44 protein-coding genes, 4 tRNA genes, 5 rRNA genes and 1 riboswitch (2 of these 54 only partly in view) are annotated in these 57,671 nt (G+C 47.2%); of the genes, 22 read left to right on the forward strand and 31 right to left on the reverse strand.

Going from position 1 to position 57,671, the window contains the following annotated elements; genetic code table 11:
* From EWA64_RS07795 to EWA64_RS07835, 9 genes are all read right to left on the reverse strand, one after another.
* Positions 1–1,096: ribosomal RNA gene (locus EWA64_RS07795) — 23S ribosomal RNA — on the reverse strand; it reaches 1,791 nt to the left of the window's first position.
* 344 nt (positions 1,097–1,440) lie between these two features.
* Positions 1,441–1,516 (reverse strand) — tRNA-Val (locus EWA64_RS07800).
* A gap of 14 nt (positions 1,517–1,530) precedes the next feature.
* A tRNA-Ala gene (locus EWA64_RS07805) sits at positions 1,531–1,606 on the reverse strand.
* Between the two features lie 14 nt (positions 1,607–1,620).
* Positions 1,621–1,696: transfer RNA gene (locus EWA64_RS07810), tRNA-Lys, on the reverse strand.
* 1 nt (position 1,697) lies between these two features.
* Positions 1,698–1,773, reverse strand: a tRNA-Glu gene (locus EWA64_RS07815).
* 67 nt (positions 1,774–1,840) lie between these two features.
* A 16S ribosomal RNA gene (locus tag EWA64_RS07820) occupies positions 1,841–3,385 on the reverse strand.
* A gap of 330 nt (positions 3,386–3,715) precedes the next feature.
* A 5S ribosomal RNA gene (gene rrf, locus EWA64_RS07825) occupies positions 3,716–3,831 on the reverse strand.
* A gap of 111 nt (positions 3,832–3,942) precedes the next feature.
* Positions 3,943–6,829 (reverse strand): 23S ribosomal RNA (locus EWA64_RS07830).
* A gap of 306 nt (positions 6,830–7,135) precedes the next feature.
* A 16S ribosomal RNA gene (locus tag EWA64_RS07835) occupies positions 7,136–8,678 on the reverse strand.
* Together the 16S, 23S and 5S rRNA genes with 4 tRNA genes alongside form the textbook arrangement of a ribosomal RNA operon.
* A gap of 568 nt (positions 8,679–9,246) precedes the next feature.
* Here EWA64_RS07835 and EWA64_RS07840 point away from each other — a divergent pair.
* Positions 9,247–9,699: an RNA recognition motif domain-containing protein gene (locus tag EWA64_RS07840; RefSeq protein ID WP_061893788.1), complete on the forward strand. Its 453-nt coding sequence runs from the start codon at positions 9,247–9,249 to the stop codon at positions 9,697–9,699.
* On the opposite strand, the gene murI is transcribed toward EWA64_RS07840, so the two are convergent.
* The 3 genes from murI to EWA64_RS07855 are packed head-to-tail and all read right to left on the reverse strand — an operon-like array spanning position 9,653 to position 13,075.
* Entirely contained in the window at positions 9,653–10,462 is an 810-nt protein-coding gene (gene murI, locus EWA64_RS07845) for a glutamate racemase (RefSeq protein ID WP_061893787.1), read from the reverse strand. The two genes, EWA64_RS07840 and murI, sit on opposite strands and share 47 nt — an antisense overlap.
* Before the next feature lie 58 nt (positions 10,463–10,520).
* Entirely contained in the window at positions 10,521–11,183 is a 663-nt protein-coding gene (locus tag EWA64_RS07850; RefSeq protein WP_061893786.1) for a Dph6-related ATP pyrophosphatase, read from the reverse strand.
* A gap of 41 nt (positions 11,184–11,224) precedes the next feature.
* On the reverse strand, positions 11,225–13,075 hold the full coding sequence (locus EWA64_RS07855; protein ID WP_061893785.1) for a TonB-dependent receptor domain-containing protein: 1,851 nt from the start codon (positions 13,073–13,075) through the stop codon (positions 11,225–11,227).
* Between the two features lie 41 nt (positions 13,076–13,116).
* A riboswitch (cobalamin riboswitch) is annotated at positions 13,117–13,313 on the reverse strand.
* Between the two features lie 151 nt (positions 13,314–13,464).
* On the opposite strand from EWA64_RS07855, the gene trmA reads away from it, so the two are divergent.
* A complete protein-coding gene (gene trmA, locus EWA64_RS07860; RefSeq protein ID WP_061893784.1) occupies positions 13,465–14,574 on the forward strand; it encodes a tRNA (uridine(54)-C5)-methyltransferase TrmA in 1,110 nt (369 codons plus the stop codon).
* Positions 14,575–14,766: 192 nt separating this feature from the next.
* Here the strand turns inward: trmA and EWA64_RS07865 are convergent, their stop codons facing one another.
* The 3 genes from EWA64_RS07865 to EWA64_RS07875 all read right to left on the reverse strand — a co-directional run bounded on the left by EWA64_RS07865 (position 14,767) and on the right by EWA64_RS07875 (position 17,377).
* On the reverse strand, positions 14,767–15,990 hold the full coding sequence (locus EWA64_RS07865) for a RelA/SpoT domain-containing protein (protein ID WP_005378672.1): 1,224 nt from the start codon (positions 15,988–15,990) through the stop codon (positions 14,767–14,769).
* Positions 15,987–16,454: a Panacea domain-containing protein gene (locus EWA64_RS07870; protein WP_005378671.1), complete on the reverse strand. Its 468-nt coding sequence runs from the start codon at positions 16,452–16,454 to the stop codon at positions 15,987–15,989. Before EWA64_RS07870 ends, EWA64_RS07865 begins: the two co-directional genes overlap by 4 nt.
* Before the next feature lie 251 nt (positions 16,455–16,705).
* Positions 16,706–17,377 carry a hypothetical protein gene (locus EWA64_RS07875; RefSeq protein ID WP_039450979.1) on the reverse strand — a complete coding sequence of 224 codons (672 nt, stop codon included), beginning with the start codon at positions 17,375–17,377 and terminating at the stop codon, positions 16,706–16,708.
* Between the two features lie 144 nt (positions 17,378–17,521).
* On the opposite strand from EWA64_RS07875, the gene EWA64_RS07880 reads away from it, so the two are divergent.
* Complete coding sequence (locus EWA64_RS07880; protein WP_005378669.1) at positions 17,522–18,556, forward strand: hypothetical protein; 1,035 nt, start codon at positions 17,522–17,524, stop codon at positions 18,554–18,556.
* 192 nt (positions 18,557–18,748) lie between these two features.
* On the forward strand, positions 18,749–19,393 hold the full coding sequence (locus EWA64_RS07885; RefSeq protein WP_061893783.1) for an inovirus Gp2 family protein: 645 nt from the start codon (positions 18,749–18,751) through the stop codon (positions 19,391–19,393).
* Positions 19,394–19,433: 40 nt separating this feature from the next.
* On the opposite strand, the gene EWA64_RS07890 is transcribed toward EWA64_RS07885, so the two are convergent.
* Together EWA64_RS07890 and EWA64_RS07895 are read right to left on the reverse strand one after the other, a co-directional pair.
* Complete coding sequence (locus EWA64_RS07890; protein ID WP_061893782.1) at positions 19,434–19,880, reverse strand: hypothetical protein; 447 nt, start codon at positions 19,878–19,880, stop codon at positions 19,434–19,436.
* 110 nt (positions 19,881–19,990) lie between these two features.
* Positions 19,991–20,980, reverse strand: coding sequence for a GTPase family protein (locus tag EWA64_RS07895; RefSeq protein WP_061893781.1), 990 nt, complete (start codon positions 20,978–20,980; stop codon positions 19,991–19,993).
* Positions 20,981–21,057: 77 nt separating this feature from the next.
* On the opposite strand from EWA64_RS07895, the gene EWA64_RS07900 reads away from it, so the two are divergent.
* A complete protein-coding gene (locus tag EWA64_RS07900; protein WP_005378664.1) occupies positions 21,058–21,279 on the forward strand; it encodes a helix-turn-helix transcriptional regulator in 222 nt (73 codons plus the stop codon).
* Here the strand turns inward: EWA64_RS07900 and EWA64_RS07905 are convergent.
* Together EWA64_RS07905 and EWA64_RS07910 are read right to left on the reverse strand one after the other, a co-directional pair.
* Complete coding sequence (locus EWA64_RS07905) at positions 21,276–22,244, reverse strand: helix-turn-helix transcriptional regulator (protein WP_061893780.1); 969 nt, start codon at positions 22,242–22,244, stop codon at positions 21,276–21,278. The two genes, EWA64_RS07900 and EWA64_RS07905, sit on opposite strands and share 4 nt — an antisense overlap.
* Positions 22,245–22,423: 179 nt before the next feature.
* A complete protein-coding gene (locus tag EWA64_RS07910; RefSeq protein ID WP_004724214.1) occupies positions 22,424–22,675 on the reverse strand; it encodes a hypothetical protein in 252 nt (83 codons plus the stop codon).
* Between the two features lie 139 nt (positions 22,676–22,814).
* Between EWA64_RS07910 and EWA64_RS07915 the strand changes: the two genes are divergently transcribed.
* Positions 22,815–23,153, forward strand: coding sequence for a YkvA family protein (locus tag EWA64_RS07915; RefSeq protein ID WP_061893779.1), 339 nt, complete (start codon positions 22,815–22,817; stop codon positions 23,151–23,153).
* Positions 23,154–23,160: 7 nt separating this feature from the next.
* On the opposite strand, the gene EWA64_RS07920 is transcribed toward EWA64_RS07915, so the two are convergent.
* From EWA64_RS07920 to radC, 3 genes are read right to left on the reverse strand one after another with little or no spacing between them, the layout of a single operon-like run.
* Positions 23,161–23,592, reverse strand: coding sequence for a DUF2787 family protein (locus EWA64_RS07920; RefSeq protein ID WP_061893778.1), 432 nt, complete (start codon positions 23,590–23,592; stop codon positions 23,161–23,163).
* Between the two features lie 38 nt (positions 23,593–23,630).
* Positions 23,631–24,080 (reverse strand): DUF2787 family protein, encoded by a 450-nt coding sequence (locus EWA64_RS07925; protein WP_061893777.1) that lies wholly within the window; start codon positions 24,078–24,080, stop codon positions 23,631–23,633.
* Complete coding sequence (radC, locus tag EWA64_RS07930; RefSeq protein ID WP_061893776.1) at positions 24,077–24,544, reverse strand: RadC family protein; 468 nt, start codon at positions 24,542–24,544, stop codon at positions 24,077–24,079. The genes EWA64_RS07925 and radC overlap by 4 nt, the downstream gene beginning before the upstream one ends.
* Positions 24,545–24,861: 317 nt before the next feature.
* Here radC and EWA64_RS07935 point away from each other — a divergent pair, with 317 nt between their 5' ends.
* The 7 genes from EWA64_RS07935 (at position 24,862) to EWA64_RS07965 (ending at position 35,787) form a co-directional block, all read left to right on the forward strand.
* Positions 24,862–25,965, forward strand: a complete 1,104-nt coding sequence (locus EWA64_RS07935; protein WP_000034199.1) for an AAA family ATPase — start codon at positions 24,862–24,864, stop codon at positions 25,963–25,965.
* Positions 25,962–26,633 carry a DUF4276 family protein gene (locus tag EWA64_RS07940; RefSeq protein ID WP_061893775.1) on the forward strand — a complete coding sequence of 224 codons (672 nt, stop codon included), beginning with the start codon at positions 25,962–25,964 and terminating at the stop codon, positions 26,631–26,633. The genes EWA64_RS07935 and EWA64_RS07940 overlap by 4 nt, the downstream gene beginning before the upstream one ends.
* A 183-nt stretch (positions 26,634–26,816) precedes the next feature.
* Complete coding sequence (locus EWA64_RS07945) at positions 26,817–29,615, forward strand: type I restriction endonuclease subunit R (RefSeq protein ID WP_061893774.1); 2,799 nt, start codon at positions 26,817–26,819, stop codon at positions 29,613–29,615.
* Between the two features lie 13 nt (positions 29,616–29,628).
* A complete protein-coding gene (locus EWA64_RS07950; RefSeq protein WP_061893773.1) occupies positions 29,629–31,329 on the forward strand; it encodes a type I restriction-modification system subunit M in 1,701 nt (566 codons plus the stop codon).
* Positions 31,326–32,942 carry a restriction endonuclease subunit S gene (locus EWA64_RS07955; protein ID WP_082796629.1) on the forward strand — a complete coding sequence of 539 codons (1,617 nt, stop codon included), beginning with the start codon at positions 31,326–31,328 and terminating at the stop codon, positions 32,940–32,942. The genes EWA64_RS07950 and EWA64_RS07955 overlap by 4 nt, the downstream gene beginning before the upstream one ends.
* Positions 32,939–34,717: a restriction system-associated AAA family ATPase gene (locus EWA64_RS07960; RefSeq protein WP_061893772.1), complete on the forward strand. Its 1,779-nt coding sequence runs from the start codon at positions 32,939–32,941 to the stop codon at positions 34,715–34,717. The genes EWA64_RS07955 and EWA64_RS07960 overlap by 4 nt, the downstream gene beginning before the upstream one ends.
* Positions 34,717–35,787, forward strand: coding sequence for a hypothetical protein (locus tag EWA64_RS07965; protein ID WP_061893771.1), 1,071 nt, complete (start codon positions 34,717–34,719; stop codon positions 35,785–35,787). The genes EWA64_RS07960 and EWA64_RS07965 overlap by 1 nt, the downstream gene beginning before the upstream one ends.
* 139 nt (positions 35,788–35,926) lie before the next feature.
* On the opposite strand, the gene EWA64_RS07970 is transcribed toward EWA64_RS07965, so the two are convergent.
* The 3 genes from EWA64_RS07970 to fabR form a co-directional block, all read right to left on the reverse strand.
* Entirely contained in the window at positions 35,927–37,195 is a 1,269-nt protein-coding gene (locus tag EWA64_RS07970; protein WP_061893770.1) for a tyrosine-type recombinase/integrase, read from the reverse strand.
* 294 nt (positions 37,196–37,489) lie between these two features.
* Positions 37,490–37,861: a YijD family membrane protein gene (locus EWA64_RS07975; protein ID WP_061893769.1), complete on the reverse strand. Its 372-nt coding sequence runs from the start codon at positions 37,859–37,861 to the stop codon at positions 37,490–37,492.
* Positions 37,861–38,502: an HTH-type transcriptional repressor FabR gene (gene fabR / locus EWA64_RS07980; protein ID WP_039422081.1), complete on the reverse strand. Its 642-nt coding sequence runs from the start codon at positions 38,500–38,502 to the stop codon at positions 37,861–37,863. Before fabR ends, EWA64_RS07975 begins: the two co-directional genes overlap by 1 nt.
* A 254-nt stretch (positions 38,503–38,756) precedes the next feature.
* On the opposite strand from fabR, the gene sthA reads away from it, so the two are divergent.
* The gene (gene sthA / locus EWA64_RS07985; RefSeq protein ID WP_082796147.1) at positions 38,757–40,187 is read left to right on the forward strand and encodes a Si-specific NAD(P)(+) transhydrogenase; all 1,431 of its coding nucleotides are present in this window, start codon (positions 38,757–38,759) and stop codon (positions 40,185–40,187) included.
* 67 nt (positions 40,188–40,254) lie between these two features.
* On the opposite strand, the gene EWA64_RS07990 is transcribed toward sthA, so the two are convergent.
* Both EWA64_RS07990 and lexA read right to left on the reverse strand, forming a co-directional pair.
* Entirely contained in the window at positions 40,255–41,067 is an 813-nt protein-coding gene (locus EWA64_RS07990; protein WP_061893767.1) for a class I SAM-dependent methyltransferase, read from the reverse strand.
* Positions 41,068–41,243: 176 nt separating this feature from the next.
* Positions 41,244–41,867, reverse strand: a complete 624-nt coding sequence (gene lexA / locus EWA64_RS07995; RefSeq protein WP_039422089.1) for a transcriptional repressor LexA — start codon at positions 41,865–41,867, stop codon at positions 41,244–41,246.
* Between the two features lie 337 nt (positions 41,868–42,204).
* Between lexA and plsB the strand changes: the two genes are divergently transcribed.
* Together plsB and EWA64_RS08005 are read left to right on the forward strand one after the other, a co-directional pair.
* Positions 42,205–44,634, forward strand: a complete 2,430-nt coding sequence (gene plsB / locus EWA64_RS08000; protein ID WP_061893766.1) for a glycerol-3-phosphate 1-O-acyltransferase PlsB — start codon at positions 42,205–42,207, stop codon at positions 44,632–44,634.
* Between the two features lie 348 nt (positions 44,635–44,982).
* On the forward strand, positions 44,983–46,920 hold the full coding sequence (locus EWA64_RS08005) for an AsmA family protein (RefSeq protein ID WP_061893765.1): 1,938 nt from the start codon (positions 44,983–44,985) through the stop codon (positions 46,918–46,920).
* Here the strand turns inward: EWA64_RS08005 and EWA64_RS08010 are convergent.
* Genes EWA64_RS08010 through EWA64_RS08020 form a run of 3 tightly spaced genes read right to left on the reverse strand, consistent with a single transcriptional unit; the run spans position 46,900 to position 49,208 of the window.
* A complete protein-coding gene (locus EWA64_RS08010; RefSeq protein ID WP_061893764.1) occupies positions 46,900–47,823 on the reverse strand; it encodes a bifunctional GNAT family N-acetyltransferase/hotdog fold thioesterase in 924 nt (307 codons plus the stop codon). The two genes, EWA64_RS08005 and EWA64_RS08010, sit on opposite strands and share 21 nt — an antisense overlap.
* A 34-nt stretch (positions 47,824–47,857) precedes the next feature.
* Entirely contained in the window at positions 47,858–48,292 is a 435-nt protein-coding gene (gene dtd / locus EWA64_RS08015) for a D-aminoacyl-tRNA deacylase (protein ID WP_061893763.1), read from the reverse strand.
* Entirely contained in the window at positions 48,264–49,208 is a 945-nt protein-coding gene (locus EWA64_RS08020; RefSeq protein ID WP_061893762.1) for a virulence factor BrkB family protein, read from the reverse strand. The genes dtd and EWA64_RS08020 overlap by 29 nt, the downstream gene beginning before the upstream one ends.
* Positions 49,209–49,250: 42 nt before the next feature.
* Between EWA64_RS08020 and EWA64_RS08025 the strand changes: the two genes are divergently transcribed.
* Positions 49,251–49,892: a DUF2959 domain-containing protein gene (locus EWA64_RS08025; protein WP_061893761.1), complete on the forward strand. Its 642-nt coding sequence runs from the start codon at positions 49,251–49,253 to the stop codon at positions 49,890–49,892.
* 78 nt (positions 49,893–49,970) lie between these two features.
* On the opposite strand, the gene typA is transcribed toward EWA64_RS08025, so the two are convergent.
* Positions 49,971–51,800, reverse strand: coding sequence for a translational GTPase TypA (gene typA / locus EWA64_RS08030; protein WP_039422626.1), 1,830 nt, complete (start codon positions 51,798–51,800; stop codon positions 49,971–49,973).
* A gap of 519 nt (positions 51,801–52,319) precedes the next feature.
* Here typA and glnA point away from each other — a divergent pair.
* The 5 genes from glnA to gepA form a co-directional block, all read left to right on the forward strand.
* Entirely contained in the window at positions 52,320–53,729 is a 1,410-nt protein-coding gene (gene glnA, locus EWA64_RS08035) for a glutamate--ammonia ligase (RefSeq protein WP_061893758.1), read from the forward strand.
* A 196-nt stretch (positions 53,730–53,925) separates the two neighbouring features.
* A complete protein-coding gene (locus EWA64_RS08040) occupies positions 53,926–54,495 on the forward strand; it encodes a DUF4124 domain-containing protein (protein WP_139045643.1) in 570 nt (189 codons plus the stop codon).
* A gap of 129 nt (positions 54,496–54,624) precedes the next feature.
* A complete protein-coding gene (gene glnL / locus EWA64_RS08045) occupies positions 54,625–55,677 on the forward strand; it encodes a nitrogen regulation protein NR(II) (protein ID WP_425315130.1) in 1,053 nt (350 codons plus the stop codon).
* 18 nt (positions 55,678–55,695) lie between these two features.
* Positions 55,696–57,105 carry a nitrogen regulation protein NR(I) gene (gene glnG / locus EWA64_RS08050; RefSeq protein WP_061893756.1) on the forward strand — a complete coding sequence of 470 codons (1,410 nt, stop codon included), beginning with the start codon at positions 55,696–55,698 and terminating at the stop codon, positions 57,103–57,105.
* 82 nt (positions 57,106–57,187) lie between these two features.
* Positions 57,188–57,671 carry the 5' end (the start) of a phosphodiesterase GepA gene (gepA, locus tag EWA64_RS08055; RefSeq protein WP_061893791.1) on the forward strand. It continues 2,057 nt past the right edge of the window, so the window shows 484 of its 2,541 coding nt (coding positions 1–484); the start codon lies at positions 57,188–57,190; its stop codon lies beyond the right edge, outside the window.

A 57,671-nucleotide genomic window follows, 5' to 3' on the forward strand; every position in this document is an offset into this window, starting at 1 on the left:
CGACTAGTGAGCTATTACGCTTTCTTTAAATGATGGCTGCTTCTAAGCCAACATCCTAGCTGTCTAAGCCTTCCCACATCGTTTCCCACTTAGCTGTAATTTGGGACCTTAGCTGGCGGTCTGGGTTGTTTCCCTCTCCACGACGGACGTTAGCACCCGCCGTGTGTCTCCCGGATAGTACTTACTGGTATTCGGAGTTTGCAAAGGGTTGGTAAGTCGGGATGACCCCCTAGCCTTAACAGTGCTCTACCCCCAGTAGTATTCGTCCGAGGCGCTACCTAAATAGCTTTCGGGGAGAACCAGCTATCTCCGAGTTTGATTGGCCTTTCACCCCTAGCCACAAGTCATCCGCTAATTTTTCAACATTAGTCGGTTCGGTCCTCCAGTTGATGTTACTCAACCTTCAACCTGCCCATGGCTAGATCACTCGGTTTCGGGTCTAATGCTAGCAACTATACGCCCAGTTAAGACTCGGTTTCCCTACGGCTCCCCTAGATGGTTAACCTTGCTACTAACATTAAGTCGCTGACCCATTATACAAAAGGTACGCAGTCACACCACGAAGGTGCTCCTACTGCTTGTACGTACACGGTTTCAGGTTCTATTTCACTCCCCTCACAGGGGTTCTTTTCGCCTTTCCCTCACGGTACTGGTTCACTATCGGTCAGTCAGGAGTATTTAGCCTTGGAGGATGGTCCCCCCATATTCAGACAGGATAACACGTGTCCCGCCCTACTCGATTTCACTGAACATGCGCCTATAACTACGGGACTATCACCCGGTATCGTTGGCCTTTCCAGACCATTCGTCTAACGCATGTAAAGCTTAAGGGCTAATCCAATTTCGCTCGCCGCTACTTTCGGAATCTCGGTTGATTTCTTTTCCTCGGGGTACTTAGATGTTTCAGTTCTCCCGGTTCGCTTCGCTGCACTATGTATTCATGCAGCGATACTGGCTTATGCCAGTGGGTTTCCCCATTCGGAAATCGGTGACTCAAGTGGCTCTTACTGCCTCATCACCGCTTATCGCAAGTTAGTACGTCCTTCATCGCCTCTGACTGCCAAGGCATCCACCGTGTACGCTTAGTCACTTAACCATACAACCCGAAAGGGTCTTTGTTAAACAACCAAGGTTGCTATCTCATTATTTGAATGAGCGAGATAGCTTTGATTTGCCGGACTCAATTTTGAATCGTCACTAAACGTGACATTCCCAAGAACACTTGAATGTGTTTTGTTGGTGTTTGTCTTAAAGACAAACATTGAGAACTTTACAAGCAATCTATCAATGAAGATAAATTACTTTGTCAGCTTTCCAAATTGTTAAAGAGCAATGTCATTTCTCGATGAGAAACCACTTTTTAAAGACTTTCAGCGTCGAAAAATCGACCATCCACATGAAGGGGAGGCTGAATTAAGCAACACAAAAATATTTAAAGAGTGGTGGGCGATACCGGGTTCGAACCAGTGACCCCCTGCTTGTAAGGCAGGTGCTCTCCCAACTGAGCTAATCGCCCATTGCATTCAAGAATGGTGGAGCTATGCGGGATCGAACCGCAGACCTCCTGCGTGCAAGGCAGGCGCTCTCCCAGCTGAGCTATAACCCCAAATCTTGAAGTAATGGTGGGTCGTGCAGGATTCGAACCTGCGACCAATTGATTAAAAGTCAACTGCTCTACCAACTGAGCTAACGACCCGTGGTATCCCGTAGGGGAGTCGAACCCCTGTTACCGCCGTGAAAGGGCGGTGTCCTAGGCCTCTAGACGAACGGGACACTAAGATACTCTAAACTTTCTAAACCATATCAATCTGTGTGAACACTCATCGCAATAATCATCATATAAGGAGGTGATCCAGCGCCAGGTTCCCCTAGCGCTACCTTGTTACGACTTCACCCCAGTCATGAACCACAAAGTGGTGAGCGTCCTCCCCGAAAGGTTAAACTACCCACTTCTTTTGCAGCCCACTCCCATGGTGTGACGGGCGGTGTGTACAAGGCCCGGGAACGTATTCACCGTGGCATTCTGATCCACGATTACTAGCGATTCCGACTTCATGGAGTCGAGTTGCAGACTCCAATCCGGACTACGACGCACTTTTTGGGATTCGCTCACTTTCGCAAGTTGGCCGCCCTCTGTATGCGCCATTGTAGCACGTGTGTAGCCCTACTCGTAAGGGCCATGATGACTTGACGTCGTCCCCACCTTCCTCCGGTTTATCACCGGCAGTCTCCCTGGAGTTCCCACCATTACGTGCTGGCAAACAAGGATAAGGGTTGCGCTCGTTGCGGGACTTAACCCAACATTTCACAACACGAGCTGACGACAGCCATGCAGCACCTGTCTCAGAGCTCCCGAAGGCACTCCAGCGTCTCCGCCAGATTCTCTGGATGTCAAGAGTAGGTAAGGTTCTTCGCGTTGCATCGAATTAAACCACATGCTCCACCGCTTGTGCGGGCCCCCGTCAATTCATTTGAGTTTTAATCTTGCGACCGTACTCCCCAGGCGGTCTACTTAACGCGTTAGCTCCGAAAGCCACGGCTCAAGGCCACAACCTCCAAGTAGACATCGTTTACGGCGTGGACTACCAGGGTATCTAATCCTGTTTGCTCCCCACGCTTTCGCATCTGAGTGTCAGTATCTGTCCAGGGGGCCGCCTTCGCCACCGGTATTCCTTCAGATCTCTACGCATTTCACCGCTACACCTGAAATTCTACCCCCCTCTACAGTACTCTAGTCTGCCAGTTTCAAATGCAATTCCCAGGTTGAGCCCGGGGCTTTCACATCTGACTTAACAAACCACCTGCATGCGCTTTACGCCCAGTAATTCCGATTAACGCTCGCACCCTCCGTATTACCGCGGCTGCTGGCACGGAGTTAGCCGGTGCTTCTTCTGTAGGTAACGTCAAATGATAGCGCTATTAACACTACCACCTTCCTCCCTACTGAAAGTGCTTTACAACCCGAAGGCCTTCTTCACACACGCGGCATGGCTGCATCAGGCTTGCGCCCATTGTGCAATATTCCCCACTGCTGCCTCCCGTAGGAGTCTGGACCGTGTCTCAGTTCCAGTGTGGCTGATCATCCTCTCAGACCAGCTAGGGATCGTCGCCTTGGTGAGCCCTTACCTCACCAACTAGCTAATCCCACCTGGGCATATCCTGACGCGAGAGGCCCGAAGGTCCCCCTCTTTGGCCCGTAGGCATCATGCGGTATTAGCCATCGTTTCCAATGGTTATCCCCCACATCAGGGCAATTTCCCAGGCATTACTCACCCGTCCGCCGCTCGCCACCCGAGAAACAAGTTTCTCTGTGCTGCCGCTCGACTTGCATGTGTTAGGCCTGCCGCCAGCGTTCAATCTGAGCCATGATCAAACTCTTCAATTAAAAGTTTTTTGAAGCTTACGCTTCGGCTCAATGAATACTGATAAGTTTCTAGTCCCTAGAAGCTAGTTCCTAGAAAACTTGAATTGACTGTGCTCGATACCGAAGTATCAAATTGGTCACTCAGTTCATTGATAAATCTTTTGCGATTATCATCAACGAGTGCCCACACAGATTGATAGGTTTATATTGTTAAAGAGCTTTGCTTTCAGTGCGTTAGCACGTAGGCAGGACGCGTATATTACGCCTCACACCGTGAAAGTCAACATAAAACTCTAAGTTTTTTAGAGCCCTATGGTGACTTGCTTAAAAGTTAAGCAAGTGCAAATTAAAGCCTGGCGATGTTCTACTCTCACATGGGGAAGCCCCACACTACCATCGACGCTGTTTCGTTTCACTTCTGAGTTCGGGATGGAGTCAGGTGGGTCCAAAACGCTATGGTCGCCAAGCAAATTCTTTCTCTCTATTTCTAGAGAATAATTCGGAAAGCTGTTTCAGTTCTTTTTAACACATTCAAATTTGTTCTTGCTTTGAGTCCACCAAAACCCTTTGGGTGTTGTATGGTTAAGCCTCACGGGCAATTAGTACAGGTTAGCTCAACGCCTCACAGCGCTTACACACCCTGCCTATCAACGTTCTAGTCTCGAACAACCCTTTAGGACAGTTAAACTGTCAGGGAAGACTCATCTCAGGGCTCGCTTCCCGCTTAGATGCTTTCAGCGGTTATCGATTCCGAACTTAGCTACCGGGCAATGCGTCTGGCGACACAACCCGAACACCAGAGGTTCGTCCACTCCGGTCCTCTCGTACTAGGAGCAGCCCCCTTCAATCTTCCAACGCCCACGGCAGATAGGGACCGAACTGTCTCACGACGTTCTAAACCCAGCTCGCGTACCACTTTAAATGGCGAACAGCCATACCCTTGGGACCGACTTCAGCCCCAGGATGTGATGAGCCGACATCGAGGTGCCAAACACCGCCGTCGATATGAACTCTTGGGCGGTATCAGCCTGTTATCCCCGGAGTACCTTTTATCCGTTGAGCGATGGCCCTTCCATTCAGAACCACCGGATCACTATGACCTGCTTTCGCACCTGCTCGAACCGTCATTCTCGCAGTTAAGCGGGCTTATGCCATTGCACTAACCTCACGATGTCCAACCGTGATTAGCCCACCTTCGTGCTCCTCCGTTACTCTTTGGGAGGAGACCGCCCCAGTCAAACTACCCACCAGGCACTGTCCGCGACCCCGATGAGGGGCCAACGTTAGAACATCAAACATACAAGGGTGGTATTTCAAGGACGGCTCCAACGCAACTGGCGTCACGTCTTCAAAGCCTCCCACCTATCCTACACATGTAGGTTCAATGTTCAGTGCCAAGCTGTAGTAAAGGTTCACGGGGTCTTTCCGTCTAGCCGCGGGTACACTGCATCTTCACAGCGATTTCAATTTCACTGAGTCTCGGGTGGAGACAGCGTGGCCATCATTACGCCATTCGTGCAGGTCGGAACTTACCCGACAAGGAATTTCGCTACCTTAGGACCGTTATAGTTACGGCCGCCGTTTACCGGGGCTTCGATCAAGAGCTTCGCTTACGCTAACCCCATCAATTAACCTTCCGGCACCGGGCAGGCGTCACACCGTATACGTCATCTTACGATTTTGCACAGTGCTGTGTTTTTAATAAACAGTTGCAGCCACCTGGTATCTGCGACTCTCGTCAGCTCCATCCGCGAGGGACTTCACCATCAAGAGCGTACCTTCTCCCGAAGTTACGGTACCATTTTGCCTAGTTCCTTCACCCGAGTTCTCTCAAGCGCCTTGGTATTCTCTACCCGACCACCTGTGTCGGTTTGGGGTACGATTCCATCAAATCTGAAGCTTAGAGGCTTTTCCTGGAAGCATGGCATCAATGACTTCACTACCGTAGTAGCTCGACGTCGTGTCTCAGCCTATCGAGTGTCCGGATTTACCTAAACACTCAGCCTACGCACTTGAACCAGGACAACCGTCGCCTGGCCCACCTAGCCTTCTCCGTCCCCCCATCGCAATTTGATCGAGTACGGGAATATTAACCCGTTTCCCATCGACTACGCCTTTCGGCCTCGCCTTAGGGGTCGACTCACCCTGCCCCGATTAACGTTGGACAGGAACCCTTGGTCTTCCGGCGGGGAGGTTTTTCACCCCCCTTGTCGTTACTCATGTCAGCATTCGCACTTCTGATACCTCCAGCATGCTTTACAACACACCTTCAACGGCTTACAGAACGCTCCCCTACCCAATGTTCATAGAACATTGCCGCAGCTTCGGTTTACAACTTAGCCCCGTTACATCTTCCGCGCAGGCCGACTCGACTAGTGAGCTATTACGCTTTCTTTAAATGATGGCTGCTTCTAAGCCAACATCCTAGCTGTCTAAGCCTTCCCACATCGTTTCCCACTTAGCTGTAATTTGGGACCTTAGCTGGCGGTCTGGGTTGTTTCCCTCTCCACGACGGACGTTAGCACCCGCCGTGTGTCTCCCGGATAGTACTTACTGGTATTCGGAGTTTGCAAAGGGTTGGTAAGTCGGGATGACCCCCTAGCCTTAACAGTGCTCTACCCCCAGTAGTATTCGTCCGAGGCGCTACCTAAATAGCTTTCGGGGAGAACCAGCTATCTCCGAGTTTGATTGGCCTTTCACCCCTAGCCACAAGTCATCCGCTAATTTTTCAACATTAGTCGGTTCGGTCCTCCAGTTGATGTTACTCAACCTTCAACCTGCCCATGGCTAGATCACTCGGTTTCGGGTCTAATGCTAGCAACTATACGCCCAGTTAAGACTCGGTTTCCCTACGGCTCCCCTAGATGGTTAACCTTGCTACTAACATTAAGTCGCTGACCCATTATACAAAAGGTACGCAGTCACACCACGAAGGTGCTCCTACTGCTTGTACGTACACGGTTTCAGGTTCTATTTCACTCCCCTCACAGGGGTTCTTTTCGCCTTTCCCTCACGGTACTGGTTCACTATCGGTCAGTCAGGAGTATTTAGCCTTGGAGGATGGTCCCCCCATATTCAGACAGGATAACACGTGTCCCGCCCTACTCGATTTCACTGAACATGCGCCTATAACTACGGGACTATCACCCGGTATCGTTGGCCTTTCCAGACCATTCGTCTAACGCATGTAAAGCTTAAGGGCTAATCCAATTTCGCTCGCCGCTACTTTCGGAATCTCGGTTGATTTCTTTTCCTCGGGGTACTTAGATGTTTCAGTTCTCCCGGTTCGCTTCGCTGCACTATGTATTCATGCAGCGATACTGGCTTATGCCAGTGGGTTTCCCCATTCGGAAATCGGTGACTCAAGTGGCTCTTACTGCCTCATCACCGCTTATCGCAAGTTAGTACGTCCTTCATCGCCTCTGACTGCCAAGGCATCCACCGTGTACGCTTAGTCACTTAACCATACAACCCGAAAGGGTCTTTACGTTAAACAACCAAGGTTGCTATCTCATTATTTGAATGAGCGAGATAGCTTTGATTTGCCGGACTCAATTTTGAATCGTCACTGTAAGTGACATTCCCAAGAACACTTGAATGTGTTTTGTTGGTGTTTGTCTTAAAGACAAACATTGAGAACTTTACAAGTAATCTATCAATGAAGATAAATTACTTTGTCAGCTTTCCAAATTGTTAAAGAGCAATAATAGCTCGAAGCGTTCGCTTCAAAACCATCAATCTGTGTGAACACTCATCGCAATAATCATCGTATAAGGAGGTGATCCAGCGCCAGGTTCCCCTAGCGCTACCTTGTTACGACTTCACCCCAGTCATGAACCACAAAGTGGTGAGCGTCCTCCCGAAGGTTAAACTACCCACTTCTTTTGCAGCCCACTCCCATGGTGTGACGGGCGGTGTGTACAAGGCCCGGGAACGTATTCACCGTGGCATTCTGATCCACGATTACTAGCGATTCCGACTTCATGGAGTCGAGTTGCAGACTCCAATCCGGACTACGACGCACTTTTTGGGATTCGCTCACTTTCGCAAGTTGGCCGCCCTCTGTATGCGCCATTGTAGCACGTGTGTAGCCCTACTCGTAAGGGCCATGATGACTTGACGTCGTCCCCACCTTCCTCCGGTTTATCACCGGCAGTCTCCCTGGAGTTCCCGACATTACTCGCTGGCAAACAAGGATAAGGGTTGCGCTCGTTGCGGGACTTAACCCAACATTTCACAACACGAGCTGACGACAGCCATGCAGCACCTGTCTCAGAGCTCCCGAAGGCACTCCAGCGTCTCCGCTAGATTCTCTGGATGTCAAGAGTAGGTAAGGTTCTTCGCGTTGCATCGAATTAAACCACATGCTCCACCGCTTGTGCGGGCCCCCGTCAATTCATTTGAGTTTTAATCTTGCGACCGTACTCCCCAGGCGGTCTACTTAACGCGTTAGCTCCGAAAGCCACGGCTCAAGGCCACAACCTCCAAGTAGACATCGTTTACGGCGTGGACTACCAGGGTATCTAATCCTGTTTGCTCCCCACGCTTTCGCATCTGAGTGTCAGTATCTGTCCAGGGGGCCGCCTTCGCCACCGGTATTCCTTCAGATCTCTACGCATTTCACCGCTACACCTGAAATTCTACCCCCCTCTACAGTACTCTAGTTTGCCAGTTTCAAATGCAATTCCCAGGTTGAGCCCGGGGCTTTCACATCTGACTTAACAAACCACCTGCATGCGCTTTACGCCCAGTAATTCCGATTAACGCTCGCACCCTCCGTATTACCGCGGCTGCTGGCACGGAGTTAGCCGGTGCTTCTTCTGTAGGTAACGTCAAATGATAGCGCTATTAACACTACCACCTTCCTCCCTACTGAAAGTGCTTTACAACCCGAAGGCCTTCTTCACACACGCGGCATGGCTGCATCAGGCTTGCGCCCATTGTGCAATATTCCCCACTGCTGCCTCCCGTAGGAGTCTGGACCGTGTCTCAGTTCCAGTGTGGCTGATCATCCTCTCAGACCAGCTAGGGATCGTCGCCTTGGTGAGCCCTTACCTCACCAACTAGCTAATCCCACCTGGGCATATCCTGACGCGAGAGGCCCGAAGGTCCCCCTCTTTGGCCCGTAGGCATCATGCGGTATTAGCCATCGTTTCCAATGGTTATCCCCCACATCAGGGCAATTTCCCAGGCATTACTCACCCGTCCGCCGCTCGCCACCCGAGAAACAAGTTTCTCTGTGCTGCCGCTCGACTTGCATGTGTTAGGCCTGCCGCCAGCGTTCAATCTGAGCCATGATCAAACTCTTCAATTAAAAGTTTTTTGAAGCTTGCGCTTCGGCTCAATGAATACTGATAAGTTTCTAGTCCTTAGAAGCTAGTTCCTAGAAAACTTGAATTGACTGTGCTCGATACCGAAGTATCAAATTGGTCACTCAGTTCATTGATAAATCTTTTGCGATTATCATCAACGAGTGCCCACACAGATTGATAGGTTTATATTGTTAAAGAGCTTTTCCAACGACTTCCGGAACAATCCGCTTCATCGTCAGGGGTGCGTATCTTACACCGTAACATTTGAGAGTCAAGAAGTTTTTTCTTTCTTTTTTCTCTCTTCACCAACTCAGCTGTGACTTGCGTCGCACTCCGTGTCGGTGAAGCGGCATTATAGGGAGAAGTTTCTCGGGCGCAATACTTTTTTCTATTTTTCGATTTAAACGCTCAAACATTCAGCAAAATGGTGTTTTTTGTCGTTTTTTTCAGCACATTTGAAACCCATCACAGCAATTGGTTGGAAAAACGCCAAGCATAAACGTAAGATCCCTGTGTCTATTTTGTTAATAGTCACAACTCTTTTCTCTCTCCATTATGTAGTAAATAGATATGACGTATAAAAAAGCCATTCTGAGCGCAGTTTTAGCCATAGTGGGTGGGCTCATTCTTACGCAGGTCGAAGTTTCTCCTGCGATTAGTTTTGTTCTTGGTGTCGTCTGCACGTTTTTTATTTTCACTTTTCTTAACGACACACCAACACCAAGTAATGATGATCCCGCAATTGCGACCAAAACCCTTTATGTAGGAAATCTACCTTATAAGTCGAACGAAACCGATATTCGTCAACTCTTCGCTCAGCACGGTGAAGTGTATGCTGTGCGTCTGATGAAAGATAAACGGACGGGTAAACGACGAGGATTTGGTTTCGTTGTTATGGCAAGCACCGACGCACAACAAGCTGTAGATGCTTTAAATGAGAAGGAATACATCCAAAGAACTCTGAAAGTGCGTATCGCTAACGATCCGAAACCTCAGGAAGCGGATACACCTCTATCGGATTAAATCCCATATCCATTACCGAACGGTTCAGCGCTTGCTCTTCCCAGGGCTGCGCTGTACTGAAAATGCACCACGTTTGGTTATTTTGCCATGCTTCCAGAGCGGGTAGCAAAGCTTGTACTCTTCTTGCAATCGCCTGACCTGAATCCACCAGCGCGATTTCTTCTCCAAGCACCTGCTGGATCTCTTCTTTTATCAATGGGAAATGTGTACAACCTAAGACGGCGACGTCGACTTTATTGCGCATTGGTTGCAAGATGTCGGACAGTTCTTGCAAATCGATCCTTCGACCTCGCAGTTTCTCTTCGGCGATATCAACCAACCGCGTCGACCCAAGCAGTTCCACCTCTTTTTCTTTGACAAAATCACGGATCAAATCATGAGTGTATTGCCGAGTCACTGTCGCGGGCGTTGCGATAAGTCCGACCGCACGGCTTGCGAGCAACGACGCAGGCTTAATGGCAGGCACAACGCCAACCACAGGTACGGCTAGCGCGGATCTTAGACTTGGCAGAACGATGGTACTCGCGGTATTACAAGCAATGACCACGAGATCAATTGCAAACTGCTGCGTCATTTTGATCACAAGCGCATTGACCCTAGCAATCAGCGTCTCTTGCGACAGCTCACCATAGGGATAAGCTTCGTTGTCGAAAACGTAATAGTAGTTCAGCATCGGTAACAGGTTTTTGATTTCCTGAAATACCGATAGACCTCCGACTCCCGAGTCAAAGATGAGTACATTGGGCTGACTAAAACGCTTCACTCGACCATTCCGCTAATTAAAAACGCTCAGATCATACTCTCTCGCCATGATTTGGCAATTAGCGCATCCGATATCTTTGATAGGTGAAGCGGCCATCGCTCTCTTTATCCAGCAGAGTGAGTAAGATTTCTTCTCGAAAACAAGGCGCATTAACCACTAAGGTATGAAACTCTCCATTCTCGCCACACGGATCGATGTGTGCGGGAAGATCATTCAGTAGTGACTGGCTATACAAGCGCCCACACCACTGCGATGAAAGGGATTCTCCGTCCGTCGTGACAAGGATAGTTTTAATGCCCCTGTTGAGAATTTCGTTAGCCAGCATTCGGCTCGATTCTCCCATCAAAGGAAAAATACATTGCCAGCCAGCAGGCTCAATGTAGCTGCGCCGATACTCAGCGATACCGTTGCAAAACATGTCACCAAACGCCACCGCATCGATTGCCATCCCCGATGCTTTAAGCCCAGAGAGGATAGTGCTTTGATAGATTGGATTGGGAGGAAACACGTCAGGCAGGGCGATTTTGATCAAAGGAAGCCCCATCAGCTCCGCTTGCTTTTCGACTACCTCTAGCGGCGTTGCCTGAAAAGGGACTTCGCTGCCAACGTACGTCGTATAAAGTGCGACCACTTGATAAGCGGGGTCATCAAGCAACCTTAATAAAGTTAAGGTCGAATCCTTACCGGAAGACCAGCTAATCACAACGTTCTTTTTTTGCATCTGATGACCTAAAAACAAAACCGCCCGAAGGCGGCTTAAGGTTAAAACTGGTAACTCGCATTCAAGTAATACGCTCTTTCTGGAGAACGATAACCGCCTGCCGTTTCGTACTGTTCGTTAAATAGGTTTTCAACACGAGTGCGAACAATAAACGTGTCACTTACCCAGTACCCCACTGAGACATCCCACAAATTCGTCGATGAAAGGTAATCATCGGCAGTTGCCTCTGCTTTTGGCAAATCCAGACGTTTACCTGTAAAGGTATAGGTCGTGCTCAAGTCAAAGTCACCGAATTGCGCCGAGGTGATCCACTTGTAGTTCTGTTTCGCACGGCGAGCCAACTGAACACCGTTATCATCTTCATGATCTTTAAATTCGGCCACTAGCGTATGGTTAACTGGACCTGTATCAAAGTTAACATCCAATTCTACACCCTTGATACGCGCGTCTGTATTCAATGAACAACCACCAAAACTCACCACATCACAAATAGCGCCGTTTGGATCGGAATACCAAATGATCAGGTTATCAACTTTGTTGTCGTACGCCGACAAACTCACTCGAGCCAGAGAATATGTTGCATCAAACCCAACTTCGGCATTTTTCGACTTTTCCGGCTGAAGATCTGGCGACGTTGATAATTGGGTGTATGTCGGTGCCTTGAACGCCGTTCCGTAGCTCGCTCTCACTCGGTAGTTCGAGTTGATTTGATACCCCGTTGCTAGCGACCACGTTGTGTAGTCGTCGTACTTATCATGCTTGTCGTAACGCACATTGGCTTCAACAATCCAGTTGTTCACCGTGAATCGGCCCGAAGCAAACGCTCCTTTGGTATCACGGCTCTCTCCCGCTAATTTATGAGCAGAACCGTAGCTCAGTGCATCATCATCTAGAGATTCGCGGCGCCCATCAACCCCACTGCCTAACTCAACATGCTCATTCAATTGATAGATATTGGCCCATTGAATCTGGGTCAGATCGATATTGGCACGAGTACTGGCGTTATCCTTACCTTCACTTTGGCTGTAATCGCGCGTATCGGTTTGTTGATAATTAAGAGAAAGCAAACTCCTCAGCTTGCTGCCTTCATAGTTCAACTGGCCAGTAAAACTCTGATTGTCGGAGAAACCGTGGTTAAGCGTACCGAAAGAGTTGTATTCCACATCGCTGGCAAACCAGCTAGCTGATAGATACCCCAGCCAGTTCTCATTGAAGCGATGTTCATAGCCGCCCATCAGATTCTGGTTTTCGTAACCATAGTCCACGCCTGTCTGGATGCTTTTTATATCGTAACCATCGGTTTTCTCAAAACCAGCCGCCAGTTGTAGATGCCCCAGCTCGTTCACATCCGCCTTTGCGACAACCTCTCCTTTACGAGATTGGTTACTGCCAACCCCAACGGTTACTTGCTTGATACTATTTCCACGATGAGAACGAGTAATAATGTTGATCACGCCACCGACGGCATCGGAGCCATACACAGCGGCACCAGGGCCACGAATCACTTCCAAGCGTTCAACCAAGCCAAGTGGAAAATGATTGATCTCCACACCACCCGCGGCAGAGTTCACACGCACGCCATCCACCAAAACCAGAACATGACCGCTGTTGGTACCACGCATAAAGACAGAAGCTTTATGCCCTCGACCACCATTTTGGCCGATTTCCACTCCGGGAACACGACGCAATACTTCGACCAAAGAGTTGGCTTGATACTCTGCAATCTCCTCACGTGCAATAACCGTCGTTGCAGATAGAACTGAGGCCTGATCCTGCTCAAAGCGATTCGCCGTCACGACAACGGTATCATTCGCTTGAACTTCTTTGGCCTGTAAATAAGAGATAGGGGTAAGCAGCGATGCTACTGAGATCGCCAGAAGAGACTTTTTCATGTTGTAATCCTAAATCGCGTAAATCCCACCAAGCCTCTACATACAAGGCCTAGCTGCTGGCAGGTATTCGGACTCAAGAGCTGTTAACCTACTCACTCGACTTCCCACACGATTCCTAGTGCAGTGTCTTATTAAGCTTTCGTTCTCTATTACCGCTGCGCGTCAGTTCCGGATTCACACCGGATTCCCTTTTCAGCCATCTATACTTCCAGATAGCACCAGCTTGAAGCGCATACTATTAAGTGATTGATTATTTGTCCAGCGACAATTGGTTTAACTGATATTTTTACACAGCAGCCTCAATCAATTTTTTCTTGAGGCTGGACAATGACGAGGGATTGAATAAAATCTGCGCTCTTTATTTTTACGCACCCAAAAGGTAACTATTCATGGCGACTCTTGATGTAAACCCACAGCGCTACCAAGCTCAGTTGGCAGAAAAAGTGCAACGCTTAACTGATATGTTCGCACCTTACCAAGCTCCAGAGCTGGAAGTGTTTGAGTCCCCTGAGCAGCATTACCGCATGCGCGCAGAGTTTCGTGTGTGGCACGAAGGGGACGAGATGTATTACATCATGTTCAATCAAGAGACACGTGAAAAATACCGTGTGGACCAGTTCCCCGCCGCCAGTCGCCTGATCAACGATTTAATGCCACTGCTTATCGAAGCCATGCAAGGCAATGAATCGCTACGCCGCAAACTGTTCCAAGTCGACTTCCTCTCCACATTGAGCGGCGAGATTCTCGTTTCGCTGCTTTACCATCGTCAATTGGACGATGCTTGGATCGAAAACGCCAAGACACTGAAACAACGTCTAAACGACGAAGGGTTTAACCTCAACCTGATTGGCCGTGCGCGTAAAATGAAAATTGTCCTCGACCGCGACTACGTGATCGAGAAGCTGGATGTAAACGGCAAGCCTTATATCTACCAACAAGTGGAAAACAGTTTCACGCAGCCAAACGGCAAAGTCGCGGAAAAAATGTTGGCATGGGCGGTCGACTGCACTCAAGAGAGCCAAGGCGATTTGCTAGAGCTTTACTGCGGCAACGGCAATTTCTCCCTCGCGCTGGCGCAAAACTTTGAACGCGTGCTGGCTACCGAACTGGCAAAACCGTCGGTGGAATCGGCGCAATACAACATTGCCGCCAACAAAATTGAGAACGTGCAGATCATCCGTATGTCAGCGGAAGAGTTTACCGAAGCGATGGAAGGCAAACGCGAGTTTCGCCGCCTTAAAGATGCGGGCGTAGATTTGAAGAGCTACAACTGCAATACGATTTTTGTCGATCCACCGCGCGCAGGTATGGATGTAGACACTTGTAAAATGGTGCAGGGCTATGAGCGCATTTTGTACATTTCGTGCAACCCAGATACCCTGCTCGAGAACCTCGAAATTCTGAGCGAAACCCACACCATTACTCGCTTCGCTCTGTTTGACCAATTCCCTTACACCCACCATATGGAAGCTGGTGTAATGCTAGAGCTCATTAAATAAGGGTTTAAACGGTTTTTAATTGTAGCGAAAATCGCTCTGGGTACGGCTTGGGGTACGGGGACAATAAAGTCTAACCCTCAAGCCATCACAAGAAGTCATATTTTACACATACCAAGTTCAATGACAGATTGGTGCACGTTTTAACAAGCAGGATTAGATACAAGGGTCAATAACAACAAGAAAGGTTTGTATTTAACTTTCACCAGACAGCATTGCGTCTTCAAGCAGAGTGATGAATGAGGCACAATCGCCTAGATAGTTAGGGTAGGCTTCCGAAAGTTGGCCCATATTTTTTGTGGATATGAGAAGGGTATTGAGTCTCGAGGTTGCTCGTGAGTAGCTACGAGTGACTTTCTCAGCTGCGTTATAAACTGAAATTGCTTGGCTGTAATTTTCAAACTCTTCACTAAAGATCAATTCTCGTGAAGTTTCGTTAATAACTAGCAATACGTGCTCAATGGAACTATCACAGTAAGAATTAACCTTTTCAGATAAAATTTTAAAACTACTCAACCGATTCAGCGCATTGATTTCGCGATCCAAGACGACCAAACGCTTTGAAAAATTGGCTTTATCGATATCACTTAGCTCTATAGCCCCTTCAGCATCAGCAATGTACTGGCTCATTATCGAAAGCAATTCTTCCCATTGAACCTGTAAACTGCTCTTGCCTTCATTTGAACTGTGAGAGTGAGTCTTAATCTTGGTACCTTCTAGGATGTCGACAATTTCCACTGTAGTAGCCCAAAGATGTTGAAGTCGAGTACGTAGCTGAGCCTCAATGTTAAAACTTTTACCACTAGCATGGTCATAGCGATAAATCACATGCAAGCTTCGGTAACCACAATCATTAGGTTTAGGACTAGTAATATAGTCATCAATATCTTTAATTCTAACTCGGCCTACCTTCTCAACTGTAAGTTGCAGTTGAGATTTCACCTTCTCCAATGAAATTAAATCCGGAAAAATCGCCCTGCAGCCGCCAATATCATTCATATTGGTTACACAAGTAGCATTTGCCGTTTCACCATCAAGAGATTTACGCTGCAACTTATCTACGATTGTTTCTAAGCGCTTTAACCGTGTAACTGGTTTAACATCTATACCCAGTTCACGGCAACAACGACCAACAAGATATGCGATAGTGTTTAATGGCTTTTCGTGTGCGGCTCGAAACTGTTGGATTGTAGCAGTAGCTGACTTGAGGTCGCCCTCTCTCTTGCGAAGCCGTCTTCCAGCTTTCTTTACTCCATTATTTGAGTACGAGAAGTCTTCAGCAGCACTTTCATTTACCGTTCTTTCTATAAAATCTTGAAAGTCCAGTTCGTAGTCGTCTTGGAAGGTTTTTGAAGCTTGTTCAGCTGTGGGGGTGTCGTCAATGTAAAAACTGACGACACTATTTTCTTTGTTACTCACAGGCTAGCTGTTCGTCCAGATTGTTTGATTTGAGTGTAATGGGCTTGAATCAAATGGTCCGGAATCACTTTTTGGTGTGTGCCATCCCATACCTGATGCCATGGACTTCCTTCGCGGTGAGTTAAATCTACAAGTTGAGGCCCCGTCAAATGGCCCAGCTTAGAGACTACATCTTTAACAATAGACTCACTTTCTTGGTCTAGTGCTACATCACATTGTTCAGTGATCACACTACTACCATAAGATTTAAAGCGAAAGTAAACAGATGGCACCACTGGACCAAACTTCCAAGCAAATACATCATCTACGACGAGAGGACGCTGGAAGTGTGCCAAGGATAAACCATGACAAACATAGGTAAGTTTTTGTAGCTGCAAATTGGAGAAGCATTTACCTTGCTCTTTCGCATGCTTGAGCAGGCTCCATGCAACGTCTACAGCACTGTATGTGTGATATGCTTTCATTTTTTATTCCAATTTCGTCCAAATAGTTTACATAATCCGGTTGATATAACGCAAAAAGTGTAAACCATCGCTGTATTTAAAGACAGTGATTTTATTCACTGTTAGATGCTAGTTCGCAAAAATAAGCAACATGTTCATGTGAATAGCCAGCGCGTTACATGCTCACATGCATAAGCAGACAACTTCCTTACATTAAGCACACCAAGCGCCTAGCCACCAGCTCTACTAGTGGTATTTATAGCGTAAAGAGCTTAGTCTTGGTCACTGTCCTTTGGCTGCATGTGAATAATTGAACGACCTTTTCTTTCTAGAGTCAGTTGTACCGGTTCATCTGCATGATGGTTAGTAGAAACATTGTCGCTTTGAGAGGGCTTGTGAAGGTTCTCTTTTTTAAGAGTCGCAATTTTTGACTCCAACTCTAAAATTTTTTTTCGAGCAGAGCCTAACTCCTTTTCTAACGTGGTATTGGCTGTAGCTTCTAGTGATAGAATTCTATCAGTTTCTTGTAACTTTCGAACTTCGAGCATTGATGTTAATGAACCATTTACAAGCCCTTCAAGAACCTTCTGCTGAGTCTGTCCCCTCTTTGTGGCTAAAGCTTGAAGATTTTGACCAAATTCTATCGTGAGTTCAAAATTATACTGTTTTTTCCCCTTCCGCTTTTGCTTTTCTCTTCTCGACCTTTTCCCCCAAGCTCCATGCATAAGTAACCAGATCTCTCTACCATCAGCTGAATTTTTACAATCTATAAAAAAATTTTGAAGTCGTTTTTTAGGTGATGCTGATAACTGAAACAATCCAAAGTAATGCTTTTCGACAATTGGATTAGTTTTGGCTTTTGCTAGATACGTATTTAACCATTTCACATGAGATTCATTGTTGAAGCTAAAACCTTCTAATGGACGTATTTTTTTCTCACTCATATCACTCTAGCTTCCAGCTTTTTCAATATAGTTGGCATCCTTCACACTATACCTATGTCTTTGGACGTAGTCCAAGGACATAGAAAGAAAAACCATGTAATATACATACCAAAACGTCTTATAAATAAATATAAATGTGATTTTATGATTGTAAACTGGACTTTCCAAGAGAATGACAAACTAAACGCTGAAGCTAGAATGCTACTGCTGCTTATGTATTTGGATGCCGAATCAGACAATTTTTACAGAAAACCTGTTCTATATATGGCCCGAAAATACCAAGCCTCAGAACGCCTTATAAGGCGCTGTCTACGCTTATTGATAGAGGCAAAAGTTATTCTCTTGATACCTGAGAAAGAAGCACCTAGAAAACGAGGAAGACCAGTCACACGCTATCAACTTACAGGCATTGATTTTGATGAGTTGAGTAGTCAGTTTGAACAACGCCCCATCTATATGAGGAGGTGGATGAATCATCTTTGGTATAGTAATCAGCATGCTAAAGAGTTGACGCTGTCAAATCGCTTAATGCTTACCCATCTTTTAAGTGAGGCTACGGAATCTGGGACTGTTGATAGTATAAGCCTTAGAGATTTATGCAGATTTATGGGATGTACTGAACGTAAAGCTCAAGCAATGTTCAGCAAGCTTAGAAGACTTGGTTATATCAAGGGGTATATCAAAGGTCTCAGCCACTCTGTTCTAAGGAAAAGAAAGTCAATAATTTTTCTGAACTTATCAATGTACGATCATGACCAAAGCTACTACAGCTTTATCGCCCATTTAAAATCGTCTGGAGCGCTGAATCCCGTTTACAACCTCACAATACCTTTATTATTTCAAAAAGTTGCTGACGTAAAATGCAATAAAGAGTTTGCAGAACACATAGATTACTTTATTGAAAGTGAAATCATTAAGTTCATCAATGTCGAAGGAAAGGTTTGTACAGACATTGAGTGGTATGAGCGTGTTATACGTGAACACTTTGCCTGGGCAACACTTAAGCTTGAAAAAGAGAAAGTCAATAAGTTAATCGAATTTCTTGCTTATCGTGCATTGGACCTAGCACGTACAATCAGAGCCCTTGATGTTGTTGATGGAAAGCAATTTGCGATTGGTATCAATGAGAAAAATCAGAGACTCCTTCTCAAACGGGGGCCTAACTTTTTATCAGAGTAACTTTTGCAAGTTTTGAAGCTACAGGAAGACTTGCTGAACAAAGGTACATGGCAGGAAGGAGGGAGTGAAAAACTGTCGGTAATAATAGTATTTATATGAATCTTATCTAATTAATATTTATATGAATCTTATCTAATTAATTACAACAACCTATCTACCTATTGAGAACACTAACCAATAGGAATGATAGAAATGAACAATTATCTTGAACATGCAGAAATACTCACCATTGATGATATGGACTTACCGGTATACTCCAAGAAAGGACCTCTAATACCTTCCTGCCTTTTAGCTATTAAAAGCACTTTTGATAGGGCTCTAGATCAATACCCTCGAACGTTGCTACTTCGTATCGATTTGAGATACCCCAAAGGTTTTTCAAGCGAGAAAGTATCAAGTAATCAAATCACAAAATTTCAAGAATCCTTCAAAGCGATGATGTGTGCTTACCTAAAACGTAAGACGCACAACCGCCACTCTAAGCCACGATTTATTTGGTGCAAAGAGGCCGTCACTTCAGAGAACCCTCACTATCACGTTGCTGTGTTGCTAAACGGTGATGTTTTTAAAGGAATGGGGCCTTACAATGATGTTACGGGAGAATACGTTTCAGGGATGATTGCTAAAGCTTGGGCAAGTGCAACTGGTCTTTCGGTTGAACAAGTAAGTAGTGCGGTTCATTTCGCTGAGAACGGCACGTGTGAAATAAATAACAGGTGCGATAAAGAGATCTATGAGAATCAATACAATCAAGCCTTTTACCGTGTTAGTTACTTTGCCAAAAAAGAAAGTAAACTACCTGGGAACGGAAGAAGCTTCGATTACAGTCGCTATTGAGTTTACAAAAAAGAAAGGCCCGCAGGGGCCTTTCTGTCACCTAATCCGTCGTGTAGCGGAACTCACCTTCACTGGAGAAGACCGTTATCTCTAAGACTCGACAGCGCGTTGTAGTGACGTAACCTGTTGAGTCACCATACTCCAAGTCAACAGATGGGTATGGGTGCCATACCACACCACTCGTTGTGTTACTGCTTGAGGGCTTCTTATAGTCTGGGTTACTGAGATTTTTCAGTAACTCATCTGATTGGCTGTATTTATTCTTGTTAACAGTAACCTTCGGTACCTCTGGCCAGGCAACTTCGCAGTTGCCTCGATTCACCTCAATTTTGTAGATAGTGGTGAAATCAAACAGAGAGGTCACAAATATTTTCGTTTTGGTTCCCCATTGAGTATTGATGTCTTTGTATTCCACTTTGTAGCCTTCAGCAGACGCATTAAAGGCCAATAGCACTGACAGTGCCGTTGTAAGCACAATTGGTTTCATGAGAAGTATCCTTTGAACAGTTATTCAATGAGTTGATATTAAAAGGTGGTTGCGACAACTTATGTCGAAGAGAGATTGGCTTTGAGAGATGTAGCCGTAGCGGCGCTTATCTACCAGCCAAAGAGATAGCGTAAACCGCCTAAGCATGCCCCTAGCGCACCGCCTATAATTTTGCCCAGGTGCTTGCCTGTCGTGCCAAACACACTTCCTATTTCTTCGCCGTATTGAGCACCTTGAGTCGTCGTGTCGAAGATTGCCTCCCACAAACTAAGACTGGTTTTTTTGTTGTAATCACTGGCATCGTTGTCTTTCCAATTCTCATGTCGAGGGGAAAGCGTGCGATTTGCCAGTAAGAGCCGTTTATTTTTTGGTAAACGTTCAACAATCAAATACAGCAACTTGGAAAGGTTATAGGGCCGTTGCTTGGCCAATCCATCACTGTGCCCCGCAACGTAGTAGACGGGCTTTAGATACACCCCTGTTGCGCGTAATACGCGTCGATGAACCGAGCGCACCATGGTTTCAAGATAAGTTTTCGACACAGGTGTCGGTGTATTGCTTTCGTAGTTCCAGGCTTGATTTCCTTTTAACGCATTATCGGCTTGATTAATGGCGATAATTAAACGGTGCTGTGCGTCTTCGCCTAATACTGGAATAAGCACATCGTTAATCAAGGTGATAGGTGTGCCTAAATCGCGTGAGCTACCATCAAGAATCACAAGTACCAAGTCAATCACGAAACGGTTCTGCTCATCTCTCGCTCTCAGCGTGTTTTTCAATAAGCGGGCATGACGCTTATCTTCTTCGATGCCATCCCCCAGACCAGGACTATCCCAAAGAATAAGATTGTTCAGACGATATTGCGTAACACCCTGAGTGTGCGGCTCACAACTGATTCCCACCTCTGCAACACTCATGTCAAAGAGAGCGTTAATCGTTGAGCTTTTTCCTGCTCCGGTGGCTCCTGTAATGAGAATGTTGAGCTCGGTGGCTCTCATTTGTTTGAGGTTATCGAGTAACTTGGTGCGAGTACGTTCATTGAGGAATGCCTGGCGTATCTCACTTTCAAGCGTAGTGAAAAGATCGTGCTGTTCGGACATAAGCGCTCCTTAGTTAGCGTCCGGAAAAATTACAACTAGCTACCTCCTTATGACGAACAAATCATGAGGATAGAAAAATGAGACTAATTCGACTAAAAGAAGTGCTGGATAATACAGGTTTGAGCCGTGCGTATATGTACAAGCTCATGGCAGAGGGTAAGTTCCCTAAATCGGTATCACTGGGTTTTCGCAGCGTGGCTTGGGTAGAAAGTGAAGTACAAGACTGGATATTAGAAAGAGTGGCAGAACGAGATGAGCGATTGGGTTTGCCAATGCTAGAACAAGAGGCAGTGGCTTAAGCAATTTTTGTGGTGCATTCCTCTTTTGTAATGCTCCAGACCTCATCACCAAACCCGCGTAACCATCGATCGAGCTGAAGTGAGTCAATCACCGTTGCCGTCACTTGATATCCACCATCAATTAATTCCACGTGCTGATCGATCGACAGCGGCGTTTCGAGTAAGTGATAACCGCTTTCTCTGCCAATACAAAACGACAGTCGTATTTCCTCCCCTTCACCAAAGTAAAAACGCCCATCTAAATCATACCGTTCCAAGTCAAAATCACTTGGATAAGCAAAATCAAACGTAGAGATGTTTGCTTTATGGATACGATGCAACGCCAAAGAACGTTCGTTGGTGTGACCGCGAAAACGGCACACGAGATAAAGACGGCTTCCTTGTTGCGCTAACCCCAATGGCATCACCTCTTTGCTTTTCTGCTCTAGATTGGCATTGGTATAACAAAGGGACAAATAACGATTGTGGAAGAGAGCGTAACTGACCTTCTCAAAAATCTCATTGTCGATGTAGGGAGGAAGCAACGGTACGCCCTCACTAACAAAGCGCACTTTCTTTAGCCATTGACGCTCTTTCACATTGCTGGTGGTAGGAAATAGGTGTTGCTTGGCATCATTGAAAACCGTGTCGAGAGTTTTCATCAAGTTCACAGGGAGGAGATAACGCAGATAATTTTCCGCCAAGCTCAATAAAACCGCCTCTTGTGGACCGTGTGAGAGCAAATGGCGCGAGCGACGACTATAGCCAAAAGGCTTGTCGCGCATATCCACGTCGACATCATCAAAGAACTGGGCGATATCGGTGAGATTGCGCTGAATGGTTCGCTCTGAACGCACAATGCCCACTTCACTCAGTTGCTGCTGGATCTCTTTGGCTGTGATTTTGCGACTGTTCGGAATGCGCTTATAAATCTCAAGAACCAGCTGGATGTAATGCTGAGAGCGATTAAGCTTAGTATCGTTCATAGATGGCTTTATTTTTAAGCGCACGAACCCTCACCCACACAAGAGTTGAGTAAAGACAATGAGCTAACGAATTGATTGAAGAGAGTTTACGAGGCGCTGCGTTGACTTATGTCGCAGCAGTTTGCGAGGAAATAAAGAAAGCAGGGGACACAGCAAAGCGCCGTGTCCACTTACCATCATTAACGGTGACGGTTCACCAAGCTTTGAATGGCATCGTCACTATAGCCACGACTTTTAAGCTCCTGGCGAGCAGCCCCAATGGCCCATGTACCGCCTGAACGATTGGCAATAGTGCGCGCTAACTGATCATCACTCTTACGAGCAGCATCCGCTTGCGCTTCTTTCATATCACCGTACGTATCAGAAGCCATCTTCGCTCCCGCTTGTGCACCTGCTTTAGCAAGCTTTCCAACGTTGTCCCAAAATCCCATTTGGTTATCCTTCTTATTAAGTGGTCAATTCCCATGCATAGTACGAATTGGTGCGTTAACTTATGTCGTACCGGATAAGGTTTGTCTTAAAAATGAGCGAGCTAGCCAGTATCCTGAAACCTCAACAGAGGGGCCTCTCATGCAAGACACTCAACACCAAGAACATTACCGTGAGCAATCCTTTTGGGATAAGCTCAAACGCTACGCCAAGAAAGCTGGTCGTGAGGTTATTGAAACGGCCTTGCTCCTTTACTACTGTGCGAAAGACAGCGATACGCCACGCTGGGCGAAAACCGCAATACTGAGTGCGCTGGGTTACTTTGTCTTACCTATTGATGCCATACCCGATGTATTGGTAGGGGTTGGCTATAGTGATGACATTGGTATGTTGATGGCGGCTTTGGCTTCGGTAGGGGCGCATGTAAAACAAGAACATAAGCAAGAAGCAAAGCAACAGGTGGAAGTCTGGCTAGATTGATAAAAAGTTAATGAGAAATCTGAATGTCGTCGTAACACTCCCATTCGACGTACTGAAGAAAGTTTTGCTCCCACATTTGATACAGCTCATCGATACCAGGAGAGCGAATGCTTTGCCATCCCGTGGCAACGGTAAAAGCAACTTGATTACCAAAGTCAAAATCAATGCATCGCTCTAGCTCCGGATAATAGTTCCCCATATACGCAAAATCGGTAATGTAGAGAATATCAACCGTTTTACCATTCACAATGTTGAGGCCAACCTCAACCGGATGATATCCCCCTTCTTCCGCGCTATAGCTTTTGTCTCGAAAATGGATAGAGAGAGCATGGCTGGTGGACTGTGTTGATTCCATCGAGGCATGACAATGTTGGTTTAATAACGTCAGAAGCTTATTAGAAACAGGCAGCACTGACGGCGTAAAATTCAGTATAGACATGGCTAGATCTCCTAAAAGTGGCCGAGGTTAAAACGTGATCATGAGTGGTGTTCATCGAAGGTATGAATTATCGATAACTGAATGTCATCAAAGAGGGAGTGAGTAAGGTGTCGAGAGAGAGCGTTCAGCCAAGTATCTAACAGCGCTTTCACTTGCGGGTGTGCGAGACTTGCTGCACCGCTATCTGGTTGATAACACCAAAGATTGAAGAGATGAAAGTAGAGTTCAGGCTCCATCTCACTCGGTTTACTTTCCGAATAAGAAAAACTCGCTAAGCAGACAACCTGCCAATCTTCATTGGCCGATGCCCGACGAAATTGTATTTCAATGGGATGAAGCCCCTGCCCCGTCTGGTAATAGCGTCTTTGTCGACAGTTCAGGACCATACGTTGAGCTTGTGGAGGAATCGAATAACGTTGGATTACCAAAAGCAATGCTCGATGAAAGCCATCCAACAGTTTCAGTTCACCCGATGTTTTCTGGATCATAGTAGCCCCCTTTCTGCAAAAGAGATGGCGCTATCACCAACCACGATATGATCAAGAACTCGAATGTCCACCAGCGCTAAAGCCTCTTTAAGCCTTTGCGTAATTTGTTTATCGGCTTGGGAAGGTGTGGCATCACCAGAAGGGTGATTGTGAGCAAAGATGAGCGCAGCGGCATTGACTTTTAAAGCCGCTTTGAGGACTTCTCGGGGATAAACACTTGCCGAATCAATTGTGCCAAAGAACAGCTCTTGAAAGGCAATAAGGCGATGCTGATTATCTAGAAACATCACCGCAAACACCTCTCTTTCATGGTGTTTTAACTTGCAAGATAAATAGGTTTTTGTTGCTTCGGGATTGCAATATTGATCGCCTCGGAGGGCGCGTGCAGCAAGGATTTCTGCGGCCGCGTCGAGCACCCTGTCCGCCGTAACAGGACCATCAAAATAGTAGTTATTTTCGCGCATAAAAAGCTCCTAAAAATGAAACCGTTGAGGTATGCACGAAGATGATATCTATCTGAAATTGTTTTGATTGCTATGGGGCAGCAACGGCAAATCGTGGTATTTTCAGCTATAAAGTGACGCGGATTTGTGTGCTACTCTCATCTTAGACTTGATGCACAATTTTAAGACCGTCAGAGTTTGATGGAGAAAACAAAGAGAAAAGCGCAGAAAGTGACGGTTGTGAGGTATAATCGTCCATCAATCGAAATACGCTTAGTTCTGCTAAATCAACAAGCCATTCAATCAACAATACGTCGTAATCAGAAAAGAGGAAGCCAATGAGTAAGATAGACAGGTTAACCATCCAGGGTTTTAAGTCTATCCGTTCGCTGGATAAGCTACAGCTCAACAACTTAAACGTTCTTATCGGTGCAAATGGCGTCGGTAAGAGTAACTTTGTCAGTTACTTTAGAATGTTGCATGAGTTAGTTGAAGGTCGTTTGCAAGTTTGGACGAGCAAACAAGGTGGCGCTGATCGTGTATTGTCATATGGCGTCAAAGAGACTCAGAAACTTCATACCACTATACGTTTTGGGGTGAATGGCTATTCGGCAGATTTAGAGCCTACCACGGACGATAATTTCACTTTTTCGAGTGAGAAGCTCTATTTTGACGGCCCATTTTTTGGGGTTACAGAGCCCAACTTAGGAGCCGGACACAAGGAGTCTAACTTAAAGAAAGAGATGCAATCAGGCACGTCATCAAAAGTGGCCTCTTTCTGTTATTCAGCGATTTCTGCTTGGAAGGTTTTTCATTTCCATGATACGAGCGACACAGCAGCAGTAAAGCGCCTTGGGGCAGTTCACGATAACGAGTATCTACGTTCAGATGCGAGCAACTTAGCCGCATACTTATTTAAGCTACAGCGTGAAAACTCTGAGGTGTATGCACAAATCTGCAAAACCGTGCGTTTAGCTGTACCATTCTTTGATGACTTCGTTCTCAAACCTATTCAGCTTGCTTCTGGTGAAGAGCAAATACGCTTACTGTGGAAACAAGCCGATAGTGACTACCCTCTTTGGCCAAGTCAGCTTTCCGATGGCTCTATCCGTTTTATTTGTTTGGTCACAGCTTTATTGCAACCTAACCCACCATCGACCATCATCATCGATGAGCCAGAACTAGGCTTACACCCTTATGCAATAACGCTATTAGGGGCATTGTTACGCAGTGCGTCAAAACGGATGCAGGTGATCGTATCTACGCAATCCGTTCCACTGCTTAATGAATTTGAGTTGGATGATCTTATTGTTGTAGAGCGAGAAGAAGGCGCATCGACATTTAAACGCTTAGATGCTGATAAATTCCGTACTTGGCTAGATGATTATTCGGTTGGCGAGCTATGGGAGAAAAACATCATTGGTGGGAGACCATCAAAATGACCATAGTGCATGTAATTTGTGAAGGACAAACAGAAGAAGCTTTTGTGAAAGAGTTGCTGGTGGAGCCATTCGCCCTTAAAGGCATTTACTTGATGCCTGGGCTTATTGGTCGCCCAGGCCATAAAGGAGGAAACTTCAAGTTTGAACGGCTTGCTCCTGATATCGAAAAGCGTTTGCTGGCAGATCAACAGTGCTATTGCACCACCTTCTTTGATTTTTACGGGTTACCAGAGAGCTTCCCTGGTAAGAATGCCGTCGATGCCAATGCATCTGTCGCCGTTAAGGCTCAAACATTGCAAAACGCATTCGCAGAAAAATTAACTGAGAAAATCGGTGCGAACGCTATGCGTCGGTTTATCCCTTACGTGCAGATGTATGAGTTTGAAGCACTGCTCTTTAGCGATCCGACAAAGATGGCTCAAGGGATGGACAAAGTAGAATTGGAAGCGGCCTTTACCGAGATCGCAAACAGCTTCGATTCACCAGAACATATCAACAACAGTCCGCAAACAGCACCAAGTAAGCGCATCGAAAAACATATTTTCGGCTATGAAAAACCACTTTTAGGAACTTTGGCAGCTTTAGAAGTGGGCCTAGATACTATGCGTGAGAAATGCCCTTTGTTTGATAGTTGGCTAAAAAATATAGAAGCACTGGCTGAAAAATAGATTTCATTCTTCATAAAATTAGAAACCGTAGAACAAAAATAAAGCGAACGCAGAATATAATCAGCCAGCGAAGGGAACGCGTTTATTACAGTAACCAGCTAAAAAAGCATCCCATCGCTATTAAACGATGAATATATTCCAAACAACTCGACTTTTCTGTTTGGGATTTAGAAGAGGCTAGAAGTGGATAAATCAGAAAAGCTAACACGCATTGAACTTATTGATACTCGGCTAAAAAAATCAGGATGGAAAGTTGATGACCCATCCTCGGTAGCAAAGGAATTCAATGTTTCAATACAAAAACACAACAGTATCGAAGAGCCAGACACACAATATGATGGTCATCAATTTGCTGATTATGTTTTGTTAGGAAAAGATGGAATACCACTAGCTGTAATAGAAGCAAAAAAAACTAGCAAAGATGCATCTCTTGGTCGAGAGCAAGCAAAACAATACTGCTATAACATCCAAAAACAGTTAGGCTGTGAGTTGCCATTTTGTTTTTACACCAATGGTCATGACCTCTACTTCTGGGACCTCGAAAGCGCCCCGCCACGTAATGTCGTTGGTTTTCCAACGCGCGATGATCTAGAACGTTTCGCATACATACGCCGTAATCGTAAATTGTTAGCGGACGAATTTATCAATACCTCTATCGCTGGGCGAGATTATCAGATCCGTGCTATACGTTCAGTGCTAGAAGGAATTGAACAAAAGAAGCGGGACTTCCTACTTGTAATGGCAACTGGCACTGGCAAAACTCGTACATGTATTGCCCTGACAGATGCGCTAATGCGAGCAAGTCATGTCGAAAAAGTTCTGTTTCTGGTCGATCGTATCGCTTTACGTGAACAAGCGCTAACTGCCTTCAAAGAGTACATGCCTAACGAGCCGCGCTGGCCTAACTTAGGCGAAAAAGTCATTGCTAAAGACAGGCGAGTATACGTAGCAACATACAATACTATGCTAAATATCATTCGTGATGAGTCTCAACATCTATCGTCTCACTTCTTTGATTTTATTGTAGTCGATGAAAGTCATCGTTCTATCTACAACACCTTTGGTGAAGTGCTTGATTATTTTAAAACCATCACCCTCGGCTTAACTGCTACACCTACGGATATCATCGATCACAATACATTCGAGCTATTTCATTGCGAAGATGGCATTCCCACCTTTGCCTACACCTATGAAGAAGCGGTCAACAACATGCCACCTTATCTCTGTAATTTTCAGGTGATGAAAATTCAGACTAAGTTTCAAATGGAAGGCATCAGTAAACGCACTATTTCGCTGGAAGATCAGAAAAAACTAATCCTCCAAGGCAAAGAAATCGAAGACATCCACTTCGAAGGCACCCAGTTGGAAAAGCAAGTGTTCAATAAGGGCACTAACACCCTGATCGTGCGCGAATTTATGGAAGAAGCCATTAAAGATGGCAACGGCGTGTTGCCCGGAAAAACTATCTTCTTCTGTACCACCAAAGCCCATGCAAGGCGCATAGAAGAAATCTTCGACAAACTCTATCCGCAATATAATGGTGAACTCGCTAAGGTACTAGTGTCAGACGACCCTCGTGTTTACGGTAAAGGCGGACTGCTTGACCAGTTTACCAATAATGACATGCCTCGCATTGCCATCAGCGTTGATATGCTTGATACCGGCATCGATGTGCGTGAAATCGTCAACCTTGTCTTTGCTAAACCTGTCTATTCATACACTAAATTTTGGCAGATGGTCGGCCGTGGCACCCGCCTGCTTGAAACCAGTAAGCCAAAACCTTGGTGTCTGGAAAAAGACGTATTTTTAATCCTTGATTGTTGGGACAACTTCGAGTATTTCAAGCTCAACCCCAAAGGCAAAGAGCTAAGATCCCAACTTCCGTTGCCCGTCAAATTAGTAGGGCTACGGCTAGATAAGATAGAAGCCGCTAACGACACAAACAATGCCGATACCGCAGCGCGTGAAGTGGTAAAACTCCGTAAGCAAATCGCTCAGTTGCCACAGCATTCCGTTGTCATTAAAGAAGCTGCCGCAAAGCTCGCACACCTTAATGAAGAGAACTTCTGGCTCACCCTTAACCACGACAAACTAGAATTTCTGCGTACCGAGATCAAACCGCTGTTTCGCACCGTCTCCGAGGCCGATTTCAAAGCCATGCGTTTTGAGCGTGATGTGCTGGAGTACACCTTAGCCGTTCTTAAAGAAGAAAAAACGCGGGCCGAAACCATCAAAGAAGCCATAGTCGAACAAATCAGTGAACTGCCACTCTCAGTGCCTTTTGTCAAATTAGAAGAGGAACTGATCCGCGCTGCACAAACGCCGCTATTTTGGCGCAAGGCAGATGAAGATGGTTTCGATGATATGGAAACCAAACTTAGCCCACTGATGAAATTCCGCGAGCAAAGCACCGGAAAAGAACAAACGCACCTTGATTTGACCGATGAACTACACAACAAAGAATGGGTAGAATTTGGTCCACAAAACGAAGGCGTGAGCATCACCCGTTACCGCGAAATGGTCGAAAGCCTGATTGCCGAGCTCACCGAACATAACCTTGTGCTGCAAAAAATTAAAAATGGCGAAGTGATAAACAGCGAAGAAGCCCAACAACTGGCACAACTGCTGCACCAAGAGCACCCACACATCACCGAAGACCTACTGCGCCAAGTGTACAAAAACCGAAAAGCACGCTTTTTGCAGTTCATTCGCCACATTCTTGGTATTGAAATGCTGAAAAGTTTCCCCGACGAGGTCAGTACTGCGTTTGATCAGTTCATTCGTGCGCACAATACGCTCAATAGCCGTCAGTTGGAGTTTTTAAACTTGCTGAAAAACTTTATCATTGAGCGCGAAAAAATCGACAAGAAAGATCTGATCAAAGCCCCCTTTACCGTGATCCACCCGCAAGGCATTCGCGGGGTGTTTGGCTCTTCAGAAATTAACGAAATTCTACAGCTAGCAAAAGAGTTGGCTGCCTGATATAGGTAAAACCATGTTACAGAACAACCCCGAACTTAAAAGCAAAATTGACCAGTTGTGGAACAAGTTCTGGAGCGGCGGAATCAGTAATCCGCTCACCGCTATCGAGCAAATTACCTACCTGCTATTTATGAAGCGCCTTGATGAGCTGGATTTTAAACAACAGTCGAATTCAGAATGGGCAAATGAGTCTTATACCTCCAAATTTGAAGGACAATGGATTCCGCCGGAACATCGAGCAAAACATGCGGAAGATGATAGTGCAGAAGATTGGCAGAAAAAATGTGAAGAAGAGAAAAAATATGCCATTGAAAAGCGAACTCTGCGCTGGAGTGAGTTCAAACACATGCAGGCCGAAGAGATGCTGCAGCATGTGCAAGGCAAAGTTTTTCCGTTCTTAAAAGATTTAAATGGCGCAGAAAGCAACTTCACCCACCACATGAAAAACGCCGTATTTATTATCCCTAAACCGGCACTGTTGGTGGAAGCCGTCAAGACCATCGACGAAATCTTCGAGGTGATGGAGCAAGACTCCAAGGAAAAGGGGCAGGCTTTTCAGGATATCCAAGGGGATGTCTATGAGTTCCTACTCGCTGCAATTGCCACTGCTGGCAAAAATGGCCAGTTTCGTACACCACGTCATATCATTAAGCTGATCGCAGATTTGGTACAACCACAACTGGGTAACAAGATTGCCGATCCAGCCTGTGGATCCGGAGGCTTCTTATTAGGTGCTTACCAGTACATTGTGACTGAACTTGATAAAAAATCGGGTTCAAAAAACCTCGAATCAGATGAAGACGGTTTCGTTCGTGCTTCAGTTACTACAGGTCTTACTGAAAAGGCTAAAGCCATTCTAAGCGCTTCACTCTGGGGTTACGACATCGACAGTACCATGGTGCGCCTAGGCTTGATGAACCTAATGATGCACGGCATCGACGAGCCCAATATCGACTACAAAGATACCCTCAGCAAAAGCTACACTGAAGAAGCTGAATACGACATTATCATGGCCAACCCGCCCTTTACCGGTAGCATTGATAAAGGCGACATCAACGAAAACCTGCAGCTTTCTACTACCAAATCTGAATTGCTATTTGTCGAAAACATATACCGCCTACTGAAAAAAGGCGGTACTGCCGGGGTGATCGTGCCGCAAGGGGTGTTGTTTAGTTCTGGTAAAGCCTTTAAGGATTTACGCAAGATCTTAGTGGACCGCTGCGATTTAAAGGCGGTGATCACCCTGCCCAGTGGCGTCTTTAAGCCTTATGCAGGAGTCAGTACGGCCATTTTATTATTTACTAAAGTCTGGGGCCCCAAAGACACAGTGGACAAACCCGCCACCAACAACGTGTGGTTTTATGAAATGGCCGCAGATGGCTATTCGCTGGATGACAAGCGTACCAAGCAAGAAGGCTATGGCGACCTACAGGATATTTTGGCCAAATTCCATGCCCGAAGTGTTACCACTGACATTGACCGCACCGCGAAGTACTTTATGGTGCCGCGCCGTGAGATTGAAGTAGAAGGCTATGATCTGTCACTGAGCCGTTACAAAGACGAAGTGTTTGACGAAGTGTATTACGATGCATCTAGCGTAATTTTAGATCGACTGATTCAGGCCGAAGTGGGTGAAGTCAATGAGGGTGAACTCTTCAGTATTCACAGTGGCATTGTGCGCGACTTATTAGAGCTGAAAGGAATGGTAAGATGAACTGGAACGCCAAGCGCCTTGACGATCTTTTGGCACCTTCAGGTAAACAAAGAGCTGGAAACCAAGATTTACCAGTGCTTTCAATAACCATGAAGCATGGTCTCGTTGACCAAGCCGAGAAATTCAAAAAACGCGTTGCTAGCAATAATACGTCTAAATATCGGATTGCCTTTAAAAATGAACTTGTGGTCGGCTTTCCGATAGACGAAGGTGTTCTTGGCTTTCAAGTGAAATATAAAGCAGGAATCGTTAGCCCTGCTTACGATATTTGGAAACTCAAAGACGAAAGTAACACACACATACCTTACCTTGAACGCTATTTGAGATCGCCCCAAGCAAGAAACCTTTACGCATCACGAATGCAAGGAGCGGTTGCTCGCAGAAGAAGTTTAACCAAAATTGATTTTTTGAATCTGGAGATTCCCTTCCCGCCCCTTAACGACCAAATCCGTATTGCCTATCTACTCAGCAAGGTGGAAAGGCTGATCATCCAGCGCAAAGAGCATCTTCAGCAACTTGACGACCTGCTTAAAAGCGCGTTTTTGGAGATGTTTGGTGATCCAGTTCGGAATGAGAAGGGATGGAGCATTAGCTCACTCAACAGCTACGGTTCATTTAAAAATGGACTCAACTTCGGTAAAGGAGAAAGCGGGATAAGCGTGCGTTATCTCGGTGTAGGTGACTTCAAAGCAAAAGCAAAGCTTGAGAATATTGATGAGCTTTCGTTTATTGAACTAAATGAATTACCTAGTGACGACTATTTTCTCAAAAATGGTGATTTGCTTTTTGTGCGCTCAAATGGCAATCGAGAGTTGGTTGGTCGATGTATGGCGGTTTATCCAGCGAATGAAAAAGTTACATATAGCGGATTTATAATACGCTACAGGCTCAGCACGCCTGATCTACAAGCCACTTACATTTCTCACCTTTTTCGATCTATTGCATTTCGCAGAATTATCTTTCAAGGAGGGCAAGGGGCTAATATTCAGAACATTAATCAGAAAATCCTGACAGGATTACCTATCCCTGTACCACCAAAAGAATTGCAAACTCAATTCGCCAACATCGTCGAAAAAGTTGAAGCTCTAAAATCTCGCTATCAGAAAAGCCTAAATGATCTGGAATCTCTCCACGGCGCTTTCAGTCAACAAGCCTTTAAAGGTGAGCTAGATTTATCGCAAGTGCCACTACCAGAAAATAGGCAGCCTGAAGATGAGATAGATGCAGCCATGCCTGAACTAGAAGAGCAAATGGCTGATCAAAGCATAACCATCCATTTGCCAGAGAGCGACCTTCTGCCAGATGCACTAACTGATAAGGAAAAACGTAAAGATCTTTTCACCTTTTGGCTAGAAGACTATTGCAAGAAAATCGGCAATACACCATTTTCTGCCAGCGATTTCTTTAGCATGGCACATACACGCATTACCGAACTACATCCCGATGCAGAGTTTGAGTTTAACTTAGATGAGTATGATCAGATTAAGATCTTGGTGTTCGAAGGACTTGAACAAGGTCGTATCAAGCAAACTCAAAATATAACAGGATATGAAAAAGACGGAAAACCGATTTTTGGCAATTTCATTGAGATAAAAGCAGGAACTACATCTTGAAACTATTGCGTCTGAAAATCACTGCTCCTAATGGCTTCCGCAGTCTACCCTGCGGCTTTGAACATTTCTTTCACTCCGAAGATGAGTTTGCAAAATCCGAAGAGTTTGAGCCTTTTATTTGTGCTGGACCAAACGGCAGTGGTAAATCCAATTTATTGGAAGCATTAAGTGCGATTTTCTACCAACTAGAAATTCTGCGAGTAAGGCGTAGCTTTTTACCAGAGGAGCTACAAGAAATAGGGGAATATCTTACACCTGAAGCTTTTGAGCTCGATTATCTGATCCGCGTACCTAAAGAGTATCAGCGTTTAGATAGCACAGAGTGGGCGAAAGTGACTGTATGGAAGAATGCTGGTGAAAGTGTTCGCTTTATGTGGGGAAACCAAAGCGATTTTAATACCAATGTTAATGAGGAGATTAGCAGCGGCTATGCCGATATAATTCTCCCTCAATACATACTAGGCTACTCCTCTGGCGAAAACGAGATTTTAAGCCTGCCATTTTTTAAAATGCGCTTTATTCAGTTTGATGAGCACTGGAATGCCCTGACAAAACAACTACCATACCCCGGTTACCCAGAAACGCGCATGGCCTATCTAGACAACAGTTTTAGCCAAGCTATTTTACTTTGCAATTTGCTGTTTCAGGATGAAGCGACCCTTCAAGCTTTCAGAGAGGATGTGGGCATAGGTGCATTAAAAGAGTTTCGTATCATCTTACGCCGCAGTGTTACCATTGATGCAAACCAGCTCACTGCGTTCGCCAGTGAAAATGAAAGCGAACGCGAAACATTGGAAGGTATTGTAAAAAATAATCCAGCTCTCAGTTCTGAAGAAGATGACTATGGCAACATACGTTACCGTTTGAATATCTTGCAACTGTTAGAGGGTGATACTAATTCATCAAAAATTGTCAATGCACTTAAACGCTGTTCCACCCTGAACTTTGAGGATAATACGAACGATATACTCGTTCTCGACTACTGGGTAGACGACACCACCAAGCAAGCATTCCGAGAAAACTTCAGTAACGATCCACTTTCATTATTTCAGGCATTTCAGGTATTGCTTACGCTTAATCTTTACACGGTAAGCGACTCACTCAAGACCGACTTGTACCAAAGCAACAGCCATTATGTGAGTGAAACTATTCCCGTATTGGCTTCAGATCAACGCATTATGCGCTTTAAAAATTTTTATTTTACAAAACAAGGCGTACAAAAGCCGATGCTGCTCAAAGAGCTTTCAGACGGTGAGCATCAATTTCTACATAGTCTCGGCCTATGCATTTTATTTCGCAATACAAACAGCTTGTTCTTACTTGATGAACCAGAAACCCACTTTAACCCCGATTGGCGTGCTAACTTTATTAGTCGCTTACAGCAATGTTTCCCGAACAGTAGCAGCTTCAGCCAGGAAATACTGATAACCACACACACTCCATTTCTAATATCCGATAGCAAACCTGAAAAAGTGCTGGTATTTAGCAAAGATAAAGAGACACAGAAAGTCAGTGTTGACACGCCTAAATACAACACACTGGGTGCTTCGATCAATTTAATCACGATGGAAACGTTTAACAAGCAAGAAACAATTGGCGAAATCGCGAACTCTCTTTTGCAACGTTTTCTCTCAAGTGAATTTAGTAAAAAAGATCCGCATAAGTTGACTCGGTTGATAATTGATACGCTGGGTGATTCCATAGAACGATCTCTTGCCATTCAAGAAATATTAGCGAGGACGGATCAAAATAACAAAACGGACAGGGGCGATTAATGCTATTTCCATATACTCAAATACCTCACAAAATGCGCTACATGCATGGCTTTATTTCATATATTTTTGCCAAGGTATGGTGTAAGGCTACTACAGTCGAATACAGCCTCGATCTTTTTCGTGGCATGCCGAAGCTGTATTTGATTATGGAAGAATTAGACCGACAAGATAAAGCAGGTAAAGAGAATGGTTCTGGTGCTTTTTTCTACAAGTACGTGAACGGTATTTTTAACGATTTTAAAACATTGCAACCAACTGAGCTAAAGGAGCTAAGACTGCAATTTTTGAGAAACAATAATATCAAAGCGTTATGCGAAGGACGAGCAAATCCAGTTCGTTATTCTTCTGTTGCCCAAACTGAACTGGACAAAAAAATCAAGAAATTTTTTTCTGAATTATATAGTTGTGGATTTTTTAATTTGAAAATTGTTAGGGATACGATTGGTGCTAATTTGCATGACCACTACAATGATTTTTCTAAAGAGAATGATTTGCCTTGCTGTCCATTCTGTGGATTACAACCGATGGACAATGAGTATGATCCTACGCGCGAAGCATACGATCATTATTTGCCAGCAAGTGTATACCCTTTTAACTCCGTAAATTTAAAGAACCTGGCTCCTTCTTGCTATAAGTGTAACTCTCAAAATAAAGGAGCCAAAGATCCCCTTTTAGATAAAAATGGTAAGCCTCGTCGTGCCTTTTTTCCATATTCGAAAAGTAGTTATGACATTGAAATTTCGATTCGATTTATAAAAAACTCTATGTTACCCCAAAATAAGTCAGCCATTGAAATTGACTTGAAGTGCCCAGGCTTTGAACAGGAACTTGAGACGTGGAACACCCTATATAGAATTAAAGATCGTCTAGCTGCTAAATGCTGCTCTGAGGCAACAAGCAAAGCATGGATGAACAGGATAAAAATTGAATGCCGCAATTATGGCCGTTCGCCTGAAGAAGCTTTAGAAGCAGAAATTGCTGCATGTAGTGAGTCTCCTTGGACAGAGACAGCATTTCTAAAATCAGCCTATATCAAAGAGGCCAATCGGCACGGATTGCTAGATATATAGTACCCTAAAAACCGTTCCTCAATACATGCGAGTAGTAAACGTGAATTTTAAAAACTTCCATATAAGACAGTGCTTCTTTTGGCGATACATTTGGCAATAGTGAAAAAGATACTTGCCTGTTATTTTTTTTGCCCACCCACTACGCTGATTTAATCGCAGATAATGGTACGACATTGGCAACCGTCAGAGATTGCAACTTCTCGCCCCAAGCCTGTAATACCACTAACTGCTCTTCAAGGTAATCGTGATGGTTGTATACCCGCAACATGCCTGGTAGCTGGTGGCCAACCGTCTTTTCAATCGCCACGATATCCAGCCCCATTTCGCTGCAACGGCTGATAAATGTACGGCGCAAATCGTGTGGTGAGAAACGTTCAAAATCGTCCGGTAAATTACGTTTGATTAGCGCACGTACTGCTGCGGGCTCTTGAACCTTATCGACCAAAAGCTGAGGCCACACGAGTTTCCATTTGCTTGGCACACTCTCACGCTGCTCTTTAAGAAGTGCCAACAGGTAATCGCTTAATGGCACTTTTCGGCTCTCTTGGCTTTTGGTGTGACGATCCTCTGAACTGGCAGGCAACAACCATACCTTTTCTTGCAAATCTACCTCACTCCAGCGCATTTCAAGCACGGCACTAATACGTTGCCCACACCCAAGCAAAAACTGCATAAGACGGACGTTAGAGGGCTCTGTACGCCAGGAAGGCAAACTGGTTAGCAAAGTCTTCAACTCTGAAAAGCTCAAATTGCGTTTGGTGACTTTAGAGCCACCACCTACATCCTTGGATTTCAAATGTGGTGCAGGGTGAGCGCCGAGCATATTCAAAGCCAGCGCATGGTTGAGCACCTGATTGATGATTTTGTGGCATGCACCAATCGCACCCGCCTTTCTCTTACCACTCTCATCAACCTTGGCATCAAACACTTTATTAAGATCATGAATTCTCAACTCTTCTAGTTTGATGTGGCCAAGAAATGGTTTGATATCCCGGATGTAGATTGCCCTCGGTTGTTCACCTCGTAGCTGCTTGGACAAACGCTTCTCGTCATAACTGGTAAAAGCATCATCAAAAGTTTTCGCTTCCTCTTGCTCGCGCTGCTCTCGCGCTAGTTCCTGCTTCGGATTTTTATTGTTTTCCAGCCAGCTACGGTAACGCCCTGCTTCTGTTCGAGCCTGTTCAAGCGTCATCCCCGTTTCCGGTTTTAACTTAACATACCGCCCCATGGTGATTTTTTCGTGTTTGTTACCAGCCTGAAAGCGAAAGATCCAAGTCATCGTGCCCGTTGGTCGAACGCGAATATTCAATCCTTCGATTTTCTTATCTGGAATTAAATATTCCTTGCCTTGTGGCTTCAATGCTTTCAGTGTGGCGTTCGTACTAATTTTATCGACTGGCTTGATCATGACTGAAAAACCTCTGTATTTCTGGGTACGGCTCTGGGTACGGCGTGGGGTACGGGAAAAGACGAGTTTTCATTGTACGGCTAAAGACACCCTTGGACAATGAACAATTAAAAATCAAATAAAAACAATATATTAAAACATACAGTTGGATTTTAGAAGACGCTACAAGATTCAGGGTTCGATTTACCCACCACATGGAAGCAGGTGTGATGCTAGAGCGTAAATCCTAGTCTTTCGGAACAATAAAAAACGAGCCGCTTGGCTCGTTTTTTATTGGCTGCTTTCAGCTTAATCTTACGCGGCGCGGCGCAGGTAGCCGAGCTTTTTACCAATCCAAGCTAGCAGTACTAGCGCTACCATGATGGCAAAGAAGTTTGAGCCCGCCTCTGGGTATTGCGCTTTAACAAACGCCGAGTGACCGAAGGCACCGACAAAGAAGCACGCTAGGCCCACCAGCGGAATGTCTTCCGATACTGGATGGTTGAGATACTCTTGGTAAAGCGCTTGAACGGCCAGCACCAAGGCGATCAGCGGAAAAATCGAGAAAGTGACTTCACTCATGGTCAACCAAGAAAGAATGGCGTTGCCGCACATTCCGGTAATCAGAGCCAATACGAGGGTTTTCTTTTCAGAGCTGCGCGAAAGCGCTTTGTTTTCATTCAACATTATTCTATTTCACCTTTTAATCGGTTACGTTCACGTTCTTTGCGATACCAGTACGCCCCTTTGGCGACCATTCGCAATTGCATGATCAAACGTTCGGCGAGTTCGTCGCGTTCACGTCGATCTAAATCCAAAGCTTCTGCCCCTGAGCTAAACACTAAGATGACCGACGCTTCTGCCTGAGCAAGCGCTTCATCGCGGCTCATCCCTGTACTGGTAAGGTATTCGGTCAACTCAGCGGCAAAATGTTGTATTTCGCGAGCAACCGCAGCGCGAAACTCCGCGGAAGTGCCTGATCGCTCTCGCAGTAACAAGCGAAACACGTTCGGGCTGCTCTCAATAAATTCCATAAACGTCTCGACCGACGTTCTGATCACACTGCCCTCTTTGGCGATTCGCTGGCGTGCTTGGCGCATCAGTTGACGCAATAGCAATCCGCCTTCATCCACCATGGTCAGGCCAAGTTCGTCCATGTCTTTAAAGTGGCGGTAAAACGAGGTGGGGGCGATGCCCGCCTCTCTGGCCACTTCACGCAAGCTGAGGTTGGAGAAACTGCGATCAGCGCTCAGTTGGCTGAAGGCAGCGTCGATAAGGGAGCGACGAGTTTTCTCTTTTTGCTGCGCGCGGATACCCATTGACTTCATGATGACGTTTGCTCTTGTTCTGTGTTGGTCTCTGGCCGCTAATATAACGCGAATCGCGCGTGCCGATAAGTCATAGACTCGGCACGGCATGCACGTTACTACTGGCTGTGCGGGTTATGCAATCCCTTGTCTTCATTTTGGAGACCTACGACATGGCATTCGCCCCTTTTGCCATAATGTGCGTGATCACTTCCACTCTCTACCGAGCGCGCTGTTTACCTGCTGGTATAATCAGTTAAAATCTCGCTAAAGCAATGTTACGTAAATATAACAAGGAACAGATCATGGCGCACGCGAATCACTTTGATGTGATAGTTATCGGCAGCGGCCCGGGAGGCGAAGGGGCGGCTATGGGGCTCACCAAAGCAGGGCTGAATGTCGCGGTGGTAGAAAAAGAGAGCAGCGTCGGTGGCGGCTGTACTCACTGGGGCACCATTCCTTCGAAAGCGCTGCGCCATGCGGTAAGCCGAATTATTGAGTTCAACAGCAACCCGCTGTTTTGTCATAATAACACCAGCTTACACGCGACCTTCTCGACCATTCTTGGCCATGCCAAATCGGTGATTGATAAGCAAACGCGCCTGCGCCAGGGCTTTTATGACCGCAACCAGTGCCAATTAATCTTCGGCAGCGCGGCGTTTACCGACAGCCACTCGATTACGGTGACCCAATCCGATGGCACCCAAGAGATTTACAGCGCCGACAAATTTGTTATCGCCACCGGTTCGCGCCCTTATCAACCGGCAGATGTCGATTTCAATCACGAACGTATTTATGACAGCGACTCGATCCTGAGCTTAAAACATGACCCGCGCCATATCATCATTTATGGCGCTGGGGTGATTGGCTGCGAATACGCGTCTATCTTTCGTGGGCTTGGGGTAAAAACCGACCTCATCAATACTCGCGATCGCTTACTGGCTTTCTTGGACAATGAAGTGTCCGACGCGCTCTCTTACCACTTTTGGAACAGTGGCGTGGTGATTCGCAATGATGAAACCTACGAGCGCATTGAAGGCACCGAAGATGGCGTGATCGTTCATCTGCAATCGGGCAAGAAGATGAAAGCCGATTGCCTGTTGTACGCCAATGGACGTACCGGTAACACCGACAAACTCAACCTCAATGCGGTTGGGCTGCAAGGTGACTCACGCGGCCAGCTCAAAGTGGATAGCAACTATCAAACGGAAGTAGCGCATGTTTATGCCGTCGGCGATGTGATCGGTTACCCGAGCCTCGCCAGCGCCGCTTACGATCAAGGGCGCTTTGTGGCTCAAGCAATTACCAAAGGCAAAGCCGACAGCATTTTGATTGAAGATATTCCGACCGGTATTTACACCATTCCGGAAATCAGCTCCGTCGGACGCACCGAACAAGAGCTGACGGCAGCGAAAGTGCCCTATGAAGTCGGGCGCTCTTCGTTTAAACATCTGGCGCGCGCGCAAATTGCGGGCAAAGATATCGGCAGTTTGAAGATTCTTTTCCACCGCGAGACCAAAGAAATTCTCGGCATTCACTGTTTTGGCGAGCGCGCGGCGGAAATTATCCACATCGGCCAAGCAATCATGGAGCAGAAAGGTGCCGCGAACACGATCGAATATTTCGTCAACACTACTTTTAACTACCCCACCATGGCGGAAGCCTACCGGGTGGCGGCATTAAATGGCCTCAACCGATTGTTTTAAATTAAATTTTTATAAAAACAGCAGGAACATCCTGCTGTTTTTTTATTGGAGGCACATGTTGCGCGCTCTACCACTGCAAGTGCACTAACACGGGCGTCAAACGATGTTTGAGCTGCGGAATCTTACTCAGCCAACGCTGCCACATTTTCCAGCGCGAGCAAAAACGATCAAACGGAGAGAAGACTCGAACCCATTGTGCCCAAGGAAGCCACTGTAGAACTTGCTCTGCAGGAGCCGCCAAGCCATGCGCGTAGCGCTCAGCGCCCAACATTTGCCCTAGACGACTCTCGCTCAAATCTCCAGCCAACACGACACACGCCTGCGCCGAAACAAAATGGCGTCCGAGCGCTTGGATAAAAGTCGCCACTTGCGTCAATGACGCTTCCAACAACGCCATTTCACACACCACCAGCACCGGGGTTTTGTCCGAGATAGGCAACCCATCCAGACAGGAGAGATCGTCGATGCTACCGCACTGCTGCTGGTAGCGTTCATTCTTATGGAACAGCCTCTGACGCCAAAGCAAATGCTCGGTAATATCCAGTTCAACCCAGTGACAGCGACCGTTATCCAAACGGTAGAAACGGGTATCGAGCCCCGCCCCAACATTGATCACCCAACCATCAGGATGCTGCTGAAGAAACTGGGCGACTTGTTGATCACACAATTGCGTTAAGGTGACGTGCAGTAACTGCTTTTGTGCCACATCGCCTGAAAGGCATTCTGGAGCCAGCTTACAACTTAAGCAGGCTTTGGCCGCAATCGGGTCGTAAACAAGGCCATTGTCAATCAGGCTTTCCCGGCTGCGCAACCACAGGGGTTGCAGCAATCTTGCTGGTACCTGATATCCTTTTTCTACGGGTACTTGAGGGGAAGACATGCCAGAAACCTTCTATTCGATGCACATTCGCGTTGATGATAATCAATCTCAATATCCCTTTCAAGTAATGAGAATAAATCTCATCTAATCTGACGCTATGCGTTTCTGTTTGCCACAAATCATAAAAACGCAAAAGCCCGGCGCGTGCCGGGCTTTTGCGTCAATACAGTCTGGAACTACATCCAATCGGTGTTACGAATAATGCCGACGGCAATCCCTTCGATGGTCAATTGCTGACAACTCAAATCGACTTCAATCGGGGAAAACGACTCATTTTCCGCATGCAGCAGCACCGTCGCGCCTTTGCGTTCCAAGCGTTTCACCGTTACGTCATCGTCGACTCGCGCCACCACCACTTGTCCGTTACGCACGTCCTGAGTTTTATGCACCGCCAGTAGATCGCCATCCATAATGCCGATGTCTTTCATACTTTCACCGTGCACCCGTAGCAGAAAATCGGCCTGGGGTTTAAACATCGCCGGATCAACCTGATAATGCGCTTCAACATGCTCCTGCGCTAAAATCGGCTCACCCGCCGCCACTCGACCAATCAATGGCAAGCCTTGATCTTCATTCGCCGCCTGCTCTTCGAGCAAAATACGAATGCCTCGGGAGGCGCCCGGGACAATTTCTATCACTTGCTTACGCGCAAGCGCTTTAAGATGCTCCTCTGCCGCATTCGCAGAGCGAAAGCCCAGCTCTCGGGCAATTTCAGCACGAGTGGGTGGCATTCCGGTGTCATCAATTTTACTCTTAATCAAGTCGAACACTTGTTGTTGGCGTGGCGTCAACGGCTTCATAGGTCACCTGTCTTTTTATACAGTTCACTGTGAGTATATCCAGTAACGCGGCAAAATAAAACCCAATTGGTTGTTTTTTAATTTAATGGCAAGCCGAGCTCACAGACAAAAGCGTTAGGGCCAAGACGGCTTAAACGAAATAGCTGGTGAATAGTGCAGCGATAGTATTCATTGCGCTTTCACAATTAGGCGCTCAATTAAGTTAAAAGGTTTGACCAGTTTCTGGTATTCTTGCTGCGCTTAAAATTATCGCTCAGGCTTATTTCTCCTACCAGACCCATTAGGTAATAGAAATACGTTTGGGTACGTTTGAAATCTATTGAGGCTGTGAACCTATATGTCTTCTGGGCAATCATTTTCACATTCGTTACTAAAGTTGCCGTTATCGGTACTGGTTAAAGGGACGGCGATTCCGTCCAACCCAATCGAAGATCATCAGATTGATATCAACAAGCCGATTGTTTACGCCCTGCCTTTTCGCTCCAGCGTTGATCTGCTCACGTTACAAAAACACGCCTTGGAACTCGGTTTGCCCGATCCGCTCGCGCCGTTAGAGATTCACGGTAAGTCGTTTCAGCGCTATGTATTTATCTCTTCTCGTCCCACGCTGATGGGCGATGATAACCAAGTGCCGAGCGATTCTATCCAGCTCTTTTCCGACTTGCTGTCGCTGCACAGTGACGACGACGAACTGGACGTGCAAGTGATCCCAACCACGGTGTTGTGGGGGCGTAAACCGGGTAAAGAAGGCACGAGCAAACCCTACTTGCAAGCGATGAATGGACCGCAAAAAGCCATCGCCGTTGCAACCGCAGGGCGCGATTGCTTGGTGCGTTTTAGCCCCGTGGTTTCTCTGCGTTATATGGCGCAATCACACGGTACCGATAACGCGATCGCCCACAAGCTGGCGCGCGTGGCACGCATCCACTTCTCTCGCCAAAAACTCGCTGCATCTGGCCCAGATCTTCCGCAACGTCAGGTGCTGTTTGCCCGTTTGATGAAATCACCGGCCATCAAGCAAGTGATCGAAGATGAAGCGAAGAGCAAAAACATCTCGATTGAAAAAGCACGCAAAGAAGCGCAAGACATCATGGATGAGATCGCCGCCGATTTCTCCTACTCGCTGGTGAAAAAGGGCGACCGCTTACTGGGCTGGCTGTGGAATAAACTCTACCAAGGGTTGAACATCAATAACGCCGCCACGGTGCGCCGCCTCGCGCAAGACGGGCACGAAATCGTCTACGTACCGTGTCACCGCAGCCACATGGATTACCTGCTGCTCTCTTACGTGCTGTACCACGAAGGCATGGTGCCGCCACACATTGCCGCGGGCATCAACCTCAACTTTTTCCCGGCGGGCCCACTGTTTCGCCGTGGTGGCGCTTTCTTTATTCGCCGCAGCTTTAAAGGCAACAGGCTCTATTCGACGATTTTCCGCGAATATTTGGCCGAGCTGTTTGCCAAGGGCTACTCGGTTGAGTACTTCTCAGAAGGTGGCCGCTCGCGCACTGGTCGTCTGCTGCCAGCCAAGACTGGTATGCTGGCGATGACCATTCAAGCCATGCTGCGTGGCCTTAACCGTCCGGTGACTCTGGTGCCCGTTTACATTGGCTATGAGCATGTGATGGAAGTGGCAACCTATGCCAAGGAGCTGCGCGGTAAACAGAAAGAGAAAGAAAACGCCAGCTTGGTACTGCGCACGCTCAGAAAGCTGCGCAACTTCGGCCAAGGCTACGTCAACTTCGGCGAGCCGATCCCACTGAACCAGTATCTTAACGAACATGCGCCAGAGTGGAGCAAAGACATTGACCCGATGGGCGGCAGCAAACCGCAATGGATCAATCCGGTGGTAAACAAGCTGGCCAATAAGATGATGACGCACATCAACGATGCCGCCGCTGCGAACGCGTTGACCTTATGCGCCACGGCACTGCTGGCCTCTCGCCAGCGCGCTTTATCGAAAGATTCGCTTATCAACCAAATTGAAAGCTACCTGCAACTGTTGAAAAACGTGCCCTATTCCAGCAACTGCACCATTCCAAGTGATAGCGCGGAAGCGCTGGTTGAACACGCCCTCACCTTGGATAAGTTTGTGATTGAAACGGACAGCATGGGCGACATCATTTCACTGGATCGAAATCAGTCGATTTTGATGACCTACTATCGCAACAACATCATTCACTTACTGGCTTTGCCTTCACTGATTGCGCAAATGATCATCCGTCAAGAGCAGCTTAGCGTGGCGCAGATCCAACATCAAGTCGCGCAAGTCTATCCATTCTTGAAAGCGGAGCTGTTCTTAAGTCACGATGAACAACAGCTTGATGAGTTGGTGATCAATATTCTCGATGAGCTGGCAAATCAGCAGATGATATCGCTGTCAGAAGATCGAGTGACCAAAAACCAAGCCAATACTCAAACCTTGGTGCTCCTTGGTCGAACCATTACGGAAACGCTGCAACGCTACTCGATCGCCCTCAATTTGCTGGTTGCTTATCCTGAATTGGGCAAAGCAGACTTGGAGCAGAAGAGCCAAGACATCGCGCAGCGCTTAGGTCGCCTTCATGGTATCAACGCACCCGAGTTTTTCGATAAAGGGGTGTTTGCTTCTCTGTTCAGCACGTTAAAACAGCAGAACTATCTTGACGCCGACGGCAACTGTGAGCAGACCCAAACAGAGCAGTTCGCTTCACTGCTCTATGCCCTGCTCTATCCGGAAGTGAAATTGACCATTGAAGAGAGCGTCTTCCAGCTCACCAATCAATAACCGTGTAATACCAAAAGTATCTACTCGGAGAATGCCACTCGCTTAACGGCGCGTGGCATTTTTATCTCTAGGCCGTGAAAGATTTTTACGGGTTTCCCTTTTCTTCTCTCAGGTAGCATTAGCCATTTGGCAACATTCAGCGGTAACTTATAACTCTTTAGAAAATTCGGACATAAAAAATCGGACTCAAGAGTGTTGAGTCCAATTATGAAGCCAACTCAGGATCGCTCAATGACTTAAAACGATCGGCATTACTCATTCGAGGGGCTTTTTAGTTGAATCACACCTCAATTTAAGACAAGCTTATGCAACACATGCAGGGAAGCAGCGAGAGTTTGGTCAATTCGGATGAAAAAAATAGTTATAACCATCACTGTCTTGCTTTTGGTCGTTGCGATTATTCCACTCGCGCTTTTGTTTTCACTGCAAACTCGCTACGCAAGCCCGGTATTCAATCAACTCAATCAATGGCTGCACTCTGGTGTCAGTGCTTCAGAAGTTCGCTATCAGTTTCCCTATCATTTTTCTTTTAAGAATCTGACCTTTGATCACCCAGACGTGAGCTATGTCGAGCAACTCGATCTCTGGTTCAACCCGTCGCTTTACCGTGATGGACGGTGGCAGTTAGACAGTGTGCTGATCGACGGTGTCAGTCTCCAACAAGGACTAAGCAGCAATCCGCAAACTTGGCTGCGCGATACGGTTGATATCCAGCAAATCGCCTTGTCTCACTTTGACTACGCCGATAAAGAGTTCAGCGCGCGCGGTCTTAAAGTTCAGCTCAAACAGCCATACTGGGAGACGACAGAGCAGTGGCTGCCGTATGCTGAAATTCAACTTTCCGCTGATCAAATCTATTGGCAAGGCGAGGCGTTCAACAAAGCGTTGCTCGATATGGACTATCGTCCGCAAGAGAGCACAGTGTTTGGCCTCTCCTTCCTCTGGCGTGGTGGGCACCTCTCCGGTCAGGCAGAGCAGTACGCACAAGGCTGGTCACTGGTCAATGTCACCATTGATGGCCTTACACTCTCAGAGCAACAAGTACAGTCGATTATGGCCAAACCTTGGACCAGCCTAGGTAACATTAGCCATATCAACAGCCTCGATGTGATGCGTAGCAGCATAGATTACCAAGGCTATCAACTGGTCAATGTTGAGCTCTCTTGTGAAAATCTCACCTTACCGTTTGCTTGGTGGCAGCAAAACGATGGCCTTTTTTCTCTCTCTGCGGAAAGCGTGCAAGACCGACACAACATGTGGATTGAACCGCGTCTCAGCCTGCGTCTCAATCCTGGAAAAATTGATGTCGAAGAGGCTGCTTTTCTCTGGCAACAGGGGAACGTGAGCTTTTCTGGCCATATCACTCCAGACGCGCTGGCACTGAAACACGTGAACGTTAATAACGTGAAGTGGGCCGCTGAACAGCCTGGTGAAGGAGAGTGGCTGAAACAGTTGCTTAGAGAGGCGAAAGAGGTTTCCGTTGAAACGCTGAATATCGAGCGCAGCCAATTTATCCAACTGATCCGCGAGCCGTATTGGCAACTGACTGGACTCAATATCGAAGGCCAGAATTTGCAGATTAAACACGATAGGCAACTTGGTCTTTGGCAAGGCACGCTGAGCGCCAGCGCAGCCAATGCAAGCTACCAGAGCGTTCTCAGCTCACACCCGATCATTGAAATGCACAGCGACCAAGGCAAGTGGCAGATGGATCGTTTGTTTGCCCCGCTACAACAAGGTTATGTGGAAGGACAGGCTTCGCTTGATCTGACACAAATCAGCAAACCGTGGCAACTCACCCTCAATGCCGATGGCTTCCCTGCTGGGTTTCTGTTATCGCAGTTAGCCCTGCCGTTGGAGATCAACGCGATCAGCAGCATCGATTTACAAGCTGAGGGGTTGGCGGGCGATTGGGCGATGTTCTCCCATACGTTATCGGGCGGGGTGTATGCGCAATTGCATGAAGCGTATATCCAAGCCCAAGACAACAGCATCACACCATTAATGCTATCGGAGCTCAGGCTCGATATGCAGCGAGGTAAGCTGTCACTCAGCCCGATCAACGTCAGCGGCCCGTCGATCACAGGCAACATCAGCGGCCAAGCGGACCTCGCCGCCGATGCGCCTCAGGGTATCAGCTATCAGTTCATGATTGGCTGTCAGCAGTTGAGTGGTGACCTTCTCTCGGATCAACACCAGCGCCACAGCGAATGCGACGCGGCACTAAGCAGTGAAAGCCAACCACCCAGTGAAAACCAACCCACTTTAGCCACGCTGACTCAATAGCTTTTTGTAATCGGGTAGCAGCATATAGGTTCCCATGAACTCCACCGCCGCAACCTCACCACTAAAAATGGTCACATGGATCACGATACGCGCTTTGCGTCCAGAGGCGAGTCGGTCCAAATCGCCACTAATGCCATCCAGCGACGTGCTGGCAATCGGGTTCTTCTCCACCGGATGACGGTAGCGAATGCGACTGTCTGCCAAAACAATGTCGCCAGTTAAACCGCGCTCTTTTAGCAATAACCACGCCATGCCCCAACCGGTTAACGTCGCCAGCGTGAATGCCGACCCGGCGAATAGAGTATTATGCGGGTTTAAATTAGGGTTGAGCTGCGCACTACACTCAAACTGATACCCCGTATACTGGTTGATTTTGATGCCCATCTTATCGCTGATCGGTATTTGTCTATCCCAGCGATCTTGCAGTTCCGTACACCACTCGGGATTGCGCAATACGTTGGCCATCGGATCGAGGGGCTTTACCATCTGCTGATGACGCACCGGGCCACGCTCATCGGTCAGTTCACCTCGACGTTCAAAACCATTTCTCTCGTAAAACGCGATGGCATCCTCACGAGCATTACACACCAGACGTTTCGCCCCCTCTTGCAGAGCAAGCGACTCCAACGCCACCAACACCAGCGATCCCATGCCCTTACCACGGCGCGTACCTTTCACCGCCATATAGCGGATTTGGCCTTCACTGTCCGGAGAGATATACAATCGACCGATGGCAATTGGCCGTCCCCGGCCATCAACAATCATGCGATGATGGCTCATACCGTCGTATTCATCGCGCTCGGAACCGATCGGCATACGCCACGGCTCACGCAGCATTTGCCAACGAAAGTGGTAATACTTGTTGAGTTGGTTATCTGTTTTCGGCGTGATCAGCTTAAACATAGAAATCCTTTTTCAAGTAAACAGGCTCCTGCCTTTACACCTGTAACCAGAAGGTTACCGGACCATCATTCACTAAAGATACTTTCATATCGGCCGCAAAGCGACCTCGCTCTGTCGGCAACACCTGTTGGCACTGGTCTGAAAAATAGTCATACAAACGCTCGGCCTCTGCGGGGTGAGCGCCGCGAGAAAAGCCCGCGCGCGTGCCTTTTTTGGTATCGGCAGGCAAGGTAAACTGCGACACCACCAGCACTTTGCCCTCGACTTGCTGCACATTGAGATTCATTTTGCCGTCGTCGTCTTCGAACACACGGTAAGTGGTGACCCGCTCCACCAATCGGCGAGCTTTGGCTTCATCATCGTCTTTTTCAACACCGAGTAGGACCAACAATCCTTTTTCTATCTGCCCGACCACTTCACCATCGACGCGAACGGCGGCCTCACTTACTCTCTGAATCAGCGCTATCACTACAACTATCCTCTTCTGCAGCCAACATTTTTTCTGCCTGAGAGTGTATCATTTCCGCGCTCAGTCTCCACTGTTCCTTCTCGCCCAACGCCGCGGTTACTTCCGCACCGATCAGCACAATCAGCCAGCACAAATAGACCCAAACAAATAAAATAGGAATGGCCGCCAGCGCCCCATATATCACTTGATAGGAAGGAAACTGGGTAATGTACGCGGCAAAGCCTTTCTTACTCATCTCAAACAAAATCGCGGCGATGATTGCCCCAACTACTGCATGAGAAAAATGGACCTTTTTATTCGGCACCAACAGATACAAACCGACAAAGGCACAAAACGAGAGAATAAACGGTAGCCAGCGCAGCAGTAAATTGTACATGCCAGAAATTGCTTCGCTGTCGAGAAGACGCAGCGAAGTCACATACGATGTGGCGGCAATACTGGCACCGACTAAAATCGGCCCCAAGGTCAACACCATCCAATACATGGAAAACGAGAACACCGCACGGCGCTTTTTCCGCACCCGCCAAATGTAGTTAAGATTTTTATCGATGTTGGAGATCAGCATCAAAGCCGCAACAAAAAGGAAAGCCGCACCGACGGCGGTCATTTTCCCAGTATTGGCAATAAAATCCTGCAACGCGCCATGTACCACATCCCCTGCCGCAGGGACAAAATGGGTAATGATAAAACCTTGCAAAACAGAGCCAACATTTTCAAACACAGGGAATTTAGACAAAATCGATAAAAGCACTGTCATCAGTGGCACAATCGAGAGCAAGGTAATATAGGCCAAATAACCGGCGTTCACATTCACCCGATCGTGCTGCATGCGAGCAATTAAATAGCGCGCAAACGCGATTCCATTTCCGGCGAGGCTTTGCAATCTCAACTTGTCACTCCCTGGTAACTGGTTCATAGTCCTACCCATACGGCTCATTAAAACAGATGGAAAATAAGCATGCCTTATTTAGTGGCGATTATACTATCAATTTTTACCCTGACTGGCTGCCAGTCAGCATACTACTCTGCAATGGAAAAGGTCGGTTACCATAAACGTGAGATCATGTTCGACCGAGTCGAGGATGCCAAAGCGTCTCAAAAAGAGGCGCAAAAAGAGTTTACTAGTGCACTGCAAGCTTTATCCAACCTAACCCAGTTTAACGGCGGTGAGTTGGAAGAGGTGTACAAAGAGATCAACGAGCAGTACCAAGAGAGCGAAAAAGCAGCACAAGAAGTACGCGACCGCATCGCCGCGATTGAAGATGTAGCGGGTGCTTTATTTGAAGAGTGGCAACAAGAACTGAGCCTCTATACCAGTGCGAAATTGCGTCGCTCAAGTGAGCAAAAACTCAAAGAAACCAAAGCGTCCTATCAACAGATGCTGAAAGCGATGAAGCGCGCCGAGCAAAAAATGACACCCGTCTTAAACACCTTGCGAGACAACACACTCTATTTAAAGCATAACCTCAACGCCAATGCGGTGGGGTCGCTCAAAGGTGAGTTGGTTTCTCTAGAAACCGAGATTGAACAAGCAATCAAACAGATGAAAGCGGCGATCGCCGAATCGGACGCGTTTTTGCAAAAACTTAACCAGCAATAAACTGCTTAAACGCATCATAAAAAAAACCCGGGAGAAACTGCCCGGGGTTTTCATTGCTTACAATAACGTTATTCGCAATTACTTCGCTTCACGTGAAGCGCGCTTACGGTCGCTTTCTGTGAGGAATTTCTTACGAATACGGATGCTTTCCGGCGTTACTTCAACCAGTTCATCATCGTCGATGAACTCAAGCGCTTGCTCTAGAGTCATGATGATTGGTGGCGTCAGTACCTGCGCGTCATCGGTGCCCGATGCACGTACGTTGGTCAGTTGCTTACCTTTCAGGGCGTTTACGGTCAGGTCGTTGTCACGGCTGTGAATACCGATCACCATACCTTCGTACACTTCCACGCCGTGACCGATAAATAGACGGCCACGCTCTTGCAGGTTAAACAGCGCATTGGTCAGTGCTTTACCCGCAGCGTTGGCGATCAATACACCATTGACACGTTGACCAATGGTACCGCCTTTGTGTGGGCCGTAATGGTCAAAAGTATGGTACAGAAGACCTGAACCCGAAGTCAGTGTCATGAACTCGGTTTGGAAACCAATCAGGCCACGTGAAGGCATGATGAAGTCAAGACGTACACGGCCTTTACCATCCGGTGCCATGTCTTTCAGCTCACCTTTACGCATACCAATTTTTTCCATGATACCGCCCTGATGCTCTTCTTGAACATCAATGGTCACGGTTTCAAATGGTTCCATCAACTGGCCGTTCTCTTCTTTAAGAATAACTTCAGGACGAGATACCGCGAGCTCGAAGCCTTCACGACGCATGTTTTCGATCAGAATCGAAAGGTGCAGTTCACCACGGCCAGAAACGCGGAACTTGTCTGGATCTTCCGTTTGTTCAACGCGTAGTGCTACGTTGTGCACCAATTCTTTCTCAAGACGCTCAAGGATGTTACGTGAGGTGACGTATTTACCTTCAAGACCCGCAAAAGGTGAGGTGTTCACTTGGAAGGTCATGGTCACGGTTGGCTCGTCAACAGACAGCGCAGGCAGTGCTTCCACTTTGTTTGCATCACAGATGGTGTCAGAGATTTTCAGCTCACCAAGACCCGTAATCGCAATGATGTCACCTGCGGTCGCTTGCGGCACTTCATGGCGCTCAAGGCCAAGGTAACCGAGCACCGTACCCACTTTACCGTTACGCACTTTACCGTCCGCACCGACAATGCTCACTTGTTGGTTAGCTTTCACTTTACCGCGTTTGATACGACCTACGCCGATAACGCCAACGTATGAGCTGTAATCCAGCTGAGAAATTTGCATTTGTAGCGGGCCATCAAGGTCCACTTCTGGCGCAGCAACCACATCGACGATGGTTTGGAACAACGGTTCCATGTTCTCGCCTGTTTCGCCTTCTTCCAGTGTCGCCCAGCCATTCAGCGCTGACGCGTAAACCACTTTAAAGTCCAGTTGTTCGTCTGTCGCACCGAGGTTGTCGAACAGATCAAACACTTGATCCATAACCCAGTCAGGACGTGCGCCAGGGCGGTCAATTTTGTTGATAACCACGATTGGCTTCAAGCCGTGAGCAAATGCCTTTTGTGTAACAAAGCGCGTTTGTGGCATTGGGCCATCCACCGCGTCAACGATCAGCAGCACGCAGTCAACCATCGACATAATACGTTCAACTTCACCACCGAAGTCTGCGTGTCCCGGGGTGTCTACGATGTTGATGCGGTAATCGTTCCAGTTGATGGCGGTGTTTTTCGCCAAGATGGTAATGCCACGCTCTTTCTCGATGTCGTTCGAGTCCATGACTCGCTCTTCAATGTCACCGCGAGATTGCAAAGTGCCTGATTGTTGCAGCAGTTTGTCAACCAGTGTGGTTTTACCGTGGTCAACGTGCGCGATGATCGCGATATTTCTTAAATTATCAATCTGTGGAGTCGTCATGGATTCTGATTCACTTGTTTAAAAACGACGCTAAAAACATGGCTGTTTTTTAAGCGGCGGTTGTTTGATTAAAAAAACGGCCATAATGTACCAGATTTTGACAAAAAACCCAGAAATATGTGATCAGCTCGTGATTATTTTTCGCCAAGTAAAGACTAGTCGCCAAGGCGTATTTCGGCCATTTTTCTGCCATAAAAAGAGTATGCACATTAACGCATTTCTCGATTGACAAGATGCCCAAAGACGGGCTGAATGAGAGACGGTTTTGGCTTATTCTGGTGCAAACTCGCCACATTAGCACCAAAACAGTGCATCAAGAGATCATTTTGGTGCATTGCACACACCAAAATGGCGAGATAAAACACTAAGACCATGAAATATAAGGACTTAAAAAATTGGCATAGTTTTAGCTTTGTAAGAATCAGCATCGATTAATACCAATGTAAAGAAATTAATCAATGCTGGATTCAACACCGAATCTGGCCAATACCGCTTTAATAACACTGGAGGTTATCCAAGATGTCAGTAGAAAACGTTCTATCGCTTATCCAAGAAAACGAAGTTAAGTTTGTTGACCTGCGTTTTACCGATACGAAAGGTAAAGAGCAGCACATTTCTATTCCTGCACACCAAATCGATGCTGACTTCTTCGAAGACGGTAAGATGTTTGATGGCTCTTCTGTCGCAGGCTGGAAAGGCATCAACGAATCAGACATGGTGATGATGCCTGATGCATCTTCTGCGGTACTTGACCCATTCACTGAAGAAGCGACTCTGAACATCCGTTGTGACATCCTTGAACCTGCCACCATGCAAGGCTACGACCGCGACCCACGCTCTATCGCAAAACGCGCGGAAGATTACCTACGCTCTACTGGCATCGCAGACACCGTTCTTGTTGGTCCAGAGCCAGAATTCTTCCTGTTTGACGACGTGAAGTTCTCTACGGATATGTCGGGTTCTTTCTTCAAGATTGACGACGTAGAAGCGGCATGGAACACAGGTTCAGATTACGAAAACGGTAACAAAGGTCACCGTCCTGGCGTGAAAGGGGGTTACTTCCCAGTGGCTCCAGTGGACTCTTCTCAAGACCTGCGTTCTGCAATGTGTCTAGTAATGGAAGAGATGGGCCTAGTAGTTGAAGCGCACCACCACGAAGTGGCGACAGCAGGTCAAAACGAGATCGCGACTCGCTTCAACACGCTCACCACGAAAGCGGACGAGATCCAAATCTACAAGTACGTGGTTCACAACGTAGCGCACGCCTACGGCAAAACTGCGACCTTTATGCCGAAACCACTGGTTGGCGACAACGGCTCAGGCATGCACGTTCACCAATCTCTGGCGAAAGACGGCGTTAACCTCTTCGCGGGTGACAAGTACGGCGGCCTATCAGAAACAGCTCTGTACTACATCGGTGGTATCATCAAGCACGCTCGTGCACTGAACGCGCTGACTAACCCATCAACTAACTCGTACAAGCGTCTGGTTCCTCACTACGAAGCGCCTGTTATGCTGGCATACTCTGCGCGTAACCGTTCTGCGTCTATCCGTATCCCTGTGGTACCAAGCCCGAAAGCGCGTCGTATCGAAGTACGTTTCCCAGATCCAGCAGCGAACCCATACCTAGCGTTTGCCGCGATGCTGATGGCAGGTCTTGACGGTATCAAGAACAAGATCCACCCAGGGGAAGCGATGGATAAAGACCTTTACGATCTGCCTGCAGAAGAAGCCGCAGAGATTCCAAAGGTTGCAGAATCACTCAAGCAAGCTCTTGAGTGTCTAGACAGTGACCGTGAGTTCCTAACTGCGGGTGGCGTATTCTCTGATGATTTCATCGATTCTTACATCGAACTGAAAACCAAAGACGTTGAGCGCGTTAACACTGCTGTTCACCCACTGGAATTTGAACTGTACTACTCAGTGTAATTCACTCAGTGCAAATGTAACTCGGATTGCACTTTTTATCAGGCTCGCCTCGCAGGCGGGCCTTTTTCATATTCTCCCGCCAGAAATCGAGTAATAACATGCGGTTTGCATAAAAAATTAGCCAACAGCCAAGCGCATCCGCTCACATCGGACGCGGTTGTGATTACATGAAACCGCATCTCTTTGGAGGTGAAAGATGATAAAAAGACTTTCTCTGCTGTGTGTATTGCTCAGTTCTCTTGCGCACGCACAGACAGTGTACACTTGGGTCGACGCCGATGGCGTGCTGCATTTTAGTGATACTCCCGGCAGTGGCGCAAAAAGCATTACGTTACCGGATTTGGACGCCAGTGCCCCTGCGCCACACGTTGAATCCACGCAAAAGATGGACGCTGCGCAACCCACTACGCAGGCTTCTTCAGCAAAAGAAACGGCGGTTGAACCCGCGCAGCCAAGCTCTTCGGATGAAGCCCAGACCGAGTTACAACTGAGTATGGCGTCTCCGGCGAATGACGCCACCATCCGCAGCAATCGCGGCCTACTCTTTATTCGCATGGAAAGCAATCGTAAGCTTGAGGTTGGCGAACAGCTGCAGTTGATACTCAACGGACACCGTTATGGTGCACCACAAACCGGCTTGACTTGGCAGCTCAAAAACATTAACCGAGGAACCCACACATTGGCCGTTCAGGCGTACAGAAACGGCAAGATAATTGCATCATCCAGCCCTATATCAGTGCATTTGCATCGCACCAGTATTAAATAGTGGCTTGAGTCGCAAGATAAGCATCTGAAACGCCTTAGAAGACGCTTTCACTTCTCCCCTTAATCCGCCATACTGGCTGCCAATGCACCAATTTAGTGCATCGCACCAAACTATGACAACGACAAGGATGTGATTGTGAATTCAGCGCTTTCAGACACAATTCTCAGCAATATGGTGACCGCAACCCTGATCCTCGATGATGGGTTGCAGGTTAAACACGCCAATCCGGCGGCCGAGCAACTCTTCGCGCAAAGCGCCAAACGCATCATCCACCAACCGCTGTCACAATTGATCCAACACGCCTCCCTCGATTTAGCCTTGCTCTCACAACCACTACAAAGCGGTCAAAGCATCACGGACAATGACGTCACTTTCGTTGTGGATGGTAAGCCGCTGCTGCTGGAAGTGACAGTCAGCCCGATCTCGATTGAGCGTGAACCAATGCTACTGGTGGAGATGCGCAAAGTTGACCAACAGCGGCGTATCACTCAAGAGATGAATCAGCACGCGCAGCAACAAGCGGCCAAGCTCTTGGTCAGAGGACTAGCGCACGAGATCAAAAACCCCTTAGGTGGGTTGCGCGGCGCGGCGCAATTGCTGGAGAAGATGCTGCCCGATCCGAGCCTGACCGAATATACCCAGATCATCATTGAACAAGCGGATCGACTACGCACCCTGGTCGACCGTCTACTTGGCCCGCAAAAACCGGGCAAAAAGCAAGAAGCCAATCTGCATCAGGTTTTGGAAAAAGTACGTCAATTGGTCGAACTGGAGTCTCAGCAAACACTGCTGATTGAGCGCGATTACGACCCAAGCCTGCCAGACATTTACATGGATGCAGACCAAATTGAGCAAGCGATGCTGAATATTGTCAGCAACGCGGCACAAGTTCTGTGCAATCAAGACGACGGCCTGATCACCATACGCACCAGAACGGTGCATCAAGCCAATATCCACGGCCATCGCTGCAAAGTGGCCGCGCGAATTGAAATCATCGATAACGGCCCCGGTATTCCGGTTGAGCTGCAAGATACCTTGTTTTACCCCATGGTCAGCGGACGAGAAGGAGGCACCGGACTTGGGCTTTCTATCTCGCAAAATCTGATAGATCAACATAACGGCAAAATTGATGTCGAAAGCTGGCCTGGGCACACCAATTTCACCATTTATCTGCCAATTTAATGCTGCAAGGAATAGACCATGAGTAAAGGATATGTTTGGGTTGTCGACGACGATAGCTCCATCCGCTGGGTGATGGAAAAAACCCTCTCTTCCGCCAATATCAAGTGCGAAACCTACGCCAATGGTGAAAGCGTGTTGATGGCGTTAGAGCGAGAAGTCCCTGATGTGTTGGTGTCCGATATCCGCATGCCTGGCATTGATGGCATCGAATTGCTGCAACAAGTGCACAGCAAGTGCCCTGACTTGCCTGTGATCATCATGACGGCGCACTCCGATCTCGACGCCGCGGTCAACGCCTATCAAAAAGGGGCGTTTGAATATCTGCCCAAGCCGTTTGATATCGACGAAACGCTGACGTTAGTAGAACGCGCCATCGCCCACGGTCAAGAACAAAAGCGCGAGCAGATGGCCTCGGGCAATCCACTGAGCACCCATACGCCAGAAATCATCGGTGAAGCACCCGCGATGCAGGAGGTGTTTCGCGCTATCGGCCGGCTTTCACGCTCCTCTATCTCTGTGCTGATCAACGGTGAATCGGGCACGGGTAAAGAGCTGGTCGCTCATGCGCTGCACCGACACAGCCCAAGAGCCAGCAAGCCGTTTATCGCCCTCAACATGGCCGCGATTCCAAAAGACTTGATTGAGTCAGAACTGTTTGGCCACGAAAAAGGCGCTTTTACTGGGGCCAATTCGGTGCGCCAAGGACGGTTCGAACAAGCCAACGGCGGCACCCTATTTTTGGATGAGATTGGCGATATGCCGCTCGATATTCAAACTCGCCTACTGCGCGTGCTCGCCGATGGGCAGTTTTATCGTGTCGGTGGTCACTCGCCAATCAAAGTTGACGTGCGGATTGTCGCCGCTACCCACCAAAATCTCGAACGTTTGGTACAAAACGGCGATTTCCGAGAAGACCTGTTTCACCGCCTCAACGTTATCCGAGTGCAGATCCCCGCATTGCGCGAACGCAAACAGGATATAGAAAAACTGACTCAGCACTTTTTACTGCGCGCTGCCGATGAGTTAGCGGTGGAAGCCAAAACCCTGCATCGCAGTACGTTAGACATTCTCTCGCGTCTCAATTGGCCCGGGAACGTGCGTCAGTTGGAAAACATTTGTCGCTGGTTGACTGTAATGGCTAGTGGCAGTGAAATTTTACCTGGCGATCTGCCGAGTGAACTGCTGCAAGAGAAAAAGAGCAGCGAGGAAGAAAACGTGGCAGGGACTTGGCAGGAAATTCTCGCCAGTTGGGCGCGAAAAGAACTCAGCTCTGGGGAAAAAGAGCTGCTGACATACGCACTTCCACAATTCGAACGTATACTGTTAGAAGCAGCACTCGAGCACACCAACGGTCACAAGCAAGACGCAGCCAAGGTACTCGGCTGGGGGCGCAATACCTTGACACGTAAATTAAAAGAACTGTATTGACGACGAGTAAAGAGGCCCAAGGAGGTTCGCTACGCTTAGCGAGCCTCAACGACAACAGGGATAGTAAAGCACGATGGCAGAGATGGCTTCCAATAACAAAATTTCCTTAAAAACCGCGGTCATTGTCCCTTTGGTGGTGATCTTTTTGCTCTCAATCAGCGTGGTGATTTTGGTGCAAAAGCGCAGCTACGAAGAAGCGGTACATGATCTCAGCGACAAGCAGCTCTCCGCCTTAACCGAAAACGTGCGTAACAGCTTAACCAGCTACCTTGGCGCGCCATTATCTGCTGGGCTCAACATGGCGCACACCATTGGCTTTAACCACTTATATAAACCCAATGACACCACTGCGATTCAGCACTACTTTCTGGATACCTTCCAAACCATTTATGCCCCGATCGCCCAGTTGGACGTGATTGGATTTGGCTCAGAAGCGGTCGATTATGTTGGATTTCGTAAAGAGAGCGATGGCAACCATACCCTGATGGTGCAAGACGATCGAACCAACAGCAAACTGGTGATTTATCAAGGAGACACCATCAGCGAGAACATCCGCTCTGTAATTG

The sequence above is a fragment of the Vibrio cidicii genome (assembly GCF_009665415.1).
Lineage (GTDB): Bacteria > Pseudomonadota > Gammaproteobacteria > Enterobacterales > Vibrionaceae > Vibrio > Vibrio cidicii.

Excerpts from the sequence above, each read along its gene's own strand:
- EWA64_RS07840 (WP_061893788.1), top strand. The coding sequence starts at position 9,247 with ATGACGTATAAAAAAGCCATTCTGAGCGCAGTTTTAGCCATAGTGGGT.
- EWA64_RS07850 (WP_061893786.1), bottom strand. The coding sequence starts at position 11,183 with ATGCAAAAAAAGAACGTTGTGATTAGCTGGTCTTCCGGTAAGGATTCG.
- EWA64_RS07855 (WP_061893785.1), bottom strand. The coding sequence starts at position 13,075 with ATGAAAAAGTCTCTTCTGGCGATCTCAGTAGCATCGCTGCTTACCCCT.
- trmA (WP_061893784.1), top strand. The coding sequence starts at position 13,465 with ATGGCGACTCTTGATGTAAACCCACAGCGCTACCAAGCTCAGTTGGCA.
- EWA64_RS07870 (WP_005378671.1), bottom strand. The coding sequence starts at position 16,454 with ATGAAAGCATATCACACATACAGTGCTGTAGACGTTGCATGGAGCCTG.
- EWA64_RS07875 (WP_039450979.1), bottom strand. The coding sequence starts at position 17,377 with ATGAGTGAGAAAAAAATACGTCCATTAGAAGGTTTTAGCTTCAACAAT.
- EWA64_RS07880 (WP_005378669.1), top strand. The coding sequence starts at position 17,522 with ATGATTGTAAACTGGACTTTCCAAGAGAATGACAAACTAAACGCTGAA.
- EWA64_RS07885 (WP_061893783.1), top strand. The coding sequence starts at position 18,749 with ATGAACAATTATCTTGAACATGCAGAAATACTCACCATTGATGATATG.
- EWA64_RS07890 (WP_061893782.1), bottom strand. The coding sequence starts at position 19,880 with ATGAAACCAATTGTGCTTACAACGGCACTGTCAGTGCTATTGGCCTTT.
- EWA64_RS07895 (WP_061893781.1), bottom strand. The coding sequence starts at position 20,980 with ATGTCCGAACAGCACGATCTTTTCACTACGCTTGAAAGTGAGATACGC.
- EWA64_RS07900 (WP_005378664.1), top strand. The coding sequence starts at position 21,058 with ATGAGACTAATTCGACTAAAAGAAGTGCTGGATAATACAGGTTTGAGC.
- EWA64_RS07905 (WP_061893780.1), bottom strand. The coding sequence starts at position 22,244 with ATGAACGATACTAAGCTTAATCGCTCTCAGCATTACATCCAGCTGGTT.
- EWA64_RS07910 (WP_004724214.1), bottom strand. The coding sequence starts at position 22,675 with ATGGGATTTTGGGACAACGTTGGAAAGCTTGCTAAAGCAGGTGCACAA.
- EWA64_RS07915 (WP_061893779.1), top strand. The coding sequence starts at position 22,815 with ATGCAAGACACTCAACACCAAGAACATTACCGTGAGCAATCCTTTTGG.
- EWA64_RS07920 (WP_061893778.1), bottom strand. The coding sequence starts at position 23,592 with ATGTCTATACTGAATTTTACGCCGTCAGTGCTGCCTGTTTCTAATAAG.
- EWA64_RS07925 (WP_061893777.1), bottom strand. The coding sequence starts at position 24,080 with ATGATCCAGAAAACATCGGGTGAACTGAAACTGTTGGATGGCTTTCAT.
- radC (WP_061893776.1), bottom strand. The coding sequence starts at position 24,544 with ATGCGCGAAAATAACTACTATTTTGATGGTCCTGTTACGGCGGACAGG.
- EWA64_RS07935 (WP_000034199.1), top strand. The coding sequence starts at position 24,862 with ATGAGTAAGATAGACAGGTTAACCATCCAGGGTTTTAAGTCTATCCGT.
- EWA64_RS07940 (WP_061893775.1), top strand. The coding sequence starts at position 25,962 with ATGACCATAGTGCATGTAATTTGTGAAGGACAAACAGAAGAAGCTTTT.
- EWA64_RS07950 (WP_061893773.1), top strand. The coding sequence starts at position 29,629 with ATGTTACAGAACAACCCCGAACTTAAAAGCAAAATTGACCAGTTGTGG.
- EWA64_RS07955 (WP_082796629.1), top strand. The coding sequence starts at position 31,326 with ATGAACTGGAACGCCAAGCGCCTTGACGATCTTTTGGCACCTTCAGGT.
- EWA64_RS07965 (WP_061893771.1), top strand. The coding sequence starts at position 34,717 with ATGCTATTTCCATATACTCAAATACCTCACAAAATGCGCTACATGCAT.
- EWA64_RS07970 (WP_061893770.1), bottom strand. The coding sequence starts at position 37,195 with ATGATCAAGCCAGTCGATAAAATTAGTACGAACGCCACACTGAAAGCA.
- EWA64_RS07975 (WP_061893769.1), bottom strand. The coding sequence starts at position 37,861 with ATGTTGAATGAAAACAAAGCGCTTTCGCGCAGCTCTGAAAAGAAAACC.
- fabR (WP_039422081.1), bottom strand. The coding sequence starts at position 38,502 with ATGAAGTCAATGGGTATCCGCGCGCAGCAAAAAGAGAAAACTCGTCGC.
- sthA (WP_082796147.1), top strand. The coding sequence starts at position 38,757 with ATGTTACGTAAATATAACAAGGAACAGATCATGGCGCACGCGAATCAC.
- EWA64_RS07990 (WP_061893767.1), bottom strand. The coding sequence starts at position 41,067 with ATGTCTTCCCCTCAAGTACCCGTAGAAAAAGGATATCAGGTACCAGCA.
- lexA (WP_039422089.1), bottom strand. The coding sequence starts at position 41,867 with ATGAAGCCGTTGACGCCACGCCAACAACAAGTGTTCGACTTGATTAAG.
- plsB (WP_061893766.1), top strand. The coding sequence starts at position 42,205 with ATGTCTTCTGGGCAATCATTTTCACATTCGTTACTAAAGTTGCCGTTA.
- EWA64_RS08005 (WP_061893765.1), top strand. The coding sequence starts at position 44,983 with ATGAAAAAAATAGTTATAACCATCACTGTCTTGCTTTTGGTCGTTGCG.
- EWA64_RS08010 (WP_061893764.1), bottom strand. The coding sequence starts at position 47,823 with ATGTTTAAGCTGATCACGCCGAAAACAGATAACCAACTCAACAAGTAT.
- EWA64_RS08020 (WP_061893762.1), bottom strand. The coding sequence starts at position 49,208 with ATGAACCAGTTACCAGGGAGTGACAAGTTGAGATTGCAAAGCCTCGCC.
- EWA64_RS08025 (WP_061893761.1), top strand. The coding sequence starts at position 49,251 with ATGCCTTATTTAGTGGCGATTATACTATCAATTTTTACCCTGACTGGC.
- typA (WP_039422626.1), bottom strand. The coding sequence starts at position 51,800 with ATGACGACTCCACAGATTGATAATTTAAGAAATATCGCGATCATCGCG.
- glnA (WP_061893758.1), top strand. The coding sequence starts at position 52,320 with ATGTCAGTAGAAAACGTTCTATCGCTTATCCAAGAAAACGAAGTTAAG.
- EWA64_RS08040 (WP_139045643.1), top strand. The coding sequence starts at position 53,926 with ATGATAAAAAGACTTTCTCTGCTGTGTGTATTGCTCAGTTCTCTTGCG.
- glnG (WP_061893756.1), top strand. The coding sequence starts at position 55,696 with ATGAGTAAAGGATATGTTTGGGTTGTCGACGACGATAGCTCCATCCGC.